This window comes from Brucella sp. BE17 (assembly GCF_039545455.1).
GTDB lineage: Bacteria > Pseudomonadota > Alphaproteobacteria > Rhizobiales > Rhizobiaceae > Brucella.
The window spans coordinates 1,127,501-1,184,711 of the sequence record NZ_CP154468.1 but is presented as its reverse complement, the minus strand read 5'-3'; the positions used below and the strand labels follow the sequence as shown (position 1 = coordinate 1,184,711).

The following is a 57,211-nucleotide window of genomic DNA, read 5'->3' as shown; positions in this document are numbered from 1 at the left end:
GGAGATGACCGCGGTAAAGCTGACCTCCATGCGGCGGCTTTGCAAGGCGGCAATCCCACACATGCAGAAAAGCAGATGGGGTCGCATCGTCAATATGTCTTCAATCGGAGGCATTCATCCCAATCCTAAGCTGTTCGTCTCACATGTTCTAAGCGCAGCGATCAACAACTTGACGAAGTCGCTTGCTCTGGAAGTTGCGAAAGACGGCATCCTCGTTAACGCAATCGGCATTGGCGCAGTGGCAACCGACAACTGGGCGAATAATATGGTGCCGGCGGTTCGCCGTTCGCGGGCGGAGTTTGCGGATCTGTCGGATGACGATGTGATCGCTCGCATCTCTGCTGAATGCACACCGATCGGACGCGCGGGTTCGGCCCGCGAAATCGCCGCGATCGCGGCCTTCCTGAGTTCCAACAGGAATGGCTTCGTGACCGGCGATACGATCGAGGCGTCCGGCGGCGCTGATCGGTTCATGTAATTCGATAGGCTATGGGTGCCACCGTCCGGAGCTCAAAATCGCAAAGGGATAGGTGACCTTGTCGACGTGCCCGGCCATTAGCCGGGCACCATTGACGCCGTTTCTGATCAATAATCAAATCTTCGGAGTGCTGCGATGATCAAGATTAATGTCACCGCGGATGAGGCGCTTGCCTACCATCTCGAACCCAGTCCTGGAAAATACCAGATTGTTGCATCAAAGCCTTTGCGGACGCCACGTGACTTATCGTTGGCTTACAGCCCGGGTGTGGCGCACCCTGTTCAGGCCATCGGGAAATGTGCTGACGCTGCCTACGACTATACTGTTAAAGGCAATATGGTTGCCGTAATCTCCAACGGTACGGCAATTTTGGGGCTAGGCAATCTTGGTGCCCTCGCGTCCAAGCCCGTGATGGAGGGCAAAGCAGCTCTCTTCAAACTTTTCGCGGATATTAATGCCGTCGATATCGAGTTGGACTCGGAGGATGTGGACGAATTGGTCAAGGCGATCCACATGATGCAGCCGACATTTGGCGGCATCAATTTGGAGGATATCAAAGCCCCTGAATGCTTCCTGATCGAAGAGAAGCTCAAGGAAATGATGAATATTCCTGTGTTTCATGACGACCAGCACGGAACAGCCGTCATCGTGGCGGCCGGTTTGATGAATGCGCTGATGCTTGCAGACAAGACGATCGACAAAGCCAAAATCGTACTCAATGGTGCGGGTGCGGCCGGAATTGCATGCTTGAAGCTCTTGCACGCGATCGGTGCTCGTCCGGAAAATACTATCCTGTGCGACTCGCAGGGGACCGTATGGTCTGGGCGCGAGAAAGGGATGAACCGCTGGAAGTCCGAACTGGCAGTCGACACCCCTGCGAGAACATTAGCCGAAGCACTTGTCGGTGCGGACGTGTTTATTGGAGTGTCGGTCAAGGGGGCCCTGACAGGCCAAATGCTCCGGTCCATGGCTAATGACCCGATTATCTTCGCCTTGTCTAATCCAGACCCTGAAATAACCCCGGAGGAAGCCTTTGAAACCCGTAGCGATGCGATTATTGCGACCGGGAGGTCCGATTATCCCAATCAGGTGAACAATGTACTTTGCTTCCCATATATCTTCCGCGGAGCGCTCGACGCGCGAGCGAGAGAAATCAATGATGAGATGAAAATTGCCTGTGCATTCGCTCTTGCTGAGTTAGCTCGTTCGGCGGTGCCTGAAAGTGTAAAGCGTATTCACGATAAAGATATTTCTTTCGGTCGAGACTATATCATTCCTTCGCCATTCGATCCCCGGCTATTGAGTGAGGTTGCGCCTGCCGTTGTGTGGGCAGCCGTTCAATCGGGCACCTCGAGGCATACAATAGACCTCACCGACTACCAGAAAACTTTAAAGCTTCGCTTGGCTTGAAGGACGATCTGCCAAAGGTGGCGGGCTGATTGTTATATAGAGTACCATGAAAGGGCAGTCCGGGCTTCGAATGGATACGACGGCGGAGGCTTTTAGTTAAAGTGATAGACGGTCTCCGTCCGCCAGTGCGTGGTGGACGCCTTCCTATTATGTCGCTAATTGTACACTCTCGGGGCGGCGCAACATCTTAGCTTCTATCGCGCTATTCAAACGCTCGGCCCGCCCGCTTGTTGTCGCTCGCTTCTAAGATTGAAGACCGGATACATGTCCTCCATATAGAAAACGCAGATACACGACACGGCGGGCGCAGATATCGGGCGTTGATGAGATTTCCTCCTTTAGACCATATCCGATATGGTCTAAACTGCAGTAATATCACACAGGTGTTTTGCCACGAGAAATTCATCCTGTAAAACGCATTAATAAAGCTTTTAATGTGGCAGCAAAGTGGTTAGAAGTTGACGAAATCACACAACTTTAAAACCGTCGAGATAGCAAATGTTCGTAAACTCCCCAAAAAGGAAAATTTATCCATTAGCCGCCCTTATGACCACGGCTATCGTCAACCCGCTTTATGCGCAGGATGCGGTGCAACTGCAAACCATCGTCGTTGACGGCAGCGGCAAAGGGGTAAAGGATAAGGCGCTTCAGGCGACTGGTCCTGTTGACGGATATGTTGCGACCGTAACTGCCACAGGGTCCAAGACAGCGACCCCTCTGATCGAGCTTCCACAATCGGTTTCGGTTGTGACGTCAAAGCAGATGGAGGATCGTAATGTCCAGAATCTCGGTCAGGCACTGAATTACACTTCCGGCCTCGCGACCCAGCCTTTCGGTAACGATGTTCGCTATTTCAGCCCGATCATCCGTGGCTTCGAGGGCAATCAGAGTGTCTATCTGAATTCGTTCCGTTTCATTCGTGATTTTGGCGTCATTGCCCTTGAACCTTACGGTTTGGAACGCATTGATGTCGTGCGTGGTCCCGCGTCGGTCCTCTACGGGCAGGGCGAGCCGGGCGGCATCATCAACCTGATATCCAAGCGCCCGACTTTTCAGGAGTTCGGCAATGTCGGACTGGAATGGGGCACGAACAAGCGCTACGTCGCCAAGGCTGACATCGGTGGCAATTTCCGTGACGACATTTCCTACCGTCTGACGGCTTTGGGCCGACTGGCCGACGGCGAGCAGGATTACACCAATGACGACCGTTTTTACATCGCGCCAGCAGTCACATGGGCACCCGACGAAGATACATCGCTGACCATTCTCGCCAGTCTGCAACGCGACAAGGGTACTTCACAAATAGGATTGCCGCAGCAAGGAACGCTTGATTTCAACCCCAATGGAAGCATCCCCATCAGTCGCTATCTGGGTGAACCTGATTTCAATGACAACAAAAGCACACTTGCAACCATAGGCTATGAGTTGCGCCATCGTTTCAACGAAACTTTCGAATTCCGTCAGAATTTCCAGTATCTGTCTTTCAAGAACGATTATAACAATCTGTATTATTCAAAGCTCGATGCGGATATGAGAACGGTGACCCGTGGAGCGAGCGTGCAATCGGAAGAGATCGACAGCTTTGGCGTCGATAACCAACTCGAAGCAAACTTCGTTACCGGTCCTCTCGATCATACTGCCATTTTCGGGCTTGATTACCGAAACAATAAGCAATGGCGCTCCTCGAATTTTTCTGCTGCTCAGACAACGATTGATCTGTTCAATCCAGTCTATGGCACTCCAATCATTTATGATCCGGCAAAGGGGAATATATCCGAGGTGCGTTTGCAGCAGACCGGATTGTATGTTCAGGACCAGATAAAATATGACAGGCTGTCAGTGTCACTGGGGCTGCGTCAGGATTGGACCAGCACGCGTGACCTGGTAAACGATGAAAGCGTTGACGAACATGCGCTGACCGGTCGCGCCGGAGCGATTTACCGTTTTGATAATGGCATTGCCCCCTATCTGAGCTATGCAACATCGTTCAACCCGGTCTCCGGTGTAAACGATGTCACAGGGGATATGCTAAAGCCATCAGAGGGCAAGCAATATGAAGCGGGCGTCAAGTTCCAGCCAGACGGCTGGGACGGTTTCCTTACGGCAAGCGTTTATCACCTGACCAAGACCAATGTAACCAACAAAGAGGCGGACAGTTCAGGCAAGAACCTGACAGTTCAAAACGGTGAGGTGCGCTCACGCGGTTTCGAACTCGAAGGAACGACAAGTCTCGGTAATGGCCTGTCGATGGTTGGCAATTATACCTATACAGATGCAAAAATCGTAGAGGGCGATGCAACCGCTACCTCGAATACAAGCGGCAATCGTCCGGCAAATGTTCCTGAACATAGTGCCTCTTTATGGGCCGATTACAGCTTCGATGAAAACACGGCTCTTGCGGGTGTTTCGCTGGGCGCAGGCGTTCGTTATCTCGGTAGCCGTTATGGCAATGTTGCCAACACGATCCGCATGCCTTCCGCCGTTGTGTTCGACGCGGCCATCCGTTACCAGAAGGATAATTTCAACGCTGCACTCAACTTCACCAATCTCGGTGATGAACGCTATGTCGCAAGCTGTAACTTCGGCTGTTTCTATGGCGAAGGTCGTTCCATTATCGCTAATGTCGGTTACTCATGGTAATAACTGTGTAAGGAGCGCCGGTCTGATTAAAGTCAGGTCGGCGCTCTAAACATGTTCGTTATATGCATTGTCTACCGTTTTTCGACTTCTTTTCGGCCGGATTAAGCAGCGAATAGAACCGATGCCTGTCATATATGAAAGGCATAAGGGCAACAGGCTCCATAATGAAACATTGTGATGTAATGATCAATCGCCGGGACTTTATGTGTTGTGCCGGCGCAACGTTCGCAATGCCGCTTTTGGCCGCAGATATTGAGTCCGCAGAGGCTGCGGCTCTTGAAACCTTCCTTAAAAAGCCTGTTGCTATTGTCGATTGGGCGCTGGTTGAAACCAGCCTCGCTTTAGGTGTGGCGCCAATAGCGGCGGTTGAGCTTATAAACTACCGCAAGTTGGTGATTGAGCCACCCCTGCCTGACGGGATCGTTGATCTTGGTTTGCGTGGCTCGATCAATTTCGAGCTGCTTGCATCTCTCCAGCCAGAGAAAATCTACGGCTCAAATTATACTGCATGGGCCAATGATCTGATGCGACCGATCGCGCCCGTTGTTTCGCTGCCCATATATATGACCGGTAAGTCGCCTTACGCCGAGGCCGAGGTCGCCACACGTGCAATGGCAGACGATTACGATCTTTCACACAAAGCTGATTCCTATATTGGACAGACCGCAGATTTTATCCGGCAGAGCGGTGAGCGGATAGCCAGGCATAGACAACACCCCTTATTGATCATCAACATAGGCGATGCGAAACATATCCGTGTCTTCGGTGGCGATTCCATATTCGGGGTGGTGGCTGAAATGATGGGGTTTAGCTCTGCCTGGGCCAGCACCAGCTATTCGGCAACAGCTCCCATCAGTATCGAAACTCTGGTCGATTATCCCGATGCGATCGTGATTATAATTTCCCCCATTCCTCCGGATGCACGTCGCGCCTTGCCGCAAAGTACTTTGTGGAAGGCAATGCCGGCGGTACGCGACGGACGCGTTTTCACACTTGATCCGATCAATCCATTTGGTGGTCTACCCACCGCGCGGCGGTTTGCAAGATTACTAGAAGAGGCGCTGCGGGAATGGCCATGAGGCTTGAAACTCTACCGCGCGCCATGGTTGGGCGAGGGATGGTCCTAATCGCGCTGCTCATGGTTGCTTTAATGCTGACGGCTATGCGGATATATTTAAATCTGCCGGCAAAAGGCGCGGTTTTGCAGCAGATCATTTTCGCCCATAGTGTCCTGCCGCGTCTTGCAATCGCATTGATCTGCGGTGCTGCGCTGGGGCTTTCGGGTGCATTGATACAAAGAGTATTGCGCAATGCCATTGCTGACCCCTCAACATTGGGAATAATGGCAGGCGCACAGCTCGCCATGACCGTGGCGACGATCTATGCGCCGGTTCTTATGGAAGTCGCGCGCTCGCCGGTTGCTTTCACCGGCGGCGTTCTATCGCTGCTGATTGTGCTCGGGCTCTCCTGGCGGCAGAATCTGGAGCCTGTCAGCGTTATCATCAGTGGCATGATGTTCTCTCTGATCGCGGCGTCATTGAGCGCGACCATCATTTTGAGCAATGGCGATTATCTTATGTCACTCTTCATCTGGGGGAGCGGTTCTCTCGACCAGACAGGCTGGGGGCCGGCGCTTTCGCTAATTGCAAGAACACTCATCACGTTGATCCTTGCCGTCCTTTTGCTGCGTCCGCTTGATTTGCTCAGCCTTGGTGACAGCACCGCAAAAGCGCTTGGAATGGGGGTGACCTTAATTCGTGCGGCGGTGTTGATTCTTGCCGTCTTTCTGGCGACCAGTATTTCGGCGGAAGTTGGTATTATCGGGTTCATTGGGTTCGTTGCCCCCAATGTGGCACGGATGGCCGGAGCAAGAACGGCGCGACAAATACTGTTCTCATCCATGGCCATAGGCGCGCTTCTGTTGCTTCTGACGGATGGATTGGTTGATTTTGTATCCATTTTCTACGGTACGTTCGTACCGACAGGTGCCGTAACCGCAATATTGGGCGGACCGTTGCTGCTTTGGCTTCTCCCAAATATCAAAAGCACGCTTCAGGCAACCGCAGCACTCAACCCTCGTCGTGTCAGCCGTCCGGGTTTGATCATCTTGTCCATTGCCTTTCTTGCTCTGCTGCTGATACCGCTTGCATTGTTTGTCTCGAGGAGCCCCGATGGTTGGGCCATCACACAAGGACCGCTTCTGGACACCATCATGCCCTGGCGCTGGCCCCGCCTTATGGCAGCCATAAGCACTGGAGCCATGCTGGCAACGGCTGGATGTATTTTGCAAAGAACACTCGGCAATCCGATGGCCAGCCCTGAAGTGCTTGGTATCTCATCGGGTGCGGGGGTCGGATTGGCAGCCGTTCTGCTCTTGATGACAGCGCCGGGAAAAGAGGCGCAGTTCAACGGCGCATTGGCCGGTTCATTGATTGCGGCGGCAATCATTCTCACTCTCGCCGCGCGCTATCGCTTCAATACAGAACGTCTGTTGCTTGCCGGCATTGCAACTGGTTCAATCTCCGGCGCATTCTTAACGTTGATTATGGCGCGCGGCGGTGCTGAAACAATGGCACTGTTAAGCTGGATGAGTGGTTCTACGCAAAGGGTTACGCCACAGGACGCCTTATTGCTGGCCTTCACGGCGATTTTTGCGATGGTCCCGATCGTGTTCATGATAAGATGGCTTGATATCATGCCGCTTGGCAATGCGCGTGCCCGTGCCATCGGACTGAATGTGAGGTTTTCATCCTTATTGCTGATCCTGATTGCTTCTGCTCTTTCGGCAGCTTCAACACTTTTTATCGGCCCTCTTTCCTTCATCGGGCTGATGGCCCCGCATCTTGCGCGGCAGGCGGGCTTCATGCGAGCCGGGTGGCACCTTTCAGGTTCCATTGCCATTGGGATATGTATTATGATCTTTGCTGACTGGATGGCGCGTTCTGTGGCATTTCCTTATCAGCTTCCGCTAGGCTTGTTCGCGTCTATGATCGGTGGGCCTTATCTCATCTGGAGCCTGAACAGGTCGGCTTAACGACGGCTGGCAACTGGCGTCAAAAATCTTTAAATGGCGACAAAATGCCGATCTGATACTTCGCGATACTCCCGAACGGATGAAATGTAATCAATCGCGCGAATCGGAGTTTTCAATTCGCCTGCTTGGCTTGCCTCATAGCTTCGCCGCCGGTCGGGGTCGGGTATTGGCACCGCGGACACCAGTTTTTCGTATACTCTTGCTGCGGATTTCCAAATACCGATGCTCGCCACGGCGGAAGGAAGGCGCCCGTCTTTTTCTTTTGAAAAGATAGATGAGTTCCAAACCTGAAATGACAGACTCTTCCATGCGATTCGCACGTACTCAATCTCCGATCAAGCATCGAAGATTCTAATTTAATCAGTAAGTTATAACGAAGGTAATGGCGGAGAGGGTGGGATTCGAACCCACGGTGGAGTTACCCCCACGCCGCATTTCGAGTGCGGTACTTTCGACCACTCAGCCACCTCTCCGCATTATGGGCGCTATCAAATGGTCTTGAATGGACCATATGAGCGCAAACATTTAAAGCGAACGCCAAGCGTGCGTCGGCTCAATAGCGGCCAGGACGCGATTAGACAAGAGCTATTTTGCATTTTGAGCCTAAAATTCTTGACTTTCTCATTTGTTCAACCCTATAAGCGGCGGACCTTAGGTGGGCCGTAGGGCAAGCCTGTTGTTCTGGATGGTGTTTCCGGTAGTTTCCGGCATCAGCCTGTAAGTCGCAAGACTTTGAATATATACAGATAATTTAACGACTGATAAAAAGACGACCCATATCTTCGGCGCCAATGCCGTCGTGCATGAGAGTCGGACCGAACACCGAAAGGATAACAAATGTTCGCAGTCATCAAGACTGGTGGCAAGCAGTATCGCGTTGCCGCAAATGACCTGATCAAGGTCGAAAAAGTTGCCGGCGAAGCTGGTGATATTGTAGAATTCGCAGAAGTTATGATGGTCGGCTCGACCATCGGTGTTCCAACTGTCGAAGGCGCGCTGGTCACAGCGGAAGTCGTCGAGCAGGGTCGTGCCCGTAAGGTCATCGCGTTCAAGAAGCGCCGCCGTCAGAATTCGAAGCGCACCCGCGGCCATCGTCAGGAACTGACGACCATCCGCATCTCGGAAATCCTCACAGAAGGCGCCAAGCCTTCCAAGAAGGCCGCCGAGAAGAAGGCTCCGAAGGTTGCCGCTGCCAAAGCAGAAGGCGAAACCGCAAAGCCTAAGAAGGCAGCGCCTAAGAAGGCTGCAGCCAAGGCTGAAACGGCCGAGTAAATCAACGCATTTCGGAGGGGACTGCTGAGCAGTTCGTTCTAGGAAAATGCGATTAACAAATAGATAGAGCAATTACGGAAATTCGACTTTAACGTAAGCGCTCTGGAAAGATTAAGGAGAATACCAATGGCACATAAAAAAGCTGGTGGTTCCTCGCGTAACGGTCGCGATTCAGAATCCAAACGCCTGGGCGTGAAGAAGTTTGGCGGCGAAGCTGTGCTTGCCGGCAATATCATCGTGCGTCAGCGCGGCACCAAGTGGCATCCGGGTGCCAATGTCGGCCTCGGCAAGGACCATACCATTTTTGCAACCACGAACGGTTCCGTGTCTTTCCGTACGAAAGCCAAGGGCCGCACCTACGTGTCGGTAGACCCGATCGCGGAAGCAGCAGAGTAAGCCGGGCACTCATAAATACCGGCGTCCATCGGACCCGGTAAATATGGCGACCAGCCAAAAGATCGAAGGGAAGATGGGCCACCATCTTCCCTTTTTGCATCTGGAGGACAGAAAAATGGTTGTCGAAGTTTTAGAAGAAGAATGTAGGGATTGCTGTAGCGCGCTGGAGACCAGCTTCGCTCCTCTTTCGCCCGATACGATACCGGGCCTGGATTGCCCCGTCCTCGTTACTGAACGGTTGGTTCTGCGTCCACCGCATGACGAAGACGTGGATGCCATTTCCTATCTTGCCAATAGTCCTCGCGTCTCGGTCATGCTCGCCCGCATGCCGCATCCTTATACGCGTGAGAACGCGACCGACTTTGTCGAACGCGTACGAAAAGGCGAGATGGGAAATTGCATTTACGCGATCACGCAGTCCGATACCGGCATCTTTATGGGGTGTTGCGGCATCCATCCACATAAACACGGCGATGGTCTGGAGATCGGCTATTGGCTGGGTGAACCTTATTGGGGTTATGGCTATGCGACTGAAGCCGCACATGCACTGATCGATCTTGCATTTCGTGCAACGCTGATCGAACGGCTGCATGTCTCTTGCCGCGCCAGTAATAGTGGATCGCGCCGGGTGATTCACAAGTGCGGCTTCCAGTTCTTCGGTCTCGGCATGGCGGATTCGCTCGCTGCAGGAAACGTACCGATCGAGCGTTACGTTCTCGATCGGCGCACCTGGATCGGTTTGAGAGACTGGCAGTCATAGCCAGCATGTCTGGAGCCTGAGATGATCCTGCAAAATATCCCAGGATCATCTCGTCGCAAGAGGCTCTTCGAAGAGCAATATCTGGATGATTTGCGGCTTTATATCAATTGGACCGCATATAGCGGAAAGTCCGTTCCATAAAAACCTTGACGTGATCTGTTTGCAGAAAAGGGGTTTTGCTGTAATTGCGTGGGATCGTGTGGATATGTTCTGCGCTAAATGAATTCTGGAGCATTAAAACCGTGACTGCCATGCAGTTTCCGGTACACGGTGTTCAAGACTTATCTAAAGTGGCTGATGCCGCAAAGCCCGCCGGAAAGCGGGTATCCAAGAGGTTAGGTTCAATGAAATTTCTCGATCAGGCCAAGATCTATATCCGCTCCGGCGCGGGCGGGGCAGGGGCCGTGTCGTTCCGGCGCGAGAAGTTTCTTGAGTTCGGTGGCCCCGATGGTGGTGATGGCGGGCGCGGCGGCGATGTCTGGGTTGAGGCGGTTGATGGTCTCAACACGCTGATTGATTATCGTTATCAGCAGCACTTCCGTGCCAAGACCGGCATGCACGGCATGGGCCGCAACATGACCGGCGGCAAGGGCGACGATGTCGTGCTCAAGGTGCCGGTCGGCACGCAGATTTTTGAAGAAGACAACGAAACGCTGATTTGTGACATCACCGAAATCGGCCAGCGCTATCGTCTGGCCAAAGGCGGTAATGGCGGCTTCGGTAACCTGCATTTCACCACTTCGACCAATCGCGCGCCACGCCGCGCCAATCCGGGGCTGGAAGGCATCGAACGCACGATCTGGCTGCGACTGAAACTCATCGCCGATGCCGGGCTTGTCGGTCTGCCCAATGCTGGAAAATCGACGTTTCTGGCAAGTGTGACGGCGGCAAAGCCGAAGATTGCCGATTATCCCTTCACGACACTGCATCCCAACCTTGGGGTTGCGCGCGTTGACGGCCGCGAATTTGTTATCGCGGATATTCCGGGCCTCATCGAAGGGGCGAGCGAGGGCGTGGGGCTTGGCGACAGGTTTCTCGGTCATGTCGAGCGCACGCGTGTGCTGCTACATCTGGTTTCCGCGCAGGAAGACGATGTCGGTCAGGCCTACAAGGTCATTCGCGGCGAACTTGAAGCCTATGCGCATGGCCTTGCCGACAAACCCGAGATCGTGGCGCTTTCGCAGGTCGATACACTTGATCCCGATGCACGAAAGGCGAAGGTCAAGGCGCTGAAAAAGGCTTGCGGGCATGAGCCGCTTTTGCTGTCTGCGGTCAGCCACGAAGGATTGAACGATACGTTGCGTAGGCTTGCCAGTATCATCGATCAGAGCCGTGCGGCGGAAGCTGGAACGAGCGAGGATGACGACGCTTCGCAGACAGTCGGGAATTAGTTTACGATGCGGCGAGGAATGACAACATGTTGAGACAACTCAGGGATTATCGCCGCATCATCATCAAGATCGGTTCCGCTCTTTTGGTGGACCGCACGTCCGGCCTTAAGCAGAATTGGCTGGAAAGCCTTGGGCAGGATATAGCAGCGCTGCACCATGCCGGCGTTGAGGTGCTGGTGGTTTCATCGGGCGCGATTGCTCTGGGCCGTACGGTTCTGGGTCTGCCGAAGAAAACACTCAAGCTTGAGGAAAGTCAGGCGGCTGCGGCGGCAGGACAGATCGCACTCGCCAAGGCTTATGCAGATGTGCTCGGAGGTCATGGCATCAAGTCCGGCCAGATTCTGGTGACACTCGCCGATACCGAGGAGCGCCGCCGCTATCTTAATGCCCGTGCTACCATTGAGACGCTTTTGAAGCTCAGCGCAGTGCCGATTATCAACGAGAATGACACGGTCGCTACGACCGAAATCCGCTATGGGGACAATGACCGGTTGGCCGCACGTGTCGCGACCATGATGGGGGCTGATCTTCTGATCCTGCTTTCCGACATTGACGGGCTCTACACCGCTCCCCCGCACAAGAACCCGGATGCGCAATTCCTGCCGCTGGTCGAAAGTATCACGCCGCAGATCGAGGCCATGGCGGGTGCTGCCGCATCTGAATTATCGCGCGGTGGCATGAAGACCAAACTTGATGCAGGCAAAATAGCCAATGCGGCCGGCACTGCAATGATCATCACGTCAGGCGTGCGCATGGGGCCGCTTTCGGCTATCGATAGGGGCGAAAGAGCGACCTTGTTCGAGCCGTCGCACATGCCGGTGAATGCGTGGAAGACCTGGATTTCCGGTAATCTGGAACCTGCTGGCCGCTTGACGGTCGATGCGGGTGCCGCAAAGGCGCTCAAATCCGGCAAGTCGCTTCTGCCTGCCGGAGTGCGCGATATCGAAGGGCATTTCGAGCGGGGTGATACGGTCGCAGTGCTTGGTGAGGACCGACGGGAAATCGCGCGCGGACTGATCGCATATGATGCCCAGGACGCGCGCAAAATTGCCGGGCATAAAAGCGATGAGATCGGAGCGATTCTTGGTTATGATGCTCGTGCTGCCATGATCCATCGTAACGATCTGGTGGTGCGTACCGCCAGTGAAGTTAAAGCCGCATAAGAGGACAGAATGCTCGATAAAGTGGATGCCGGAACCGATATTGCAGACATCATGGCAGAGGTTGGCCGCAAGGCCAAAGCCGCTGCCGGTCCGCTTTCCATTGCGTCGCCTCAACAAAAGAACGAAGCGTTGGAAGCAGCAGCCAGCGCAATTCTTGCAAGCCGAGATGCCGTCCTTGCCGCCAACAGACTTGATCTTGACCAAGCGGAAAAAAGCGGCATGGCCGCATCCTTCATCGACCGCTTGCGGCTTGATGATGCCCGTATTCAGGGCATCGCCGATGGTATCCGCACCATTGCCGCCTTGCCGGATCCCGTTGGTGCTGTGATCGCCGAATGGGATCGTCCGAATGGGCTGCATATAGAGCGGGTGCGCACACCGCTCGGCGTCATCGGTGTTATTTACGAAAGCCGCCCAAATGTAACTGCCGACGCCGGCGCGCTTTGCCTCAAGGCAGGAAATGCGGTGATCCTGCGTGGTGGATCGGATTCCGCGCATTCGTCAGCGGCTATTCACAAGGCTTTGGTGAGCGGTCTTCGCTCTTCTGGTCTTCCAGAGGATGCAATCCAGATCGTTCCGGTCACGGATCGTACGGCCGTGGGTGAAATGCTTAAAGGCTTGCACGGTGCAATCGATGTGATCGTGCCGCGTGGGGGCAAGAGCCTTGTCGCGCGCGTCCAGTCGGAAGCGCGCGTGCCTGTTTTCGCGCATCTTGAAGGTATCTGTCATCTTTACATCGACGGTTCCGCCGACTGCGACATGGCGCGTGCCATTGCTGTCAACGCCAAGATGCGGCGTACCGGCATTTGCGGTGCCGCCGAGACACTGCTGGTTGACCGCGCCGTGGCTCAGACGCACCTCAAACCAGTTTTGCGCGATCTTGCCGCAAAGGGCTGCGAAATTCGCGGTAGCGATGAGGTGAGGGCGCTTTATCCAGACGCAAAGCCCGCAAATGAAGAAGACTGGTCAACGGAATATCTCGACGCAATCATATCGGTTGCGCTGGTCGATGGCGTTTCAGGCGCAATCGACCACATCAACCGCTATTCCTCGCATCATACCGAGGCAGTCGTGGCGGAAGATGGCGGTGTTGTCGCGCGCTTCTTCAACGAGATCGATTCGGCCATCCTCCTGCACAATGCTTCGACGCAGTTTGCCGATGGCGGCGAGTTCGGCATGGGGGCTGAAATCGGCATTGCAACCGGCAAGATGCATGCGCGCGGGCCGGTCGGTGTCGAACAACTGACCTCGTTCAAATATCGCGTGCGCGGCAATGGTCAGGTGCGAGGTTAGCCCCGTCATGGTTCTGTCTGAAAGCTGCTTCCATTCAAGGATCAAGTCCTGATGCGGTTCGGCTTCGGGTTATGCGCATTGAAAGCACGTTACCCAGGCGTAGATGCGCAATATCTGCGCATGCCGCATGTCGAAAAGGGAATGACGGTCGGGTTGTTCGGCGGATCGTTCAACCCCCCCCATCAGGGCCATGCGTTGGTTGCTGAAATTGCTGTCCGGCGGTTGAGGCTCGACCAGCTCTGGTGGATGGTCACGCCCGGCAATCCGTTGAAGGATCGTCGCGAACTGGCCACGCTTGCCGAGCGGATCAAGCTCAGTGAGCAAGTGGCCTCCGATCCACGTATAAAGGTTACTGCGCTGGAGGCTGCATTCAACGTGCGTTATACAGCCGATACACTGGCGCTGATTGCCCATGCCAATCCGGGTGTGCATTTCGTCTGGGTTATGGGCGCGGATAATCTCGCTTCATTTCACCGCTGGCAGCGCTGGCGTGAAATCGCGCAGAACTTCCCGATTGCGGTTATAGACCGCCCCGGTTCGACGCTTGCTTATTTATCATCGCATATGGCGCAGACCTTCTCCGATAGTCGGCTCGATGAATATTACGCGCCAATGCTGGCACGTCGTCAGCCGCCAGTCTGGACTTTTATCCACGGACCACGCTCGCAACTGTCTTCTACGGCCTTACGCGGGCAGAAACTTAAAAAGTGAACGCTTGCAGATTCGTCTGCACTTGAAACAATACACAGACTCTGCCTATCTTAGATGCGTGCGGTGCTTATAACTGCCGTACTGCGTTGTTCTTGTCTGAAAGGAAATCCACTGAGAACAGCAATTGAGAAGAAGGCTCACCACGCGCCTTCCACGGTCGGGATGGACGAAGCAGCTTTCGTGTCCCAGACTTTCGACGCGGCCTTGGCCAGTCTTGAAAACTCCAAGGCAGAATCCATCATTCCCATCGACATTCGCGGAAAATCTTCGCTCGGCGATTATATGATCGTTGCGTCGGGACGCTCGCATCGTCATGTTGCGGCAGTCGCCGATCATATCCTGCAGGCGCTGCGCGATGTCGGCTGCAAGGATATGCGGGTCGAAGGGCTCGAGGGTGGCGATTGGGTGCTCATCGATACCGGTGATATTGTCGTTCATGTCTTCCGACCGGAAGTGCGCGAATTCTACAATATCGAGAAAATCTGGCTCGATGATAAATTCGACGACGAGTGGGCACTGGAAACAGTGCATTGATCAAGTCGGATTTGAGCGGGGCGTAAAGCGTCATGCGCGTGAGTGTTTTTGCCGTGGGTCGGATGAAGGCCGGCCCCGAGCAGCAATTGGTGGAGCGTTATTTCGACCGTTTTTCCAAGGCAGGACCTCCGCTGGGGCTTGAATTTTCAGGTGTCAGCGAAATTCCCGAGAGCCGCGGACAGACAGCCGATTTGCGCAAGGCCGAGGAAGCACAGCGCGTTCATGAAGCGCTCGACAATGGTGCGGCCCTCATTCTGCTGGACGAGCGCGGCAAGGCGCTGAATTCAGAAAGCTTTGCCAAGCGGATTGGGCAAATTCGTGACGACGGCAAACGCCAGCTTATTGTCGCTATCGGTGGGCCCGATGGGCACGATGCGGCCTTACGGTCGCGCGCAGATATTGTTCTTGCGCTTGGTGAGTTGACATGGCCGCACCAAATTGCCCGTATTCTGGTTGCCGAACAGCTTTATCGCGCCGCGACCATTCTGGCCGGACATCCTTATCATCGCTCGTAACAATTGATGTTTATGATTGGCTGTAAACCCAGTTGCGGCGATAGATCGTACCGCGCAGCGTAAAACTGTTTCCCGTATCGGGGTCGAGAATCGTGATATCATCAGCCGTCTGTCTAAGGATGGCCAATCCTGCCTCTTTGAGCGCCTTTACGATCAGAGCGCGGTTACAAAATTGTGCTGCGGCGATGCGATCACAGACAAAGCTATGGACATAGCCGCGCCCTTGACGCCAATCGGTTAAAGCCTGTGGTTTGTTTTTGCTCATTGTGATGCGCAATTGATCGAAAGAAAGCCGCATATAGCCTGTATTTTCGCAGCTTCCAATATGGTCGATGTTTCGTTAACGCTCTATCGCTAATGTCTTCGATTATTCGTCCCGTCTTACCCGAATAGAACACGCATGGTCCCTTTTTGTCTTTTCAGCCGCCAACAATTGTCCGCTTTTGTTCGGACAAGTCTTGTCGCGATGGGCATTGGATTCGTCATGTTGCCGGCGCAGGCGCAGGACGCTTTGCAAACCAAACGCGACGAGGCGGCGAGTGAGTTTGAAAAACTCAGCAGCGAACTTAACCTCACCGGCGACAAGCTGAAACAGCTTGAAGACGAAGTTTCGGGTTTGAAAAAAGATCAGGACACGATAACGGCAGCACTGATCCAGTCTGCCAAAACTGACAAGAAGTTACAGCAGGATATATCGGATATCGCCGACAAGCTGGCAGCGTTGCGCGAACAGGAGAACGGCATCCGTGCCTCGCTGCGTTCACGGCGCGGAGTTTTGGCGGAAGTGCTGGCAGCGCTCCAGCGCATGGGATTAAACCCGCCGCCTGCCATTCTGGTGCGTCCCGACGATGCGCTCGCATCGGTCAGGAGTGCTGTGTTGCTCGGAGCAGTCGTGCCCGAAATGCGCCAGCAGGTGGAAGAGCTGACGGGCGACCTCAAGGACATGCAGCGTGTTACCGCCTCCATCGCCCAGGAACAGCAAAAGCTGCAACAGGCGCGCCTGGAACAGGCGGAAGAGCACAAGCGGCAATCACTTCTTCTTGAAGAGAAGAAAAAATTGCACGCCATCTCTGAGCAGGAATTGATGGCACAGCGTAAACAGTCCGAAGCGCTCGCGGCGAAAGCCGGAAGCCTCAAGGAGCTGATCAGCTCGCTTGATGAGCAGATGGCAAGCGTGCGGGGGGCTGCGGATGCAGCGCGAAAGGCAGAAGCCGACAGGCTTGCTGCGGCGCGCGAAAGGGCGGGAGAAGCGGTGCCCGACAACAGCCATTTGCGTGCGCAGACCGATTTTGCGTCATTGCAGGGACGGCTCGTTCTACCGGCAGCAGGTAAGACGGCGCGCAATTTCGGACAGAAGGATGGCGCCGGAGGCACGATGATGGGGCAGGTGGTTGAAACCCAGCCTTCCGCCACGATTACGTCACCTTCCGATGGCGTTATACTCTATGCGGGGACTTTCCGTTCTTACGGTCAACTCTTGATACTTGATGCAGGCAACGGATATCATATCGTCATGGCAGGTATGGGGCGAATCGACGTATCGCAGGGTCAGTTCGTGCTTGCTGGAGAGCCGGTTGGCGCAATGGGAGAAAAACTTCTCGCAAGTGTTGCACCGATAGAGGTGGGCAATGGCGCGCCGTTGCTTTACATTGAGTTTCGAAAGGATGGAAAACCCGTTGATCCGGCCCCATGGTGGTCCGAACGGCTTTCTGGAAGGACGTGAAAATGATACGTAAACTGTCACTGCTGTTCGCCGGGGCCCTTATGGGAGCATCAGCCATTGTGATGGTCCAGGGCGCACCGGCTTCCAGTGCCTTTGCCGCCGCCAAAGACAGCGATGTCTATAAGGATCTGGCGTTGTTTGGCGACATCTTCGAACGTGTGCGCGCGCAATATGTGACGCCGCCCGATGACAAGAAGCTGACAGAAAACGCAATCAACGGCATGTTGACCTCACTGGATCCGCATTCTTCCTATCTCAACCCGGAAGCCGCGCAGGATATGCGCGTGCAGACAAAGGGTGAGTTCGGGGGCTTGGGCATCGAAGTGACCATGGACAATGACCTTGTCAAGGTTATCGCGCCTATCGATGATACGCCTGCATCCAAGGCCGGCGTTCTGGCTGGCGACCTTATCACCAAGATAGACGGTCAGGAAGTGCGGGGCTTAAGTCTTGCCGATGCGGTCGAAAAGATGCGTGGTGCTGTCGGGGAGCCCATCGAGCTGACGATCCTGCGCAAGGAAGCCGACAAGCCGATAACGCTGAAGATCGAGCGTGCGGTCATCAAGGTCAAGGCGGTTCGATATCGCGTCGAGAACGATGTCGGTTATCTTCGCGTCATTTCTTTTACCGAACAGACTGCTGAAGATCTCAAGAAGGCCATCAAGGATATTCAGGAAAAGCTGCCGGGCGAAAGGCTAAAGGGTTATGTGCTTGATCTGCGGCTCAATCCGGGCGGCTTGCTTGATCAGGCAGTCGCTGTTTCCGATGCCTTCCTTGACAAGGGTGAAGTCGTGTCGACCCGTGGTCGTGACCCACAGGACGTGACCCGGTTTGATGCCCGCAAGGGCGACCTTACGAGCGGCAAACCGGTGATCGTGCTTATTAACGGCGGTTCGGCCAGTGCCTCGGAAATCGTCGCCGGCGCATTGCAGGATCATCGCCGCGCTACGGTTTTGGGCACGCAATCCTTCGGCAAGGGGTCGGTGCAGACGATCATCCCACTTGGCGAGAATGGCTCGTTGCGTCTGACCACAGCACTTTATTATACGCCGTCGGGCAAGTCGATCCAGGGCAAGGGCATAACGCCGGACATCAAGGTCGAGCAACCGCTGCCGCCTGAGCTGAAGGGAGAGGATGTCGTTCGCGGCGAGTCCGAACTCAAGGGCCATATCAAGGGCAACGCCGAAGACGATAATGGGTCCGGTTCTTCGGCCTATGTTCCGGCTGAGGCAAAAGACGATATTCAGCTCAATGAAGCGCTGAAACTTCTGCGTGGTGAAGTAGCCAACGCCGCTTTCCCGCCGGATCCGAAAAAAGGCGTTCTGAACTGATTTCAGAAGATGTCAGAAAATATCGAAAACGCGGGAGCTTTGCTTCCGCGTTTTTCTTTCTGATACAGATATCATCTATTCTACAATAACCAGGCGATAGAGAATTGCCTATAGTGCGAAGAATGCAGCACCTTGGAGTATGCAATGTCAAAACGTAAAATCCCGGTCGATCCCGAAAGCCTGCCTTACCGGCCCTGCGTCGGGTTGATGGTTCTCAACAGGCAAGGGCTGGTCTGGGCCGGACGGCGCATCGTCATGCCCGAGGGTGAGATGGATGGGGCCACGCAGCTCTGGCAGATGCCGCAGGGTGGTATCGACAAAGGTGAAGATCCGGCAGCGGCCGCCTTGCGCGAGCTTTACGAGGAAACAGGTATGCAGTCGGTCACTCTGCTGGAAGAAGCGCCCGACTGGATCAACTACGATCTGCCAGCGCATCTTATGGGGTTGGCACTTAAGGGAAAATATCGCGGTCAGACTCAGAAATGGTTCGCCTATCGCTTTGAGGGCGATGAGAGTGAGATCGCAATCAATCCGCCGCCGGGTGGGCATACGGCTGAGTTCGATCAGTGGCAATGGAGGCCGATGGCGGAACTGCCGCAACTGATCGTACCGTTCAAGCGTAAGCTTTACGATCAGGTTGTCGCGACTTTCCAGCATCTTGCGGGATGATTTTTGCCAGATAGAGCGTTGCCCTCTTGTGCGGTGCGGCGACATGTTGTCAAACTGTCGCATCGGCTGTGCTGGATAAAACAGCCCGAAAAGGAGATTGAGGGATGGAAGTAGGAAGTCTCATCGCGTTTCTGTTCGTCGGCCTTATCGCAGGCTGGCTTGCTGGCAAGATCGTACAAGGCGGCGGTTTCGGACTGTTCGGCAATATCATTGTTGGTGTCATTGGCGCATTTTTCGCCGGCTGGCTTTTGCCGCGCCTGGGTTTCTCGGTCGGTGGCGGCCTTATTCAGGACATCGTCAACGCCTTTATCGGTGCGGCAATCCTGCTGATTATTCTGCGCATTATCAAACGCGCCTGAACTTATATGAGGCGTCCGCTCTCCGGCTTGACGCAATAGACGCCTCACCCCCATTGAGCTGTGCGTCACTCCTGAATTAACCCGGCTGCACAAGGTCGGGTTGTTTTCGTAAGATTCTTGACATGACCCCGAATTCCAAACTGACCCTTGGTCTTGCGCTTACCGCAGCGGCTGGCTTTGTCGATGCTATCGCCTTTCTGCAGCTGGGCGGCTTTTACGCGTCCTTCATGAGTGGCAACACCACGCAGCTTGGGGCCGCCATTGCCGGTCAACCCGGTCCGCAAGGCGACGTGTTGATCTGGTTTCCCGCAGCCCTCATCGTGCTGTTCTTCGGCGGCGCATTTTTTGGCACCCTGACGGTCCGTACCTATGGCCGCTGGGGCAGTCTCTACGTCATGGCAAGCGTGGTGGCGATCCTGCTGTTTGTAAGCCTGTTGCGGCGCGATGGCGCGCTGATCGTTCAGCCGGTGCTGCTGCTTGCCGCCGCCATGGGCGCACAGAACGCTGCCGTGCAACCCATTGGGGCTGCGCGTTTGGGCGTTACTTATGTGACAGGAACTCTGTTTAATGCGGCTGCGGATTTTGCCTGTTCATTGCGCGGTGAAACACCGCGATGGCGCTGGCTACAGCATATGGCTGTCTGGTTGTCCCTCATGATGGGTGCGGTATTAGGCGGCTTCGGCCATTATTTCATCGGGCTTGATGCGCTGTTCGTGCCGATCATCATGATTGTTCTGGTCATGATCATTTATATGCGGTTGAAATGATCAACTGAAAAGGGATTTTTCCTTTTCGACCAGTTCTGAAATCAGTGCGGCCACAGCCGTTACCCGGCGCAAGGTGCGCGCTGTTTCATGATAGGAAAGCCAGTAGGAGCGCTTTATCGACCGCTCTGGAAGAACTGCGACCAGATCGGGATCGGCGCGGGCGATGAAGGCATGTAAAATGCCAATACCGCCGCCCGCTCGTACCGCTTCGGTCTGACCAAGCGCACTTGATACCTCAAAACCCGGTTTCCAGTCGCGACTGATTTCCAGGGCATAGGCGAGCGAAGGCGTAATCACCAGATCGTCGACATAACCGATCAGACGATGTTTCGACAGTGCATCCACAGTCTCCGGCACACCATATTCTGCCAGATAATCCTTATGCGCAAAAAGCCCAAGCGTATAATCCACAAGTCTGCGGGCGATGAGCCGCCCCTGCTCAGGACGCTCTACTGTAATGGCGATATCGGCCTCGCGTCGCGACAACGAAAAGGAGCGTGGAACCGGCACCAGTTGTATCGTTAGGTCGGGATATTGTCTGGCCAGTTGCGCCAGACGCGGGGCCAGAAAGCGCACGCCAAAACCATCGGGCGCACCAATACGCACCGTGCCGGATATGGCGATATCCGCGTCACCGACCTGTGCGCGTGCGGCCAGCATTTCCGCTTCCATACGCTCGGCTGCAAGCAGAAATTCTTCACCCGCCTGCGTCAAACTCGAGCCATTGGTGCGGCGCGTGAGCAATGTTGTCGAAAGCGATGTTTCAAGTGCCGTCAGGCGCCTTGCAACGGTGGTATGATTGAGGTCCAGCCTTTTGGCCGCGCCCAGTATTTGTCCTGCGCGGGCTACAGCCAGAAATATGCGAATATCATCCCAGTTCATGACTGGCATGATTACTATAAAAAATGCACAACGGATACGCTTTTGAAGGCCTTGCAATCATGTTTTTGCAAAGCCAAGATGGCCCGACGGATCATAACGGAGGTTTTGGGATGCGCACGATCGGACATTTCATCGGCGGCAAGCATGTGGCAGGCAAAAGCGGACGCGCGACAGACGTTTTTCAGCCGCTGGACGGCAGCGTTCAGGCAACAGTTGCGCTGGCTTCGAAGGAAGAGGTGCGTGCCGCCGTTGAAAACGCCAAAGTGGCACAGCCCGCATGGGCGGCAACCAATCCGCAGCGCCGGGTGCGAGTGTTGCGCCGCTTTCTTGAGCTGGTCGAAGCTGAATATGACAGCCTTGCTGAATTACTGGCTCGCGAGCACGGCAAGACCATTGCTGACGCCAAGGGCGATATCCAGCGCGGGTTGGAAGTGGTTGAAGTGTGCCTTGGTGCGCCGCACATGATGAAGGGCGAATATTCCGACAACGCCGGCCCAGGCATCGACACCTATTCCATGCGCCAGCCGCTTGGTGTGGTTGCTGGCATTACCCCCTTCAACTTCCCGGCGATGATTCCGCTCTGGAAGGCCGGTCCGGCCATCGCCTGCGGCAATGCGTTTGTTTTAAAGCCGTCCGAGCGCGATCCGGGTGTGCCGATGCGTCTGGCCGAACTGTTCCTTGAAGCCGGACTTCCGGCAGGCATTTTCAATGTCGTCAATGGTGACAAGGAAGCGGTCGATGCGCTGCTGGACGATCCCGATATTCAGGCCATCGGCTTTGTCGGCTCGACGCCGATTGCGCAATATATCTACGGTCGCGGCTGCTCGAACGGCAAGCGCGTACAATGCTTTGGCGGTGCAAAGAACCATCTTCTTATCATGCCGGATGCGGATATGGACCAGACGGTGGATGCGCTTATTGGTGCCGGTTACGGTTCGGCGGGTGAACGCTGCATGGCTATTTCGGTGGCCGTTCCGGTTGGTGAGGATACTGCCAACCGTCTCATGGAAAAGCTGATCCCGCGAGTGGAAGCGCTCAAGATCGGCACCTCGACCGATAACAGTGCCGATTATGGACCGCTGGTGACGCAGGCAGCCGTTGATCGCGTGCGTGGCTATGTCGACCTTGGCGTCAAGGAAGGCGCAAAGCTCGTTGTCGATGGCCGTGATTTCAAAATGCAGGGCTATGAGAACGGCTTTTACATGGGCGGTTGTCTGTTCGATCATGTCACGCCCGATATGCGCATCTATAAAGAAGAAATTTTCGGGCCTGTGCTTTCCGTCGTGCGCGCCAAAAATTATGAGGAAGCGCTGGCCCTGCCCAATGATCATGAATATGGCAATGGCGTTTCCATTTTCACCCGCGATGGCGATGCGGCACGTGACTTTGCCAATCGCGTACAGGTCGGCATGGTCGGCATCAATGTACCGATCCCGGTGCCAATCGCTTATTATACGTTCGGCGGCTGGAAAGCGTCCGGCTTTGGCGATCTCAACCAGCATGGCCCCGATGCCTTCCGCTTCTATACCAAGACCAAGACCGTCACCTCGCGCTGGCCGTCCGGTGTAAAAGATGGGGCTGAGTTCGTCATACCGACAATGAAATAGTCCCGCTTTCACAACGGGATTATATGAACCTTGGGATTTCATGGTCTTTTCGATAGGATTCTTTTTGCTGCTGTGTTAGGGCGACGCTGTCCCCTTTCCTGTAAGCAAAAGCTTCAGCAACGAAGAGACCATATCCTATGGCAGTCAGCTCAAAGCATATTCCCGCTCCCGATCTTCATCGGGTGCGCCGCGCCCTCCTTTCGGTTTCCGACAAGACCGGTCTGATCGATTTCGCCAAGGCGCTTCATGCGCATGGCGTCGAAATACTGTCGACCGGCGGCACCGCCAAGTCGATTGCAGCCGAAGGCATTCCGGTGCGCGACGTTTCAGAAGTCACTGGCTTTCCCGAAATCATGGACGGGCGCGTAAAGACACTGCATCCATCCGTGCATGGCGGATTGCTTGCCGTACGCAACGACCCCGAACATGTCGCTGCGATGGAAGAACATGGCATTGCTGGCATCGATCTGGCGGTCATCAATCTCTACCCTTTCGAGGATGTGCGCTTTAAGCGCGGCGATTACGACACCACCGTCGAAAATATCGACATTGGCGGTCCGGCGATGATCCGTGCATCGGCCAAAAACCACGCCTATGTGGCAACGGTTGTCGATCCGGCTGATTATGCGGAAGTGGTCACTGAGCTTGAAAAACATGCAGGCTCCCTGCCGCTTTCCTTCCGCAAAAAGCTCGCCGCCAAGGCTTTTTCGCGAACTTCTGCTTACGATACTGCCATTTCCAACTGGTTTGCCGAGGCAATTGAGGAAGAAACCCCGATCTGGCGTTCAGTTGCGGGCAAGTTGCATTCTGTCATGCGTTATGGCGAAAACCCGCATCAGACGGCTGGTTTTTATCTCAGCGGCGAAAAGCGTCCCGGTGTTGCAACCGCAACCCAGCTTCAGGGCAAGCAGCTTTCCTATAACAATATCAATGATACCGATGCGGCCTTTGAACTGGTGGCCGAGTTCGATCCGGCGCGTACCGCAGCCGTTGCGATCATCAAGCACGCCAATCCATGCGGTGTTGCCGAAGGCGCCTCCATCAAGGACGCCTACCTCAAGGCGCTGGCCTGCGATCCGGTTTCAGCCTTTGGCGGCATTGTCGCGCTCAACAAGACGCTTGATGAGGAAGCAGCCGAGGAAATCGTCAAGATTTTCACGGAAGTCATCATTGCACCCGACGCCACAGAAGGCGCACAGGCGATCGTAGCGGCCAAGAAGAACCTGCGCTTGCTGGTGACCGGAGGTCTGCCCGATCCGCGTGCCAAGGGCATTGCAGCTAAAACGGTTGCGGGCGGTGTGCTGGTGCAGTCGCGCGACAATGGTGTCGTGGACGATCTCGATCTGAAAGTCGTGACCAAGCGGAAACCGAGTGATGCCGAACTCAACGATATGAAATTCGCCTTCCGCATCGCCAAGCACGTCAAATCCAACGCTATCGTCTATGTGAAGGATGGGGCAACGGTCGGCATTGGCGCAGGTCAGATGAGCCGCGTGGATTCCGCGCGTATTGCTGCGCGCAAGGCGGAAGATGCAGCAGAAGCCGCAGGACTGACCGAACCGTTGACAAAGGGCTGCGTGGTGGCGTCTGACGCCTTCTTCCCGTTTGCGGATGGTCTGCTTTCCGCCGTTCAGGCGGGTGCGACGGCGGTTATCCAGCCGGGCGGGTCCATGCGTGACGAAGAAGTGATCGCGGCTGCCGACGAGCATGGCATCGCCATGGTAATGACCGGCATGCGCCATTTCCGGCATTGAATGATTTCGTTTTAAAGAGCGTTGATTAAGTGCAAAGCCCCGGAACCTCAGGTTCCGGGGCTTTTTTGTAAGATGCAGGTTTAATTTTTCACTCGAAGATTTTCGAGAACGAAAATTATTTTCTTTTCGTCGGCTTAGTATTATCATTATTAGCTATAGCGAATGTAAAAGAATCGATATTGCTTTCGTTTATAATTCATATTATTTCGTATGCACTCGTTTTGCGTGTGAGCGTGAATGGTAAGAGTGACGTCGAGGTTTTGGGTGCTCCGTTAAAGTCACCCGCCTGCTACGCTGGATGGCGGAGTAACCGATCAGGGAGGAGAATTGCAGATGACGCAATATATAGGTTCCATCGATCAGGGAACTACGAGTTCCCGTTTCATCATTTTTGACAAGCAGGGCGATATCATCGCCATGGAGCAGCGTGAGCATGAGCAGATTTATCCCAAGGCGGGTTGGGTCGAGCACAATCCCACGGAAATATGGCGCAATACCCAGCTTGTCATTGCTGAAACACTTAAAAAGGCGAAATTGAAGGCCTCGGATATCGCTTCCGTCGGCATCACCAACCAGCGCGAGACCACGCTGCTGTGGGACCGTAAGACTGGCGCTCCGCTCCATAACGCGCTTGTCTGGATGGATACGCGTACAGACCAACTGGTCGCGCGTTATGCCAAAGACGGCGGCGCGGATCGTCTGCGCGACAAGACAGGTCTGCCGATCTCGACTTATTTTTCCGGCTTGAAGCTACGCTGGCTACTCGATCATGTTCCCGGCGCGCGTGAAAAGGCTGAAGCCGGCGATGCGTTGTTCGGCACGATTGATTCATGGCTGGTCTGGAACCTCACCGGCGGACCAAAAGGCGGCATTCACATCACCGATGTCACCAATGCCTCGCGCACTCAATTGATTGATCTTGCCACACTGCGATGGGACGAGGAAATTCTCCGTCTTTTCGAGATACCGGCCGCATGTCTTCCGGAAATCCGCTCGTCCAGTGAAGTCTATGGCGAGGTTGTCATTCCCTCGCTCGGAGGCGTGAAGCTTGCCGGCATTCTCGGCGATCAACAGGCAGCACTTTTCGGACAGGCGTGTCTTGAGCCAGGCGAAGCCAAGAACACCTACGGCACCGGCTGTTTCATGTTGATGAGTACCGGCGAGAAACTGGTTCCGTCCTCTTATGGTCTCCTCACCACACTCGCCTATCAGTTGGGTGATTCAAAGCCGGTTTATGCGCTGGAGGGGTCTATCGCCATCACCGGCGCGCTGGTGCAATGGCTACGCGACAATCTGGGCATTATAAAAACCAGTGGCGATATCGAAACCCTTGCCCGTACTGTGGATGATAATGGTGATGTCTATTTTGTGCCGGCCTTTTCGGGCCTTTATGCGCCGCATTGGGAAGATTCTGCGCGCGGCGTGATTGCAGGTCTCACCCGCTTTGCAAATAAGGGGCATATCGCCCGCGCGGCCCTTGAGGCAAGCTGCTATCAGGTACGTGAAGTGCTGGACGCCATGGTAAAGGACTCCGGCGTTAAAATCACTGAACTACGCGCTGATGGCGGCATGACAGTCAATGAACTGATGATGCAGTTTCAGTCCGATATCTTGAACGTACCGGTGGTACGTCCCAAGATCATCGAGACGACTGCACTCGGCGCTGCCTATGCCGCGGGTCTTGCCGTCGGCTACTGGAAATCGACCGCCGACATGGTTGAGAACTGGCAGGTCGGGCACCGGTGGCATCCCCGGATGCCGGAAAAAGAGCGTACCAGCCTGTTCCGCTCATGGGAAAAGGCTGTCCAGAGATCCCTCGGCTGGGTCGAACAAGGCTAAGCCTATTTGAGTTCCAGCCCCGCTCGGCGGGGCCGGATATTTCAGGACAATCTTTTTGAACCGGCGGCTAATGACAGGTCAGCCGAGGGCGATGCTTTGCGCTCTTTTTCTGGAGGACACAATGAACAGCGGTTTGATTGGTGAATTTCTCGGTACGATGATCCTGATCCTCTTGGGTGATGGGGTCGTCGCCAATGTGCTTCTGGCAAAATCCAAGGGTCAGAACTCGGGCTGGATCGTCATTACTGCAGGATGGGGTTTTGCGGTTCTGTGCGGTGTTCTTGTCGCAGTGGCGGCGGGCGCTCCCGGACATCTCAATCCGGCGGTGACACTGGCTTTCTTCGCGGCGGGCAGCTTTCCTGCAAGCCAGGTCGTACCCTTTATCGGGGTGCAGATGCTCGGCGCTTTTGCCGGCGCGGTGCTTGTCTATCTCGCATATCTGCCGCACTGGAAGCCGACTGAAGACAAGGGGCTAAAACTTGGTGTCTTTTGCACCGGTCCGGCAATCCGTAACATCCCTGCCAATTTCATAACGGAAGTCATCGGAACTTTCGTGCTTGTGTTTGTGGTGATTGCCATTGGCACGAAAGCGGTCGGGGCGGTCGGTGTACTCGGACCTTTGATGGTTGGGCTGCTCGTCTGGGCGCTTGGTGTTTCGCTTGGCGGACCCACCGGATATGCCATCAATCCCGCACGTGATCTGGGACCGCGTATCGCCCATGCACTTCTGCCCATTCCCGGCAAGGGTAGCTCGGATTGGTCTTATGCCTGGGTGCCCGTGGCGGCCCCTATCGTCGGCGGGTTGCTGGCCATTGCCTGCGCCAAGGCAGCGGATATGATGTAGGTGTCGTGCGAACGGCAGCAACCATGAAAAGGCTGCTGCCTTTATATCGAAATGTGTTCCTTAGCCGGATAGGGTGTGACAAGGGCAAGCAAGGCTCCGGCCAGAAAGAAGATCGGCAGAACCGCCATGCCGAGCGCTGCTGATCCGCTCAATGTGGTGATTGTTGCGATCAGAAAGGGCGCAAGAAAACTGGTCGCGCGACCCGATAGGGCGTAAATGCCGAAATAGCGCCCGGATTCCTGCGGTGTGACGCTGCGCGCAAGCCACGAGCGCGACGAAGCTTGCACCGGCCCGAAGGCCGCACCGATCATAAGACCATAAATCAGATAAGCATGTTCGGCAGGGGTTGAGAACAAACCTTCGGTTTCAACGCCTTCAAGCGGAATGAGTCCAAAAAAAGTGTACTCCCGGCCGGTTGATACAATGCCGAGCGACGCCAGCAGCAGAAGTACAAGCGCTGCCATGACGACCGCCTTTGAGCCAAACCGTGTATCGATGAAACTTGCCGCGATACAGCTGAAGATTGCCATGACGTTGAGAATGATACCGAACAGACCGATTTCGGTGATTGACCAGTTGAACATAGCGGCGGCATAGCCCGCGCCCAGCGCCAGAAGCGCATTGATCCCATCCTGATAGATCATGCGGGCGATCAGAAACCGCAGGATTCCCGCTCTTTGTTTCACATCGCCCAAGGTGGCTTTGAGTTCGGAAAGACCGGAGCGCAGCGCTGTGCGCAAGGGATCGCTGCGTGCTGCATCCGGAGTGAAGAAAAACATCGGCAAAACGAAAATGAGATACCACAGGGCGGCAAGGGGGCCGGTGATGCGTGCATCTTCGCCAGTCAGCGGATCAAGGCCGAAGAGCGGTTCTCTGCCGATGATAGTCTTGCCCGTTTCCGGCGATGCGGCAAGAAAAACCACTACGAAAACGAGCACGATCATGCCACCGAGATAGCCTAGACCCCAGGCGATGTTTGAGACCTTGCCGATATCTCCGGGGCGGACAAGGCGCGGCATCATTGAATCGTTGAAAACAATGGAAAATTCTGCGGCAACCGTGGCGATTGTGAAGGCGAACAGAACCCAGAAAAGGCTCGCGCCGGGTACGGCCAGCCAGAGCGCCAGCAGGCCCGTTATCTTCAGTACTGCGAAAGTGGCAATCCAGGGTTTACGCGCTCCGGTTCGGTCTGAAACTGCGCCCAGGAAAGGGGACAAAATAGCGATCACGAAACCGGCTGCGGCAATGCCATATCCCCACGCAGCTTGACCGGCTTCCGGATTATCCGCCATGCGGGAAATGAAATAAGGTCCGAAAATAAAAGTCGTGACGACGGTGAAAAATGGCTGTGCCGCCCAGTCGAAAAGCATCCAACCCCATATTCCGCGCTTTGTGGCGCCCCGGGGCTCTTTTGTGGTGGAAAGGCTCAATCGGTTCTCCTCGTCGCGATCATCAAGTCTATAGAGCGTCTTTGCACATCTCAAGAAACGAAAGGGCAGCATCAAGCTGCCCCTTTCGTTTTCGATTTTAAAAAGCTTACTGGGCCAGGTCCGACATCAGTCCAGCCGCAACCGAAAGCCGTGAGACGGTCAGATCACCACCTTCTGTGAGTGCCACCATGCGGCTTCTGACCTGCTGGATGCGCGCGCCGTCGGCCACAAGCCATGCGGCTGATGGATCGCTTTCCTTGGCAAACCGCTTGAGGGCGGCAATCGTGATGCCACGCGCGGCCTGTGTGATCGTGTCGTTTGCCCGTGATAGCGCCAGACCATCATAATAATCGGTGACGGGGATACTCCGAGCTGCCTCTTCGATGCGTCCGATGCGGAAAGCTTCCGACACACCGAAATAGGTTCTCGCAGTTGCCACCAGATTTGCCGAGGCCAGATGTGCTATCAGCGCGATATCAGGCATGACGCCGGCCAGTTGCAGATTGGCAAGCTGTCGCGCAAGCGGTGCCGGAGCACCCTTCTCGATAAAGGCTGCCTTGTCCGCCTGTACGGACTGAATAAGCTGAACCGGCAGCAATTCGCCAAGATGCGGTTCCAGCTCGGCACGCGCATTGGTGATAGTCCGTACCAGCTCCGTCAGGTCCGCTCGTGTCGTATCGTTGCGTAGAACCCAGGCGGTGGTTGATTGCAGCATTTCACCGACCAGATGATAGAACTGGTTCTGCACATCGCCAAAAACCCTGTTATCGAGCGCGTCGATGGCACGGTAGATCGCATCGATCTCGAAGCCGTCGCGCACCGCCACATAAGCACGCACGATATCGGCAGGAGCCTTGCCGGTCGTATCGGCAAGGCGGCTGATAAAGGTGATGCCACCGCGGTTGACAACGTCATTTGCAAGCAGCGTGGCGATGATTTCGCGCTTCAGGCGATGGCCTGTAATCTCCTGCGCATAGGTTTTTGCCATGCGATTGGGGAAATAGCCGAACAGCAGCGACTGCAAATATGGTTCGTCCGGCAGCCTGCTTGCCAGCAAGTCATCCGATAGCGATAGTTTGGCATAGGCGAGCAAGACTGCGAGTTCCGGCCGGGTCAGCGGCTGGCCCGCCTTCTGGCGCTCGGTCAAGACGAGGTCAGAGGGAAGATATTCAACTTTGCGGTCAAGAAGCTTGCGGTTTTCAAGTTCCGCCATGAAGCGCGCCTGATAGGGCAGTTCCGTCAGTCCCTGACGCTCGCTTAAGGAAAGCGCCAAGGGCTGCAGATAATTGTTGCGCAGCACCAGCTCTGACACGTCATCCGTCATGCTAACCAGAAGCTTGTTGCGGGCGGCACGTTTCAGCTTGCCCGAGCGCATGGCTGCGGCAAGCGCGACCTTGATGTTGACCTCGACGTCGGAGCAATTGACGCCTGCCGAATTGTCGATGGCATCGGTATTGCTGCGCCCACCGGTAAGCGCATATTCGATACGCCCGCGCTGGGTCATGCCAAGATTGGCACCTTCGCCGATTACCCGCGCGCGTACTTCGGCACCGGTAATGCGGATGGCATCATTGGCGCGGTCGCCGACCTGTGCGTCGGTTTCAGCCGAAGAGCGGATATAGGTGCCGATGCCACCAAACCACAAAAGATCGACCGGCGCTTTCAGAATCGCCATCATGATTTCCTGCGGCGAAGCCGTGGTCTTGGCAAGTCCAATGACACGGGCTGCTTCGGCTGAAAGCGTAATGGTTTTCTGGCTGCGGCTATAGATGCCGCCGCCTGCTGAAAGTTTCGCCTGATCATAATCCTGCCAGCTTGAGCGCGGCAGGTCGAACAGGCGCTTGCGCTCGACAAAGCCATCTGCCGGTACAGGATCGGGATCAATGAATATGTCGCGATGGTCGAAGGCAGCAACCAGCCTGATCTGTTCGGACAAAAGCATGCCGTTGCCGAACACGTCACCCGACATGTCACCGACACCTACCACAGTGAAGGGTTCGCTTTGAATGTCGGTGTCGAATTCACGGAAATGACGCTTCACGGCTTCCCATGCGCCGCGGGCGGTAATTCCCATTCCCTTGTGATCGTAGCCGGCTGAGCCGCCTGAAGCAAAGGCATCGTCGAGCCAGAAATCATGGTCCTGGCTGATGCCGTTAGCCGTATCGGAAAAGGTAGCCGTGCCCTTGTCGGCAGCGACCACGAAATAGGGGTCGTCATCATCATGGCGTACCACATCGGCAGGCGGTACGACATGACTGTCCTGAATATTGTCGGTTACCGACAAAAGCGTAGATATAAAGGTCTTGTAGGCATCGCGTCCGGCTTCGAAAACCGCATTGCGATCACCGCCGGTGGGCAAGCGTTTGGGATAAAAGCCACCCTTGGCACCGACCGGTACGATGACCGCATTCTTGACCTGCTGCGCCTTGACGAGCCCCAGCACTTCGGTGCGGTAATCCTGAGCTCGATCCGACCAGCGCAACCCGCCGCGGGCCACCGAGCCAAAGCGCAGGTGTACGCCCTCCACTTCCGGTCCATAGACGAAGATTTCGCGATAGGGGCGCGGATCGGGCAGGCCGTCAACCAGATGCGGATCGAGCTTGAAGGCAAAGGTCACACGCGGTTTGCCGTTGTCATCGGCTGCGTAGGCGTTGGTGCGCAAGGTCGCCTCGATGAGATTGCGGAAGCGGCGCAATATCTGGTCGTCATCGATGCTTGGCACATCGAGAAGCGCGGTTTCTATGGCTTCGACAAGCTTTGCTTCTGCCTTCTCCCGCTTTTTGGAAGCGGGATTGAAACGAAGTTCGAACAGCGCATAGAGATCATTGGCGATTTCGGGATAGTGGTTGAGCGCAGCGGCGATCAGCCCCTGCGAATAGGCAATACCTGCCTGTTGCAGATAGCGGCCGTAAGAACGCAGGATCATGATCTGGCGTGCGTTAAGGCGCGCGGTCTGGACCAGCGCGTTGTAGCCGTCATTGTCAGCGAAGCCATCCCAGACCGTGCGGAAGACTTCTTCGAGCATCTCGCCTTCGTCGGAAAGCTCGACGGGTACGCCATATGCATTTATCAGTTGCATGTCATGGAGATAAACTGGCGCGCCGTCCTGACCGATGCCGGGCAGTTCGATGGTCTGCTCGCTGACGACGCGAAAGCCCATATTCTCCAGAAGCGGCACGCGCTGCGAGAGTACAACCGGTGCGCCGTGATGATAAAGCTTGAGCGAAACTGCGTTCGGACCATCCGTGCGGTAGCGGTAGAAATCGACGAAAAGCGGTGCCTGTATATTCAGGCTCGCGAAACGTTCGGCATCAATGAGCGCTTCGGGGGCCGTGAAGATTTCGCGATAGGAGGGAGGGAAACCGGAGGCCAGCGCAACGGATTTAGCCTCCGCATTTTCCGAGCTTTCCCGCACTTCGTCTTCCCAGGTACGAACCATGGCGCGTACCTGCGCTTCCAGTGTTTCGCGATCGATATGTGGTGTTGAGCGCTCATTGCGGCGAATGACGAATTGAACGCGCGTCAGCCCGTTTTGCAGGAAAACGGGGTGGAACTCGAAGCTGTCGCCACCATAAATTTCGACGAGGTAACGGCCGATCTTCTCGCGCACAACAGAATCGTAGCGATCGCGGGGAATGTAGACCAATACGGTTGCAAAACGACCAAACCGGTCAAGGCGCGGCACGGCGCGCACGCGGGGGCGTTCGCCGAGTGCAAGGATCATTTCGGCATTGGCGGTGAGACTTTCCGTGTCGATCTGGAACAACTCGTCACGCGGATATTCTTCCAGCACATTGATCAAAGCCTTGCCCGAGTGATCCTCGCGATTGAAACCAAGATGCTTGATAACCGTATCGGCTTTTGAGCGGATGAACGGAATGCCAGAAACCGAACTTGTATAGGCGACGGAGGTAAACAGACCGACGAGGCGCAATTCGCCAATGGCTTCGCCTTTTTCCCCAAAAATCTTGACACCGATATAATCGAGATAGGAACGCCTGTGCACAAGCGAAAGTGAATTTGCCTTGGTAACCAGCAACGGCTCGGCGCTATCGAGAAATTCGGTTATCTCTTGTGGTGTCTTGGTGTCATCGTCATCACTACGCAACACGCGCACGCTGTTGTCGTTTAGGATTCCAAGCGTTTCCTTGGCCGGAACAAGTTCGCGCTTCTTGCCGGAATTCTTGAAAATGAGCTCCCGCATGCCAAGGAAAATGAAGCGGTCGTCGCGCAGCCACTCGAGAAAGGCGATTGCCTCCGGCATGGCTGGGTGGGCTGTCAGTTCATGGACACGCTTATAATCCGCAATGGCTTCGTTGAGGCGCGTCAGCATCGGCTTCCAGTCGCTGACGGCGGAGCGTACCTGTTGCAATACGCGCTTTAACGCTGCAGTCAGCTCGGATGCCGCCTGCTTGTCCAAGGCTGGCAGGTGAATCTGCACGAGACTCACGCGCTCAATGTTTTTGGCAGGCGCGAGCCGTGAAGCCTCGCCGCGAATGGTCAGTGCATTCTTTTCGCGTTCTATATCGAGAACCGGATGCAGCACCATGAAAATCTGGCTGGCGTGATCGTTCAACTCGCCCATGATTGAGTCTAGCAGAAACGGCATATTGTCGTTGACGATGGAAATGACACTGACCGGGCGGCCATGACGTTCAATATCCGTATCGACGCTGATGATGCTTTTACCCTTGCGCCAGGCTTCTAGTCCGGCATAGCCATGGCGGGCAGATTGAGCGAGTGCTTCGCTCGAGTAGGCCGCGAGATCTTCGGGCGGCGCCCATTCGAAGAGGAGCTTTGAAAATGCGGAAAAAGCCTTCTGCTCGCCCCCCTTTTGTTCCTCCTTGCTTGCCTTGGAATTCTTGACCTTGCTCGACCGGTCCTGCTTTGCAGTCACGCCGGATACTCCCTGTCTTGATGGCAATGCGCGTCAACCTAGCAGATAGGATAATTCTTACGATGACAAAACTTTGAAAAGCCGCGAAAAAATCGGTGAAAGCCAAAAGCTCGACATTTAATCCATTTAATTTGCTATAAAACGAAGGGAACAATGCTTGGCATTTTTTAATATGCTGCGCGGCACTTATCCGTGCGTCGTATAAGATTTACGTAAACGTCACATCAGCCTTCAAAGTTCGACCAGATGATCGTCAAGTTCGTTGAGATTATGCGCTCCCGCAGGAAAGTGATTTTCCAGCAGTGACCCAGCCTGAGCGATAGCCAGTACGAACCCTTCTGCGATTTGCTGGCGTGAAGCATGGTGTGTCAGCATGGCGACAATGCCGTTCCATTCGTCCTGTTCGACGCGCGCATGAATGCCCGCATCGGCGATCACCTCGGCATAATGCTCGGCCATGGAGACGAAAAGCAGAATGCCGGTGCGATGTTCAGTTATGTGGACATTGCGTGCCAGAAACTGCTGCACCGCGTTGAGGTGTGCACGTTTGTAGCGAATACGATGCGGCACCAGAAGAAGGCGAATAGACGGAAATAGCCAGAGCACCAGCATGGCTGTGAGGAATGCTGCCAGAACCGCAAGACCAAACATCGCCAGGCGAATATCGAACCAGAACCAATGTGCCAGAAACGCTGCCATCACTGAAGCAATCAGAACGCCGCAGGTTGCAACGAAACCGGCGGCAAAGAAGTAATCATCGCTGGAACGTGCCAGTACGGCATAAATTTCGCCGCTCGTATTGGCTTCCGCCTGACGGATCGCCTCCGCGATGCGTTGGTGATCTTCGGGGCCGATAAGATTATTCTCTGTCAAGATTGTCTCCTTACCAACTGCCCGAAGCGCCGCCGCCGCCCGATGAGCCGCCGCCACCTGAAAAACCGCCGCCACCCCCGCCAGACGACCATCCACCGCCGCCGGACGACGAGCCGCCACCGCCACCGCCTGAGCCGCCGCGGTTGTTGTAGTCGACGATCGTCCCCAGCCATTCATATTTACCAGGGCCGATCTTGCGGCCAAAGATCGGCGTCAGAATCGCCATACCAAAACCGCCAAAGAAAATCAGGCACCAGAAGGTGATGAAGATGACGAAAACCCAGTCGGTGCCGCCAGAACTGGAGGTGACGCTGGTCTGGGCGTTGCGCTTGGCACGCGCCTCCAGCTCGGCACCGTCGCCTGAGAGGACCGACAGGATGGCGTTCACCCCCTGCACAACGCCATTGGAATAATCACCCTTGCGAAATTCGGGAATAATTGTGCCGTTGATGATGACGCTTGAAAGCGCATCCGTCATGGTGCCTTCCAGCCCGTAGCCTACTTCGATGCGCACCTTACGATCATTGGGTGCGACCAGCAGAAGAATGCCGTTATCTTCTTGGCGCTGGCCGAGCGCCCATGCGCGAAACAGCCTGTTAGCATAGGTTTCGATATCTTCGCCACCAAGGCTTGGAACAGTGACAACCACCACTTGATCGGATGATTTTGCTTCAAAATCGGCAAGCTTTTGCGTGAGCTTCTGTCGCTCTGCAACATCAATGATGCCAGCATCGTCCACGACGCGACCGCTTAAGACCTGCGTGGTTTTTGATGCGTCCTGTGCGTGAACATGGCTCGCGAGAAAGGCTGCAAACACAAACAGGAAGAGTGCCACGAGCGTCCGCGGCCCAAAAGAGCCACGAACCGTTCTACGTTGGAAAAGCATTGCAGCCACGAAAAGCCCGATCAGTTGTTAAAATTGACCTGAGGCGCGCTCTGGCTTGTCGCATCGGCGCTGAATGTCTGCATCGGCTCAGCGTCGCGGAACCAGATCCATGTCCAGATCATTGTCGGCATGGTCTTGATAGCCGTATTATAGACGCGCACGGCCTCGATATAATCACGACGTGCGACTGCGATACGATTTTCTGTGCCTTCAAGCTGCGATTGTAGCGCGAGGAAGTTCTGGTTGGCTTTGAGGTCGGGATAGCGCTCGACCACCACCATCAGGCGGGAAAGCGCGCTGGTCAGATTGGCCTGATTGTCCTGGAATTGCTTGAAGAGTTCGGGATTATTGAGCGTTTCCGGTGTAATCTGCACCTGTGTCGCCTTGGCGCGGGCATCAATCACCGCCTGAAGCGTCTCCCTTTCATGCGCAGCGTAGCCCTTCACTGTTTCCACCAGATTGGGCACCAGATCGGCGCGGCGTTGATACTGGTTCTGCACTTCACTCCATGCAGCCTTGGCCCGCTCTTCATTGGTCGGGATCGTGTTGAAACCGCAGGCTGACAGCAGAGGAACCAGAATGGTCAGGCCGAGAACAGCGAGAATGCGGTTGAACGCGAAAGAACGGATAGCGGTCGATGCCCTTGTGGGCGTCATCGTGGGGGCCGTCATAGGGTTCTCCGTAGAAACGACGCCACATTGAGCGCCTGAATACGACCTAGCTCGCATTATTATCTTCGCGACAATGCGTGCCGTTAAATCAACAAGATAGTTAGTTTTTCTGTGAGGTCTAGTCGATTCACAATTGATAACGTGTGTACATGAAAAAAAGCGGCGGATTGCTCCGCCGCTTTTTTTATTACAAAACGTGTAAATATTACTCGCTTGCGGCTTCTTCAACTGGCGCTTCAGCGGCAGCAGCCGCTTCCGCAGCCTTGGCAGCAGCTTCTTCTTCAGCCTGCTTGGCCATGGCAATACGCTCCTGCGCCTTCTTGCCCGGTTCACCCTTGGTTGGGTTGGCACGAGCCGGACGCTTTGCAAGACCAGCCTGGTCGAGGAAACGCAGAACGCGATCGGTCGGCTGCGCACCTTGCGAAATCCAATGCTGGATACGATCAGCGTCGAGCTTCACGCGCTCGGCATCCTTGGGCAGAACTGGGTTCCACGAACCCACAGCCTCGATGAAGCGGCCGTCACGCGGTGCGCGAACGTCTGCAACGACGATGTGGTAGTAAGGGCGCTTCTTGGAGCCAGCGCGGGCAAGGCGAATTTTCAGAGCCATTGTTTTCTTCCTTTAATCAAAATGTTTTGCCTTGATGGCAACTTAGGTTCCACTGTGATTGGCAGCGGTATGCTCATGATGCCGAATGACTTCCTTCACGATGAAGTTCAGGAATTTTTCGGCAAAATCGGGATCGAGATGGGCATCGGTCGCAAGGGCGCGCAGACGCTCCACCTGACGTTTTTCGCGCGCCGGATCCGCGGCAGAAAGGCCGCGCTCGGCTTTCAGGACACCCACAGCCTTCGTGCAGCGAAAGCGCTCGGCGAGCATGTGAATGAGTGCGGCATCGATATTGTCGATGGAGGCACGCAGAGCGAGCAATTCAGCAGGGACAGTGTTGTGTTCGTCAGCCATGGTGTTCACTTCTTCTTCGGCAAACCAGGCAGGCCGCCACCTAAGCCACCGCCGAGACCGGGAAGCTTGGGTCCACCCAAGCCGGGCAATCCACCGGGCAGCCCACCCTTGCCAAGGCCGGAAGCCTCGGCTTGCTTGGCAAGCGCTTCAAGTTGTTTTGGGTCCATCTTGGACAGATCAGGCATGCCGCCCATTCCTCCACCAAGGCCCATTTTGCCAGCAAGCCCCCCCATCATCTGCTTCATCATTCCGCCTTTGCCCTTGCCCATGGCTTTCATCATGTCGGCCATCTGGCGGTGCATCTTGAGCAGCTTGTTGATATCGGCAGCATTGGTTCCCGAACCCTTGGCAATGCGCTGTTTGCGGCTGTGCTTGAGGAGATCGGGATTGGCGCGTTCGGTCTTGGTCATGGAACCGATGATCGCAAGCTGGCGGTCAAAAATCTTGTCATCAAGACCGGCTGCTGCCACTTGATCCTTCATCTTGCCCATGCCGGGCATCATACCCATGATGCCACCCATGCCGCCGAGCTTTTTCATCTGACCCAGTTGGTCGGCAAGATCATTGAGATCGAACTTGCCCGACTGCATCTTCTTGGCCATCGCAGCGGCTTTTTCCGCATCGATGTTTTCGGCTGCTTTTTCGACGAGCGAAACAATATCGCCCATCCCGAGAATCCGGTCGGCAATACGCTTGGGGTAGAATTCCTCAAGCGCATCCATCTTTTCGCCGGTAGCGATAAGCTTGATTGGCTTGCCGGTGATGGCACGCATCGAAAGGGCGGCACCGCCACGACCGTCACCATCCATACGGGTAAGAACAATACCGGTGATGCCAACGCGTTCGTCAAAATTGCGGGCCAGATTGACGGCGTCCTGACCCGTCAGGCTATCAGCCACCAACAGGATTTCATGCGGATTGGCGGCCTTGCGGATATCCGCCATCTCCACCATCAGCGGCTCGTCTATATGCGTGCGGCCTGCGGTATCGAGAATGACCACATCGTGACCGCCGAGTTTCGCGGCCTGCACGGCGCGTGCAGCAATCTCGACCGGCGACTGCCCGGCAATGATCGGCAATGTATCGACGGACGTCTGGGTTCCGAGCTGGCGAAGCTGTTCCTGTGCTGCCGGGCGACGCGTATCAAGCGACGCCATCAGCACCTTTTTGCGCTGGCGTTCGGTCAGACGCTTGGCGATTTTGCCGGTGGTTGTGGTCTTGCCCGAGCCTTGCAGGCCCACCATCATGATGACGACCGGAGCAGGCGCATTGAGATCAAGCGTGACGCCTTCGGTGCCCAGCATCTCGACAAGCTCGTCATGAACGAGCTTGACGACCATCTGTCCGGGCTTGATGCTTTTGAGGATTTCGGCGCCTACGGCTTTTTCGCGCACCTTATCGGTGAAGGAGCGAACCACTTCCAGCGAAACATCGGCTTCGATTAGAGCACGACGCACTTCGCGCAGCGCTGCCGTAACGTCGCTTTCGGAGAGCGCGCCGCGTCCGGTCAGGCCGTTCAGAATGGAGCCAAGGCGCTCCTGAAGTGATTCAAACATCAACTTTTCCTTTTATCCGGGAATGGGCGGAAAACTTCATCCGGGATAGATCGTTCCGCATGATTGCAAGTTCAATAAGCGACCAAAGCGATACAGCACCCGAGGGCGCATCGCGCTGTCGGGTGTGGACCTCCGGGATCGTTTTATACCATAATGGGTCCCGGTCGGTGGCTCGCGTTCTTGTAAAGCGCGGACAGATTGGAGGCTGGATACGGGCTGATGTATATAATGTCAAGTAAATTGCCGCAATTTCACCTGCCTAATATCAGAACGTCGATGACAACATAGGCGTGTAATGGCAGATTTCCCGCTAGGCGAATCAGTTTCGCGGAACAGTTTACAAGGAGAAACGAATGGCGTTGACTGCTAAGGGCCGCATTTGGACGGCGACAGTTCTTGCGGCCGGCATGTTTGCGGGCATTCATGCGGCCGAAGCTGCGCAATGCGGCAACAATGCCACCGGCTACAATGCATGGCTGCAACAGACGCTCAAGGAAGCGCCCGGCCGCGGTATCGGCAATCGTGGGATCAATGCACTGAGCAATACCAAATATGCTCAGGCCACCATCAATGCCGACCGTAATCAGAAAAGCTTCAAGCTTACCTTTGAGCAGTTCATGCAGAAACGTGGTGCCAATACCATTATCCAGCGCGGTCGTGCGATGAAGAAGCAAAATGCTGCTCTCTTTGCCAATATTGAAAAGCGCTATGGCGTGCCTGCCGGTCCGCTGATCGCCATTTGGGGTATGGAAACCGGCTTTGGTGCTTATCTCGGCAAGCAGCACACGCTTTCGGCGGTCGCGACACTCGCCTATGATTGCCGCCGCAGCGACTTTTTCACCACCCAGCTATATGCGGCGCTCAAGCTCATCGACCGTCAGGATCTCGCCCCCAATGCTGTTGGTGCGATGCATGGTGAAATAGGCCAGACCCAGTTCCTACCGGCAAATGTACTCAAATACGGTGTAGATGGCGATGGCAGCGGTCATATTGATATGGTCCGCTCGAAAGCCGATGCGCTTTATTCAACCGCCAACTTCTTGGTTGGCCACGGCTGGCGTCGTGGGGCGGGCTACCAGCCTGGTGAAGCCAATTATGGCGCAATTCAGGGATGGAACGCTGCACAGGTTTATCAGCGCGCTATTGCCGTCATGGGCAAGGCGATTGACGGAAACTGATCAGCACCTTTTTCCACAATAGATAAAAAACCCGGCTTCAGCCGGGTTTTTTAATGTTGGAACCTGTGTTTAAAAAGATGGTCAGGCATCAGCTTGCCTGTGCGGGTTCCTGGCCGATTTCCGGGCGGTTGAAATCTCCGCTCTGGTGATCCATCACCCATAGTTCGCCGCTGGAAATGTCGAACCATGCGCCATGTAGCGACAGCTTTCCCTTTTTCTCCATAGCATCGACAAAAGGAAAGGTGCGCAGATTGTTGATGGAGTAGCGGATAGAAATACGCTCAAGCGCCGTCTGCCGCTCACCGGACGTCATCAGTGCATTACCGCCGATGGTCTCCGCCGCAGGTGCAATCAGGCTCATCCATTTGCCGATGAAGTCGCTGGATGAGAGCGGATTACTTTCGGTGTCGAGAGCCGCTTTGATGCCGCCGCAACGCCCATGGCCCATGACGACGATATGCTTGACCTTGAGGCTCTGTACGGCAAATTCGATTGCAGCGGAGGCCGCATGATATTCACCATCCGGCTCAAAGGGCGGAATAAGGTTTGCAACGTTGCGCAAGACGAAAATCTCGCCCGGCGCGGCGTTGAATATGGTTTCAGGCGCCGCACGCGAATCGCAGCAGGCGATCACCAGCGTCTGAGGAGATTGCCCCTTGTCAGCGAGCTCGCGATACCGCCTGGTTTCGTGGCTGTAATGCTCGCCCATGAAGGAGCGATAGCCGTTTAAAAGTGTTTCTGGAAGATCTACCATAGCGCCTAAATATCCTGATCGGAAATTGGGGGCAATCGAAAAACTACGCCGATTGTTATCTTGGCGCGCTGGCTATCAAAGGCGGGTAAAGCCAACACTCTCAGCCTTTCCGACCTGTGCAGCGGGAATGGAAAAGATGCCTGTACGACCGTCGGGTGCACCACAAACGCTAATATGGCTTTTACCGTCGTGCCCCTGTTTTTTTGAGAGAACCTTCACGCCTGCCTGCGTAAGCGCATCGCTGAGCTTTTCAAGCGCGTCGCCCTGGCCTTGCTCGCACTGGCGTGTTCCGAGCGTTTTGGAGACCGCGACATTTTCTTGCATCATTGTGCCGTTGCAACCGGAAGCGACTGTAATCACGCATAAAAGGGAGGCCAAACCCGCCCGCTGTTTCAGATGCATGCGTGCCTCCGGATGTTTGTATAACGTGTTGGGGTGTGAAGGTGCTATGCGCGCAACCCCTTGGTCGGATGCACCAGCCGCCGTGTCTGCACCATCGCCATTGGTGTCGCAAGGCTTGAGGCGTCGGCCTCAAGCATCAATTCGTCCGCGCCACGCTTGGCGGTTCGGGCAAGAATTTCAAATACAGCCGCAGTTGTGCCCTGGAGTATCTTTTCTTCTGAAAGACCAGAAAGGCGGCGGGCGAGAAACACGGCTGAGGTGAGATCTCCAAGCCCGTTGGTTGGTCCGTCCACACGGCGATGCTCGGCCATCAGTGCCGTTGTCGGCGTCAGCAATATATTGCCAATGCTGCCCGCCATCATCGGGTAGGCGGATGTGATCAGCATGGTTGCAGGTCCCGTGCCAAGGGCCGCTTCCATCAAGGCGTTATTGTCTTCAAGGGGCACACCCGTGAGCCAGGCAAGCTCGAAACGGTTGGGTGCTGCAATATCGGCGAGTGGGAGAAGCGTATCCCGGATACCCGTCGCAATCGCTTCAGATACATAGAGGCCGCCTTCATCGCCGATCACCGGATCGCAGAAATAGGTCACGTCCGGATGTTTTTCCTTCACTGCCTTAACAAAACTTGCGACAGAGGAAACCTGTGCGGGGTCGCCGAAATAGCCGGAGATGATCGCACCGATCTCACCAAGCCATGGTGCGCGCAACAGGTCCTGCATCAGCTGTTCGAATTCTTCAGCCGGAGCAACAATGCGTCCCGCCGGTCCGTGGCCCGGATGCCAGGGCAAAACAATTGTCGGCACAGCCCAAACTGGAAAACCGAGGCTTTCCAGTGCGAACACGACAGCGCGGTTTCCGACCGAACCGCGTACGACATGGCTGGAAATAACGATGACGGTGGTTTTGTCGGAAGGCATGGAATTTGTCATGAATGCAGCCGATTTGACAGGAGATAGAGAAGAAGCCAGCCGATGATTGCCAGCGTGATGAGAAGGCCGATAAATCGCCCAATGCGAGTGGCCCAGACTTCGATATGGTCATTTTCCGGAGCGTCGTCAGCCGCAAAATGGCTGGCTGTGCGCGTAAGGCCGCGCCGTACCATGCTGTCGGCACCACTTTGTTCAAGGCGCTCCAGAATGCGCCGTGATTCAGTCGCACGTTCCAGCTCGCTCTTGTTCTTATCCGGTTCTGCCTCTCGGCGTTCAGCCATCGACACCATGCCTTGCAAAACGACTCGTCACCTTAAGACCAACTTATAGATCATTTCCGACGTAAACACGTAGCGGTTTCGTACGATGGGGGCTTAATCGGCAAGCACCAGAATATCATGGGCAGCAAAATGAACTTTAACCTTGTCGCCGCGCTGGGGCGGTGGGTGTGTTGGATCATTGAAGGTGTCGAATGACAGCCGATTTTGCCCGAGCAACACGCGGGTGCGGATGACGGAACCCAGAAAATGCACATCTTCGATTGTTGCATCAAGTGCTGTATCGTGGCTCTTGCGCGCTTCCAGGCTGATGGCTTCGGGACGCAGCGCCAGAGTCACGGTCTGGTCTTTGGAGTGGTTGCCGAGCGCGTCTTTCACGACAATGCTGTGTCCGTCGAGGTCGATGCGGTTTTCATCCGGTGCGCTGACGGTTGCTTCGAGCATATTGAGCGTGCCGACAAAAGAGGCCACGAAGCGGGATGCGGGTCGATTGTAAACTTCGAATGGGGAGCCAATCTGATCGGCGCGGCCTTCATGCATGACGACGATGCGGTCCGAGATCGACAGCGCCTCTTCCTGATCATGGGTCACGAAGACGGTGGTGATGCCGAGCTTCTGCTGGATGGCACGGATCTCCTCACGCAGCGAAATGCGGATTTTGGCATCGAGTGCTGAAAGCGGTTCATCGAGCAGCAGGACCTGTGGCTTGGTGGCGAGTGCGCGCGCCAGCGCCACGCGCTGCTGTTGGCCACCCGACATCTGGTAGGGGTAGCGGTCGGCGAGATGATCAAGCCGGATGAGATCCAGCATTTCGTTGACCGTAGCGTCGATTTCCGCCTTAGGTTTTCCCGCTACACGCAGACCGAACGAGACGTTCTGCGCGACCGTCATATTGGGAAAAAGCGCGTAGGCCTGAAATACCATGCCGATATTGCGCTGGTTGGGCTTGAGGTCGACGACGTCCTTGCCGTCGATCTCGATCGAACCAAAATCGGCACTTTCAAAACCTGCAATCATGCGCAGCACGGTGGTCTTACCGCAGCCCGAAGGGCCGAGAAAGGAGACGAATTCACCTTTGTTTACGGCAAGACTGAAATCATGGACAACCGTGCTGGTGCCAAAGCTTTTTTTGAGGTGCTTGAGATTAAGAAAAGCCATGCATGTTACCCGGCGTTTGTCTTGAATTTATTGAAGCGCGAGACGAGTTGCAGCATGATGATGGCAAACCATGTAATGCCGAACGAAATGATCGCAAGCGCCGAGGGCTCATAAGCGCGGTTGGCGCCCACGAGTTGCAGATACGGCCCGAAGGCGGGACGGTTTAAAAGCGAGGCCAGCGTGAACTCGCCGATCACGATTGCAAACGTGATGAAGGCCCCACTCATCACACCTGAAATCACATTGGGGAAGATGATCCGAAACAGGATGCGGCCCCAGCCAGCGCCGAGGCTTTGGGCGGCCTCGGTCAAGGTGTTGACGTCGATTGTGCGCATGGCGGTGTCGACGGCGCGATACATGTAAGGCAGCGACAGCGTCATATAGCCGAACATCAGTAGCAGGTCTGTGGCCCGCGTCGAGGATGTGAACGGCAGCCACGACGATGAGTTATAGATGCGCAAATAGCCGAACACGATAACGATCGCTGGAATGACCAGCGGCATCAGCGTGATGAATTCCATTACTGGTCTCAATTGCGGCAGACGCAGGCGTACCCAATAGGCGGTGGGCACCACCAGCAGCACACCGAAAACGATGGTAAATAGCCCAAGCAGGATGGAATAGCCAAAGGTTGCCTGAAAATTCGGATCAGAAAAGACGACGCGATAGGCGTCGAAGGAATATTCACCGCGGCGCATGCGAAGCGAAAATTCAAATGTGCCGATCAGTGGCACAAGGAAATAGACTGCACCGATGACAAACGCGATCCAGGCACCGATTTTCTGCGTTGCTGAGCCTTTCATCGCTGCCACCTTTCGGCGCGCATGCGCAGCCAGATATAGATGAGGTTCGATACGCCGGTGATCACGATCATGCCGAGCGCAAGCGCATAGCCAAGATTTTGATTATGCAGTACATCGCCGCGGATCTGCGCATAAAGCAGGATCGGTACAATATTGAGCGATGAACCGGTCAGCGCATACGCGGTTGCAATAGCCCCAAAAGCGTTGGCGAAAAGCAGCAGTGTCGTGCCGAGCAGGCTTGGCCACAGAATCGGAAAAGCCACCATGCGCCAATATTGAAAGCTGCTTGCGCCCAGAATGGAGGATGCCTCGCGCCATTCTTTTTTCAGGCCATCAAGTGCGGGCGTGAGGATAAGCACCATCAGTGGGATCTGGAAGAAGAGATAGGTCAGCGTCAGGCCGAAAAAGCTTAACAGGTTGAAGCCTGTTCCATAAAGATTAAAGCCGAACCATTCGCGCAGCAGGATGGTGACGAAGCCCGTGCGTCCGAGTGTTGCGAGAAAGGCGAAGGCAAGTGGGACACCGGCAAAGTTGGATGCGACGCCTGAAAAGGTCAGCACGGTTGGGCGCAAGACACGCGGCAGATTGCCGAGTACCACGGCCCAGGCAAGGAAAAAACCGATGATTGCACCGCCAATAGCCGATGCAAGGCTGACCTTTATCGAAACCCAGTAGGCGCTGAGAATTTGCGGCTGGAACAGGTCCTTAATATTCTGAAATGTGAAATTCCCTGCCGGGTCCTGAAAAGCACCAACGACGAGATACATTGTCGGCCAGAGCAGAAAGAGAATGGCAAACAGGAAAAAAGGTGCAACGCCAACCCAAGCCAACGGCAATTGACGCTTGCGCTTTTGTTTGGGGCGGCCCTGATCGGCACTCCCGTCATCGAGAGTTACGGCTGTATCGGCTGTGGAGCTCATGCGTTCCTTCTTTAAAGCACCGTCCACACGATGCCACCCGTTTTTGTGCACAATCAGCTTCGAAATGAAACGAAAAGACGGCTTTGGAAAGCTGCGGCGGCCCCGATGGATCGCCGCAGATCATTGGTCGGAGAGAAAATCCGTTACTGGACGTTTGCGCCGACGACGCTATCCCAGTTCTTGGTGATTTCTTCCTGCGCTGTTTCAATCTGTTCGATTGTCGGGAAGATGGCCTTTTCATAGGCGTCTGCGGGCGGCAGTTTGTCCAGTAGTTCCTGCGGTATTTTGCCAGCCTTGGCCATTGCGTTAAAGCGAATCGGGTGGCAATAGCCCTTCAGGTAGGCAAGCTGGCCTTCATCGGAATAGATGTGTTCCATCCAGAGCTTGGCCGCGTTGGGGTGCGGTGCATAGGCGCTGATCGCCTGAACATACACACCTGCAACAACGCCTGATTTTGGAATGACGGTCTCGATTTCCGGGTTGCCTTTCAGCGTATCACGGTCGGCGAGTGCGTTGTAATCCCAGCGAATGACGATCGGGGTTGACCCCTGTGCCAGCGAAGCCGCCTTGCCGATAACCGGAACGAAATTGCCGTTGGCGTTCAGTTCCTTGTAGAACTCAAGGCCCTTCTTGCCGGCTTCGGCACCAGGTTGACCGCCACGGGCGATACCGGCTGCGTGAACACCGAGAATGGCTTGTGCGGAAACGCGTGGATCACCAGCGAGGGCTACCGAATTGGCGTAATCGCTTTTCAGAAGATCTTCCCAGTCCTGCGGCACGTCCTTGACGATGTCCGTGTTCACTTCAAAGCCCAGCACACCGTAATAATCGCCGTACCAGTGGCCTTCAGGGTCCTTGGCGCTGTCGGGAATTTCGTCCCATGTCGCGACCTTGTAAGCCTGAGTGAGGCCGTCTTTCTTGGCAGAGGTGCCGAAAGCAAAGCCGACATCGATCACGTCAGGCGCTTGCGGGCCCTTGTTGTTCTTGTTGGCCTTGATGGCTTCAATTTCATCGCCCGAACCCGCATCGGGATTGAGTTCATTGACCTTGAGGCCGTATTTATCCTTGAAGCTCTGGATAATCGTGCCATAGCCACACCAGTCATGCGGAAGGGCGATGGTGGTCAACTGACCTTCCGCTTTTGCAGCGGCGATCAGTTCGGCTGACGGCTCGGCGGCAGCAATAGAAACTCCGGCAACGGCGATAGCCGTCGAAAGTGACAGCAAACGTGCTGTATGGCTTAGCATTGGTTGACTCCCTGTTAGACCCCACGGCAGCTCCGGGATTTTCCTGAAGCTCCGCTCTCCGTTACTCGCCCCATATGACGGCTGGATGACAGCCCCGTGTCTGTCATAAATCGCCATTGATGAAAAGTGAACCACGTTTTCAGGGACTTAGCAATTCACCTTTGAAAAGGAGACGTATGTTTATGACAAAAAATATAAAACCGGGCGTGCGGTTGTCATGATTGGAAGAGGCTGTATCCTTAATGACCGCCTCCGCCGCCACCTGCAGTCTGCTTAGGCTTGCGTAAAAGAATTGCGCAAACGGCAAGCGAGCAGAACATCAATGTCAGGATAAAAAAGACGTCGATAAACGACATCAGTGTGGCCTGCTGGCGGACCATGCCCGCCATTTTCGAGATGGCAATTTTCGCACCGTCTAGGCCTGCAGCGTTGTATTTCGCCGTCAGATTAGCAAGCATATTCTCCGCCTCGCTATTGCCCCACCGCACATGTTCGGCCAGCCGGTCGTAATGCATGTCCGTGCGGCGCGTCAGAATGGTATTGATGACAGCAAGACCCACCGCGCCGCCCAGATTGCGCGTCAGGTTGAAGAGGCCTGACGCATTTTTCATCAACGCCGGAGGCAGCGTTCCAAGTGCCAGATTGTTGATTGGCACCATGCACAGCATCAGCGAACAGCCGCGCAGGATTTGTGGAAGCAGCAATTCATTGAAGTCCCAGTCGGCTGTAAGGCCCGTCACCATCCATGTGCCGGCGGCAAAGCCAAGAAAGCCGATCATCATCATGATGCGCGGATCCAATCTGTTGGACAGAAAGCCTGCGACCGGAGCGGTAAAGAACATGGCAAGCCCGCTGACAAACAGTGCTTCACCGATCATCAGCGCATCATAACCGCGAATGCTGCCAAGATAGAGCGGATAAAGGTAGGTCAGGCCATAAAGGCCGACGCCCATGACGAAGGAGAACAGCGAGCCAAAAGCGAAGTTGACGTTTTTGAAGGCGCGCAAATCCACGATGGGCTGCTCTGCGGTAAAGGCGCGGTAGAAGAACATGATGCCGCCAATCGTCATCAGGATGGAAAGGATAAGTATGGCCTCATCCTGTAGCCAGTCATTGCGCGGGCCTTCTTCAAGCACATATTCCATGGAACCAAGGAAGGCGGCCATGCCGATAAGACCCCACCAGTCGAACTTGCTTAAAAGCGAGCTGTCACCCTCGTCGAAATCAATGAGGTTCCATGCGGCGATACTCACCAAAATGCCGGGGCCAACGTTGACAAGAAATAGCCAGTGCCAGGAAAAAGCATGACTGAGATAGCCGCCAATAGTCGGTCCAATTGTCGGGGCAAGTGTTGCAACAAGCCCTATCATTGGCGAGACGATGGAGCGCTTTGAGGGCGGAAAAATAGTGAAAGCTGCCGCAAAGACGCTTGGGATCATGCCACCACCGATAAAACCCTGGATGGCGCGGTAGACGATCATCTGCTCGATATTGGTGGCGGTCGCGCACAATATGCTTGCAAGCGTGAAGCCCGCCGCAGAAAGGGTGAAAAGTACGCGCGTCGATAAAAGCCGCCCCAGAAAGCCGGAGAGGGGGATCATGATCACTTCAGCGATCAGATAGGAAGTCTGCACCCAAGATATTTCGTCGGAACTCGCACTGAGGCCTGCCTGAATTTCGGCAAGTGAGGCTGACACAATCTGGATGTCGAGGATGGCCATGAACATACCGAACACCATCGCCAGAAATGCGATAGCTTTCTTGGGGTCGATGCGTTCATCTGCCGGAGCGGTAGGCCCCATTGTCGTGTCTGCGGCCATGAAGGCGCACTCCGATAGCGATGGATGAAACGGCGCGGGAAAATGTCAAGCCGCGCCATTGTTCATTTTATTATGCTGCTTACTCTGCGGGTGCCTTGGGTGCCGTGCGTGTGTCGATATCGACGATAACGCTAAGGCCAGCCCTGATCTTGCCGGAATCGAGAGCCTCCTGTGGGATGGCGATGCGCACCGGAACACGCTGCACAACCTTTGTAAAATTACCCGTGGCGTTTTCCGGGGGAAGCAATGAGAAAACCGCGCCTGATGCAGGGGCAACGGATATCACCTTGCCTTCGAATTTTTCGCCATTGAGCGCATCGACATAGATATGTGCTGTCTCGCCAACCTTGATCGAGGCCAGCTGAGTTTCCTTGTAATTTGCATCAATATAGAGCTGGCTAACCGGCACGAGGGCTGCAATCTTCTGTCCGGGGGATACAAGGTCGCCTTTTTTGCCAGCAAGGTTGCCGATCACGCCGTCAAAGGGTGCACGCAAAGTGGTGAACGACAGGTCACGGGCAGCCTTGTCACGGGCAAGTTCGAGTGATCTGGTGGAACTGTCAGCTTCCTTATATTGCGCATCGAGAACGCCGATATTCGCCTTGGCCGAAGCAATCTGTGCTTCCGAACCTGCTAGATTGGCGCGAGCCTGATCGAGCGAGGATTGCGCGTTGTCGAGATCGGACTGCGCCACGAATTTTGTCTGATGCAGCTTCTGCACACGGCTGAGCGTCGACTGGGCATTGGTCAGAACCGCAGTGCTGGCCTGCTTCTGCGCTTCGGCCTGTCGCAGGGTAGCGCGCGCTGCCACTGTCTGTGCGACGATACGGTTCAGCGTTTCCTGTTGGGTCGCAAGTTTCGCCTCCGCCTCTTCAAGCGCAATGCGGTAGTCGCCAGAATCAAGTTGGAAGATCACGTCATTGGCCTTGACCGACTGGTTGGCGACAACCGGAATATTTTCGATATAACCCGTAACCTTTGGCGCGATGGAGGCGATGTCGCCCTGAACATAGGCGTCATCGGTCGATACCATGAAACGGCCAACCGTCCAGTAATGATAGCCATACCACAGTCCGGCTGCGACTGCCGCAATAATCAGTACCGGTAAAACGAAGCGCCTAACTGGTCCCTTCTTTTCACTTGCTTTGGATGGTTGTGCGGGCTGGGGTAGCTGTGGTTCTACCTCAGGAAGCGCCTCAGGCTGCTGACGCTCTGCCGATGGCACGTCCTGTGCCGTGACACTGCCCGTTGGGTCAGTCCTGACATTTGGGAAGGGACGGATATCGGCCTGGTCTACTGACTTCTTCACAGCCATAGAAAATTTCCTGCACACATGGGGATTGAACCGTTCGGTTCGATTTCGATGTTGACTTAGTGCAATAAGGTGAGCATATCAAGCATATATCGAACCGACCGGTTCGAAATATGTAAGAGTTTTTTGATATGAAACCAGAACGCAACATCTTTGAGCATGTCGATGCCAACAAGGGGCTTATGGACAAGCGTGCGAAGATAGTTGCCGCAAAGAACCCATCCGGGCCCTTGAAAGCCGGAGACGTTGCTGCAGAATGTGATTGCAGCCGTGCGCGACTTGGCGCCGGGCAGGACCCTGTCAAGAGGAATCAGATCCTCCAAGGCGCAGAAAATGTGTTCCTGCGTATGGGGTTTGACGCTGCGAGCATGAACGACATCACCCGAGAGGCGGGGGTCTCAAAGGGCACGATCTACGTTTATTTCAACAGCAAGGAAGATCTGTTCGTAGCACTTTGCGAACATTACCGCAAAACCATGTTCGGTGCGCTCATCGGAAAACTGGAGAAGGGATTTTCCAACCGTGAGGAACTGACAGAATTCGGCATTGCTCTGGTGACACTGATCACCTCCTCTACTGCCATCCGCGCGCAGCGCATCGTGCTGGGCGTCAGTGAACGCAAACCGGAATTGGCTGCAGCGTTTTATGCTCGTGGACCCCGGCGAAGCCTTGAGGCCATGGTGCAGCACCTCGACAAGATGGTGGAGGCCGGGGTTCTGGAGCCGATCGATTCCGCCCGGGCTGCTTCCCAGCTTGCCGACCTGTTTCTGGCCGGTCTTTATCGCCCACGTCTTTTCAGCGTGTTGCGCGACCCGCCATCCGAGTCAGTCATCCGGGCGAACGTCGATGCTGGCGTCGACTTCTTTTTCAAAGCCTATGGTAAAACCAGTCCAGAGCGTGGCTGAATATTTTTCTAAAACCGCCATATTTTGGCATTGTTCTTGTGTCTAATATCGTGTCGAATAGTTATCGCGAGTTGCCATACAGATTATTATTTTTTGAACTTATAAATGATTGTATAGCCTGTCAGTACGATTTTAAAGCTGTCGTCTGCAGGGTTTTAAGCGACAAGCAGGATTTTTAAAGGCTTGATTTGCAAGGATATTGCTATGACACTTGATCTCGTTCATTTCCCTAATTTTAAAAAAACCTTTTTTGGCGCTTCATTTCAAAGCGATACACTTAATTTGTTCACCCAGATGCGCGATGAGGTAAACTGCCGTTATATCGTTCATTCCTACCGTGGGCGGATCGGCGATTGTGCCAAGACAGGGTCCTCTGATTTGACGGTCGTTCTCACCGTTCCTACAGCCTGGTCGGCGCGTTATTCTGCAAAGAACTATTTTGCGATCGATCCGATTTTTCGGGACGATGCTCCCTATTTTTCGAATGACGGTGCCGGTATCGTGCATGATTTACAGGAGGATGCCGATGCGTGTCCTGCCGTTGCCGACTATCTTTGCGATGCGCAAAAGCATGGCATCGGTAATCTTTTCGTCGCCGTCTCTCCGCGCAGTCCGAAGGGCGCTTCAGGCTGTACGCTTTTTACTTTTGAAATCGATGAAAAGGTAGATCGTGTGCAATTTGTCGCCAAGCTGCGCCCGCGCCTGCTCAGCCTTTCAGCAAACCTGCACGACGCGCTTTGCGGCTCCGATGCCACCAAAGTGGCGGGTCTTTTAACGCCGCGTGAGGTTGATTGCCTGCGATGGGCTGCAAACGGAAAAACGGACGGTGAAATTGCCGAGATTCTCAGCATTGCCCGCTGGACCGTCGTCACCTATCTGCAAAATGCGAAAATCAAGTTGAATTGTTCCAACCGCACTTCGGCCGTTGCCATGGCGCTGTCTCTGGGCATCATAGAGATGCTGGGTACAAATCATCTGCTGTGACACGACCTGACGCCTGTCTGATCAGACAGGCGTCCATTCAATGGTCGCCGCAACGGTTACAAAGGCCACGCAGTTCCAATGTGGTCTTGCTCGGTCGAAACCCGTTTTGCAGGCTCCATGCACTGACGAGGTTTTCAATTGTCGCATCGGAAAATTCTGTTACCTGTCCGCATTTCTCGCAGATGGCAAAGGCGACAAGTCCTTGTTCGTGGCATTGCGGATGCGCACAGGCGACAAAGGCATTCAGGCTCTCAAGCCTGTGAATAAGCCCGTAATCCAGAAGCTTTTCCAATGCGCGATAGACCTGAAGCGGTGCACGAAATCCGTCATCTCGTAACTGGTCGAGAATCGTATAGGCGCTGAGTGGTCCTTCAGCCTTGGAAAGCACATCGAAAACCAGAGTCTGGTTGCGCGTGAGATCCTGTGGGGCGTGATGATGGTGATGAGTACTCATTGTTTAGCGGTCCGTTTCGATTAGGCCTTTGCGCGCTTCCCTATATTTAGGGGCAAAAGGCTGAAAATAAAAATGGCAAGTGCGGCGACCACGATGGAAGGGCCTGATGGCGTGTCGAATTGGATAGAGCCATAAAGCCCACCTACGACGCCAGATGCACCGATCAACGAAGCAAAAATTGCCATCTGCTCCGGTGTGGATGCGAAGCGGCGCGCTGTTGCAGCCGGGATGATAAGCAGCGCCGTGATTAGCAGAATACCCACAATCTTCATTGCAATGGCAATGACGATGGCAAGCAACAGCATGAAGATTATTCGCGAAAGGGCAGGGTTCATGCCCTCTGCGCGCGCAATATCTTCGCTGATCGTAGCGGCGAGAAAGGGGCGCCAGAGCCAAGCCAGCACGGCGAGCACGACTATGCCGCCGCCATAGACAAAAGCAATATCCATTCGCGACACAGCAAGGATGTCGCCGAATAGAAACGAGAGTAGATCGACGCGTACCCATGTCATGAAGGCAACAATGACGAGTCCCAGCGCCAGGGTTGCGTGTGAAAGAATACCGAGCAAAGCGTCGGACGACAGGGATTGGCGGCGCTGCAAAAGAAGAAGTATGGCGGAAATCGTCACCGCAACGGCGAACACACCGATCATCAAATTGATGTCGAAGATCAGGGCGAGGGCCACGCCGAGCAACGCGGAATGTGACATCGTATCCCCGAAATAAGCCATGCGGCGCCAGACGATGAAGCAGCCAAGGGGGCCGGTGGTGAGCGCCAGCCCGACACCGGCTATGAGCGCGCGGGTGAAGAAATCATCAAGCATGGGAGCCACCTCCGTCATGCTGGGCGACGTGCGTATGCCCGCTTTTATTTTCGCCATGATGATGGCCATCATCTTCATGGCAATGGTCGGTGACAGACCCATCGGCATGCAAAACGCGCCCGTCTGGTAGATGCGTGTGGTCGTGATGGTGCTCATAGACCGCGAGCGGGCCAACGGCGCGGCGGCCAAAGAGACGTGTATATTCAGCACTCGCGGTAACATCGCGTGGCGTGCCGCTACAGCAGACGTGGCCGTTGAGGCAGATGACGCGGTCGGTCGCGGCCATGACCAAATGCAAATCATGCGAAATTAGAAGTACACCGCAGCGCGTTTCATCGCGAAACTGCGCGATCAATTCGTAAAGAGCGGCTTCACCAGCGAAGTCGACGCCCTGAACGGGTTCGTCCAGCACGAGCAGATCGGGCTTTCGGGCGAGCGCACGCGCCATCAGTGCGCGTTGAAACTCACCGCCGGATAATTGAGTGGCTTCCGCTTTCAGAAGATGTGGAATACCAACCGCTTCAAGAGCGGATATAATATCTTTTTTGCCAAGCGCGCCGGTTAGTGTCAGAAGCCGCTCAACGGAAAGGGGCAGGGCGCGGTCGATCGTGATTTTCTGTGGTACGTAGCCAATGCGCAGGCCCGCTTGGTGGACCACTTTGCCTTCATCCGGTTTTAGTATGCGCAGCGCCATTCTGGCTGCCGTGCTCTTGCCGGCACCATTCGGCCCAATCAACGTTACGATTTCACCGCGCTCGACGCTCAGGTCTACGTTACGGACAAGCCAGCGGCCGTCGCGGAAAACGCCGGTGTTTTTCAACTCGATCAGTTTCTCCCCGGCCTGTTGAGTGGGGAGCGTGGTTTTTCTGGCCATCTGGTTTCAGGCTTTCATTACTCTATTGCTGAATAATCATCTGCCGATTCGGCTTTTTCCCCAGCGCTTTTTTTCACCACGCCGACATTTCACATGCCAATTTTGAAATCGTCTGTCTTGGCTGTCAGGTCGTAGGCCTTTGTCGAAGAATGATTTCCCGGCAAGTTTTGAGCGACTGGTTTCAAGACAATTTTCTCCACAAAGGGTCTTGTCTCATCTTATGGCAGACGTTATAGCATAACGCAATCTATGTAATAGAATAACATATCACTCCGATGTTTACGAAAAAGAGAGATCATGAAACCCTTACGTTGCCTTTTGCTTGCATCTGCCTTTCTTGCCGGTTTGAGTTCCGTCGCTTTTGCCGCTGATCGCGACGGTGTCGTCGTCTCGATCAAACCGCTTCATTCGATAGTCTCTGCGGTCATGCAGGGCGTAAGCGAGCCGAAACTGATCGTGCAGGGCGCGGGTTCGGAACATAGTTATAGCCTAAAGCCATCCGATGCCGAAGCGATAGAACATGCCAAGGTCATTTTCTGGGCGGGACCGTCGATGGAGACTTTCCTTGTTAAGCCTATCGATACGCTCGGCGAGGGCGCGAAGGTCGTAACACTGGGTGAGGTAGCAGGCCTTACCCGTTTGAAATTCCGCGAAGGCGGCCCGTTCGAGGCACATGATCACGGCCATGAAGGACACGATCATGCAAGCGAGGGCCACTCCCATGAAGCTCATTCCCACGAGGGGCATTCGCATGATGAGGACAAAAAGGGCGATAGCCAAAATCACGATCATGCAGCCCAAAATGGTAAGGAAGCGCATGAGCATCATCACCATCACGGCGAATATGATCTGCATTTCTGGCTGGATCCGGAAAACGGCAAGGTGCTGGTTGGTGATGTCGCCAAGATATTGAGCGAAAGCGACCCGGTTCACGCCGAACAATACGAGAAGAATGCAAAGGACTATGCCGCAAAGCTCGATCTTCTGACCAAGGATGTGGCCGCTGAACTCGCTCCGGTCAAGAACAAGCCTTTCATTGTATTCCATGACGCGTATCAATATTTCGAAAACCGTTTCGGCGTGAAGGCTGTCGGCTCCATTACGGTTAGCCCTGAAAAGGCACCAGGTGCTGCGCGCATCAAGCAAATTCACGACAAGGTCAAATCGCTCGGCGCGACCTGCGTTTTCTCCGAACCGCAATTCGAGCCGAAGCTCGTCAAAACTGTTATTGATGGGACGGATGCCAAAACCGGCGTTCTCGATCCGCTCGGTGCGGACTTGAAGGATGGCCCCGACCTTTATCCACAATTGATACGCAATCTCGCCAGTTCACTGAAAAACTGTCTTTCGAAAACATAAAGATGACCTGAATTGACCCGGCCTTGAGGCCGGGCTTTGACCTCAACAGGCTTGCCTGTTGAGGTGTATGGTCTTTTTATAGAATATATCTGAGCGCGAAACATCAGGCGGCTATTACCGCCTCTTTTTTCATCAAACGATGAAATGATATAACATAATAAAATGAAAAAACAAAAGGAGCGCCATCATGCAAAAGAGGCTTCCCGTTACCGTCCTTTCCGGCTTTCTCGGGGCCGGGAAAACGACGCTGCTCAATCATGTACTTAACAATCGCGATGACCGTCGCGTTGCGGTGATCGTCAATGATATGAGCGAAATCAATATAGATGCCTCGCTGGTGCGCGAAGGCGGAGCCAATCTCTCGCGGACCGAAGAACAACTGGTCGAAATGACCAACGGCTGCATCTGCTGCACCTTGCGCGACGATCTTTTACAGGAGGTCACGCAACTGGCGGCGCAGGGCCGGTTCGACCATCTGCTGATCGAATCGACGGGTATTTCCGAGCCGTTGCCGGTGGCTGCCACCTTCGAATTTCGTGACGAGCAGGGCCGAAGCCTGTCCGATGTCGCGAGGCTTGATACCATGGTGACTGTGGTCGACGCCGCCAATCTTCTCAAGGATTATGCGTCGAGCGATTTTCTGCGCGACCGCGGCGAATCGCTTGGTGAGGAAGATGAGCGAACACTTGTCGACCTTTTGGTCGAACAGATCGAATTCGCTGATGTCGTGGTTCTGAACAAGTTTTCAGCCGCCTCGCCGCAAGAGCGCGATCTGGCGCGCAAGGTCATCCGGTCACTTAATCCCGATGCCCGCATTGAAGAGGCGGATTTCGGACGGGTTCCGCTCGATGCAATTCTCGATACGCGGTTGTTCGACTTCACCAAGGCCCATGAGCATCCACTCTGGTACAAGGAGCTTTACGGCTTTGCCACCCATGTTCCTGAAACTGAGGAATATGGAGTTCGTTCTTTCGTATATCGTGCAAGGCGTCCTTTCGATCCGCAGCGCTTTAAGGTCTTCATTGACAAAAGCTGGCCGGGTGTCGTGCGTGCCAAAGGTTTTTTCTGGCTGGCAACCCGCCCGGATTTTGTTGGTGAAATCAGTCAGGCCGGCGCTTTAGTACGCACCAACAGGCGCGGACGCTGGTGGTCGGCAGTCCCCAAACATTATTGGCCGTCCGAGCGGGAATGGCACCAGGCGATGAACCCCTATTTTCATGACACGTGGGGGGACCGGCGGCAGGAAATCGTCTTTATCGGCGTCGATCCAATGCGGCAGGATAAACTTGTCGAGGAACTCGATGACTGTCTAGTCACGGAAGCAGTCTATGCGCCCGAACGCTGGTCGAAGCTCAGCGATCCATTCCCCGAATGGTCATTTGAGGCGGCCTGATCAGGAAAAGAAGTCTATTCCGACAGTGGGACCAGTCGCATGATATCCATCACCCTGCTGTCGGCAAGCGTGCGATGATCAAGTACATTGGCGATCGCCTCACGCACGTCCAGCATCATCAGGCGCACTTCGCATTCGTCTTCGTCGCAATCGTCGCAGGGGTGATAGTCCGTCTTGCTGGCACAGGCGATAGGCGCCAATGCCCCGTCGAGTGCACGAATGATATTGCCGACGGCGATTTCCGCAGCGGGGCGGGCGAGGCTAAAACCGCCGCCCTTGCCTTTTCGGCTCACAACAAAACCGGCATTGCGTAATTCGGTAAAGATATTGTCGAGAAATTTGCGCGGGATGTGATGTTTTTCGGCAATCTCGCCGGCCGAAACCAGTTGGCCTTGCGTTACACCTGCCAGATGCACCATGGCTTTCAGACCGTATTTGCCTTTCTTGGTCAGCATGCCACCCCTGTGCTGCATTTGACGGACAATGGTGTCCGTAACCCGGATAAATGCGAGCGCCAAACCAAAGGGCACCCGATTTGAAGAGGTTAGGAGTTAAAGAGCGTTCAGACAAGTCTCTCGCTGCGGTACGGTCGTTGTGTCGCGCAAGGCAAGACGAAGCGCCCCGTCAAGCGAGTTGCCAAGTGAGGGGGCATAAAGCGTGCGGTAGGGAAAACAGGGCAGGGCGGCATAGGAACTTGCGAGCCCGCCGGACAGACTGAAGCGACCAAGTTTCTCCACACCCATGCGTTCAAGGCCCATGGCTATAAAATGACAAGCGCGCTTGGTGAGCGCGAGCCCAAAAGCGTCACCTTGTGCTGCGTACTCGAAAATCAACGGTGCGAAAGCCGCGTAATCTCCAGGTTTGGCCTCGCGGGAGAACTGCGTTATCTTACGCGCATCTCCCTCAAATTGCGAAAGCACCACCTCGATAAGTCTGGTCCGGTCTGCCATGTCATCGAAAGCCAGCAA

General features: G+C 55.0%; 53 protein-coding genes, 1 tRNA gene and 1 pseudogene (2 of these 55 cut by a window edge). 28 read left to right on the top strand and 27 right to left on the bottom strand.

Features of this window, described 5'->3' with window-relative positions; all coding sequences use genetic code 11:
• The 5 genes and pseudogenes from AAIB41_RS16725 to fhuB form a co-directional block, all read left to right on the top strand.
• Positions 1-478, top strand: partial view of an SDR family oxidoreductase gene (locus tag AAIB41_RS16725; protein ID WP_343315135.1) — the 3' portion only. It extends 338 nt beyond the left edge of the window; the window shows 478 of its 816 coding nt (coding positions 339-816); the start codon falls outside the window, past its left edge; the stop codon is at positions 476-478.
• A gap of 135 nt (positions 479-613) precedes the next feature.
• Positions 614-1,861 (top strand): annotated as a pseudogene (locus tag AAIB41_RS16720) (malic enzyme-like NAD(P)-binding protein); the annotation flags it as partial.
• Between the two features lie 573 nt (positions 1,862-2,434).
• Positions 2,435-4,528: a TonB-dependent siderophore receptor gene (locus AAIB41_RS16715; RefSeq protein WP_343315134.1), complete on the top strand. Its 2,094-nt coding sequence runs from the start codon at positions 2,435-2,437 to the stop codon at positions 4,526-4,528.
• 230 nt (positions 4,529-4,758) lie between these two features.
• Positions 4,759-5,607 (top strand): ABC transporter substrate-binding protein, encoded by an 849-nt coding sequence (locus AAIB41_RS16710; protein ID WP_343315133.1) that lies wholly within the window; start codon positions 4,759-4,761, stop codon positions 5,605-5,607.
• Entirely contained in the window at positions 5,604-7,562 is a 1,959-nt protein-coding gene (gene fhuB / locus AAIB41_RS16705) for a Fe(3+)-hydroxamate ABC transporter permease FhuB (RefSeq protein ID WP_343315132.1), read from the top strand. The genes AAIB41_RS16710 and fhuB overlap by 4 nt, the downstream gene beginning before the upstream one ends.
• Positions 7,563-7,591: 29 nt before the next feature.
• Here the strand turns inward: fhuB and AAIB41_RS16700 are convergent, their stop codons facing one another.
• Together AAIB41_RS16700 and AAIB41_RS16695 are read right to left on the bottom strand one after the other, a co-directional pair.
• On the bottom strand, positions 7,592-7,882 hold the full coding sequence (locus AAIB41_RS16700) for a hypothetical protein (protein WP_343315131.1): 291 nt from the start codon (positions 7,880-7,882) through the stop codon (positions 7,592-7,594).
• Between the two features lie 63 nt (positions 7,883-7,945).
• Positions 7,946-8,035: transfer RNA gene (locus AAIB41_RS16695), tRNA-Ser, on the bottom strand.
• Positions 8,036-8,399: 364 nt separating this feature from the next.
• Between AAIB41_RS16695 and rplU the strand changes: the two genes are divergently transcribed.
• The 9 genes from rplU (at position 8,400) to rlmH (ending at position 15,597) form a co-directional block, all read left to right on the top strand.
• Positions 8,400-8,834, top strand: coding sequence for a 50S ribosomal protein L21 (rplU, locus tag AAIB41_RS16690; protein WP_343315130.1), 435 nt, complete (start codon positions 8,400-8,402; stop codon positions 8,832-8,834).
• A gap of 126 nt (positions 8,835-8,960) precedes the next feature.
• Positions 8,961-9,230, top strand: a complete 270-nt coding sequence (gene rpmA, locus AAIB41_RS16685; RefSeq protein ID WP_343315129.1) for a 50S ribosomal protein L27 — start codon at positions 8,961-8,963, stop codon at positions 9,228-9,230.
• Positions 9,231-9,345: 115 nt separating this feature from the next.
• Positions 9,346-9,990 carry a GNAT family N-acetyltransferase gene (locus tag AAIB41_RS16680; RefSeq protein ID WP_343315128.1) on the top strand — a complete coding sequence of 215 codons (645 nt, stop codon included), beginning with the start codon at positions 9,346-9,348 and terminating at the stop codon, positions 9,988-9,990.
• A gap of 344 nt (positions 9,991-10,334) precedes the next feature.
• Positions 10,335-11,381 (top strand): GTPase ObgE, encoded by a 1,047-nt coding sequence (gene obgE, locus AAIB41_RS16675; RefSeq protein WP_343315127.1) that lies wholly within the window; start codon positions 10,335-10,337, stop codon positions 11,379-11,381.
• 26 nt (positions 11,382-11,407) lie between these two features.
• A complete protein-coding gene (gene proB / locus AAIB41_RS16670) occupies positions 11,408-12,544 on the top strand; it encodes a glutamate 5-kinase (RefSeq protein WP_343315126.1) in 1,137 nt (378 codons plus the stop codon).
• A 9-nt stretch (positions 12,545-12,553) separates the two neighbouring features.
• Entirely contained in the window at positions 12,554-13,837 is a 1,284-nt protein-coding gene (locus AAIB41_RS16665; protein ID WP_343315125.1) for a glutamate-5-semialdehyde dehydrogenase, read from the top strand.
• 51 nt (positions 13,838-13,888) lie between these two features.
• The gene (locus AAIB41_RS16660; protein ID WP_343315124.1) at positions 13,889-14,548 is read left to right on the top strand and encodes a nicotinate-nucleotide adenylyltransferase; all 660 of its coding nucleotides are present in this window, start codon (positions 13,889-13,891) and stop codon (positions 14,546-14,548) included.
• Between the two features lie 162 nt (positions 14,549-14,710).
• The gene (gene rsfS, locus AAIB41_RS16655; RefSeq protein ID WP_343315123.1) at positions 14,711-15,082 is read left to right on the top strand and encodes a ribosome silencing factor; all 372 of its coding nucleotides are present in this window, start codon (positions 14,711-14,713) and stop codon (positions 15,080-15,082) included.
• A 32-nt stretch (positions 15,083-15,114) separates the two neighbouring features.
• On the top strand, positions 15,115-15,597 hold the full coding sequence (rlmH, locus tag AAIB41_RS16650) for a 23S rRNA (pseudouridine(1915)-N(3))-methyltransferase RlmH (protein WP_343315122.1): 483 nt from the start codon (positions 15,115-15,117) through the stop codon (positions 15,595-15,597).
• A gap of 10 nt (positions 15,598-15,607) precedes the next feature.
• Here rlmH and AAIB41_RS16645 read toward each other — a convergent pair whose 3' ends face one another.
• Positions 15,608-15,862, bottom strand: a complete 255-nt coding sequence (locus tag AAIB41_RS16645; RefSeq protein ID WP_343315121.1) for a hypothetical protein — start codon at positions 15,860-15,862, stop codon at positions 15,608-15,610.
• A gap of 201 nt (positions 15,863-16,063) precedes the next feature.
• On the opposite strand from AAIB41_RS16645, the gene AAIB41_RS16640 reads away from it, so the two are divergent.
• The 5 genes from AAIB41_RS16640 (at position 16,064) to AAIB41_RS16620 (ending at position 20,446) form a co-directional block, all read left to right on the top strand.
• Positions 16,064-17,320 (top strand): murein hydrolase activator EnvC, encoded by a 1,257-nt coding sequence (locus AAIB41_RS16640; protein ID WP_343315120.1) that lies wholly within the window; start codon positions 16,064-16,066, stop codon positions 17,318-17,320.
• Between the two features lie 2 nt (positions 17,321-17,322).
• A complete protein-coding gene (locus AAIB41_RS16635) occupies positions 17,323-18,651 on the top strand; it encodes a S41 family peptidase (RefSeq protein ID WP_343315119.1) in 1,329 nt (442 codons plus the stop codon).
• Between the two features lie 144 nt (positions 18,652-18,795).
• Positions 18,796-19,320 (top strand): RNA pyrophosphohydrolase, encoded by a 525-nt coding sequence (locus AAIB41_RS16630; RefSeq protein WP_343315118.1) that lies wholly within the window; start codon positions 18,796-18,798, stop codon positions 19,318-19,320.
• 104 nt (positions 19,321-19,424) lie between these two features.
• Positions 19,425-19,679: a GlsB/YeaQ/YmgE family stress response membrane protein gene (locus AAIB41_RS16625; RefSeq protein ID WP_343315117.1), complete on the top strand. Its 255-nt coding sequence runs from the start codon at positions 19,425-19,427 to the stop codon at positions 19,677-19,679.
• A gap of 122 nt (positions 19,680-19,801) precedes the next feature.
• Positions 19,802-20,446: a YoaK family protein gene (locus AAIB41_RS16620; protein WP_343315116.1), complete on the top strand. Its 645-nt coding sequence runs from the start codon at positions 19,802-19,804 to the stop codon at positions 20,444-20,446.
• Here AAIB41_RS16620 and AAIB41_RS16615 read toward each other — a convergent pair whose 3' ends face one another.
• Positions 20,447-21,328: a LysR family transcriptional regulator gene (locus AAIB41_RS16615; protein ID WP_343315115.1), complete on the bottom strand. Its 882-nt coding sequence runs from the start codon at positions 21,326-21,328 to the stop codon at positions 20,447-20,449.
• Between the two features lie 110 nt (positions 21,329-21,438).
• Here AAIB41_RS16615 and AAIB41_RS16610 point away from each other — a divergent pair, with 110 nt between their 5' ends.
• From AAIB41_RS16610 to AAIB41_RS16595, 4 genes are all read left to right on the top strand, one after another.
• Entirely contained in the window at positions 21,439-22,935 is a 1,497-nt protein-coding gene (locus tag AAIB41_RS16610; protein ID WP_343315114.1) for a CoA-acylating methylmalonate-semialdehyde dehydrogenase, read from the top strand.
• A 137-nt stretch (positions 22,936-23,072) separates the two neighbouring features.
• Positions 23,073-24,689, top strand: coding sequence for a bifunctional phosphoribosylaminoimidazolecarboxamide formyltransferase/IMP cyclohydrolase (gene purH / locus AAIB41_RS16605; protein ID WP_343315113.1), 1,617 nt, complete (start codon positions 23,073-23,075; stop codon positions 24,687-24,689).
• A 333-nt stretch (positions 24,690-25,022) separates the two neighbouring features.
• A complete protein-coding gene (glpK, locus tag AAIB41_RS16600) occupies positions 25,023-26,528 on the top strand; it encodes a glycerol kinase GlpK (RefSeq protein WP_343315112.1) in 1,506 nt (501 codons plus the stop codon).
• Between the two features lie 121 nt (positions 26,529-26,649).
• Positions 26,650-27,372 carry an MIP/aquaporin family protein gene (locus tag AAIB41_RS16595; protein ID WP_343315111.1) on the top strand — a complete coding sequence of 241 codons (723 nt, stop codon included), beginning with the start codon at positions 26,650-26,652 and terminating at the stop codon, positions 27,370-27,372.
• Positions 27,373-27,413: 41 nt separating this feature from the next.
• On the opposite strand, the gene AAIB41_RS16590 is transcribed toward AAIB41_RS16595, so the two are convergent.
• From AAIB41_RS16590 to ffh, 8 genes are all read right to left on the bottom strand, one after another.
• Positions 27,414-28,742 (bottom strand): MFS transporter, encoded by a 1,329-nt coding sequence (locus AAIB41_RS16590; RefSeq protein WP_343316109.1) that lies wholly within the window; start codon positions 28,740-28,742, stop codon positions 27,414-27,416.
• Positions 28,743-28,908: 166 nt separating this feature from the next.
• On the bottom strand, positions 28,909-33,699 hold the full coding sequence (locus tag AAIB41_RS16585) for an NAD-glutamate dehydrogenase (protein ID WP_343315110.1): 4,791 nt from the start codon (positions 33,697-33,699) through the stop codon (positions 28,909-28,911).
• Positions 33,700-33,930: 231 nt separating this feature from the next.
• Complete coding sequence (locus tag AAIB41_RS16580) at positions 33,931-34,572, bottom strand: TPM domain-containing protein (RefSeq protein ID WP_343315109.1); 642 nt, start codon at positions 34,570-34,572, stop codon at positions 33,931-33,933.
• Positions 34,573-34,582: 10 nt separating this feature from the next.
• Positions 34,583-35,458: a YgcG family protein gene (locus AAIB41_RS16575; protein WP_343315108.1), complete on the bottom strand. Its 876-nt coding sequence runs from the start codon at positions 35,456-35,458 to the stop codon at positions 34,583-34,585.
• 20 nt (positions 35,459-35,478) lie between these two features.
• On the bottom strand, positions 35,479-36,114 hold the full coding sequence (locus AAIB41_RS16570) for a LemA family protein (RefSeq protein ID WP_343316108.1): 636 nt from the start codon (positions 36,112-36,114) through the stop codon (positions 35,479-35,481).
• A 220-nt stretch (positions 36,115-36,334) separates the two neighbouring features.
• Positions 36,335-36,739: a 30S ribosomal protein S16 gene (rpsP, locus tag AAIB41_RS16565; RefSeq protein WP_343315107.1), complete on the bottom strand. Its 405-nt coding sequence runs from the start codon at positions 36,737-36,739 to the stop codon at positions 36,335-36,337.
• 42 nt (positions 36,740-36,781) lie between these two features.
• Positions 36,782-37,093, bottom strand: a complete 312-nt coding sequence (locus AAIB41_RS16560; protein ID WP_343315106.1) for a chorismate mutase — start codon at positions 37,091-37,093, stop codon at positions 36,782-36,784.
• Between the two features lie 5 nt (positions 37,094-37,098).
• Positions 37,099-38,649, bottom strand: a complete 1,551-nt coding sequence (gene ffh / locus AAIB41_RS16555) for a signal recognition particle protein (protein ID WP_343315105.1) — start codon at positions 38,647-38,649, stop codon at positions 37,099-37,101.
• A 353-nt stretch (positions 38,650-39,002) separates the two neighbouring features.
• Here ffh and AAIB41_RS16550 point away from each other — a divergent pair, with 353 nt between their 5' ends.
• Positions 39,003-39,827, top strand: a complete 825-nt coding sequence (locus tag AAIB41_RS16550; RefSeq protein WP_343315104.1) for a lytic murein transglycosylase — start codon at positions 39,003-39,005, stop codon at positions 39,825-39,827.
• 88 nt (positions 39,828-39,915) lie between these two features.
• Here AAIB41_RS16550 and AAIB41_RS16545 read toward each other — a convergent pair whose 3' ends face one another.
• The 10 genes from AAIB41_RS16545 to AAIB41_RS16500 all read right to left on the bottom strand — a co-directional run bounded on the left by AAIB41_RS16545 (position 39,916) and on the right by AAIB41_RS16500 (position 49,453).
• Positions 39,916-40,581: a carbonic anhydrase gene (locus AAIB41_RS16545; protein WP_343315103.1), complete on the bottom strand. Its 666-nt coding sequence runs from the start codon at positions 40,579-40,581 to the stop codon at positions 39,916-39,918.
• A gap of 75 nt (positions 40,582-40,656) precedes the next feature.
• Positions 40,657-40,983 carry a hypothetical protein gene (locus AAIB41_RS16540; RefSeq protein WP_343315101.1) on the bottom strand — a complete coding sequence of 109 codons (327 nt, stop codon included), beginning with the start codon at positions 40,981-40,983 and terminating at the stop codon, positions 40,657-40,659.
• 44 nt (positions 40,984-41,027) lie between these two features.
• Entirely contained in the window at positions 41,028-41,912 is an 885-nt protein-coding gene (gene pdxY, locus AAIB41_RS16535) for a pyridoxal kinase PdxY (protein WP_343315100.1), read from the bottom strand.
• Complete coding sequence (locus AAIB41_RS16530) at positions 41,909-42,193, bottom strand: hypothetical protein (RefSeq protein WP_343315099.1); 285 nt, start codon at positions 42,191-42,193, stop codon at positions 41,909-41,911. Before AAIB41_RS16530 ends, pdxY begins: the two co-directional genes overlap by 4 nt.
• A 93-nt stretch (positions 42,194-42,286) precedes the next feature.
• Positions 42,287-43,348 (bottom strand): ABC transporter ATP-binding protein, encoded by a 1,062-nt coding sequence (locus AAIB41_RS16525; protein ID WP_343315098.1) that lies wholly within the window; start codon positions 43,346-43,348, stop codon positions 42,287-42,289.
• A gap of 5 nt (positions 43,349-43,353) precedes the next feature.
• The gene (locus tag AAIB41_RS16520; RefSeq protein ID WP_343315097.1) at positions 43,354-44,151 is read right to left on the bottom strand and encodes an ABC transporter permease; all 798 of its coding nucleotides are present in this window, start codon (positions 44,149-44,151) and stop codon (positions 43,354-43,356) included.
• Positions 44,148-45,071 (bottom strand): ABC transporter permease subunit, encoded by a 924-nt coding sequence (locus AAIB41_RS16515; RefSeq protein WP_343315096.1) that lies wholly within the window; start codon positions 45,069-45,071, stop codon positions 44,148-44,150. Before AAIB41_RS16515 ends, AAIB41_RS16520 begins: the two co-directional genes overlap by 4 nt.
• A gap of 143 nt (positions 45,072-45,214) precedes the next feature.
• Positions 45,215-46,318 carry an ABC transporter substrate-binding protein gene (locus AAIB41_RS16510; RefSeq protein WP_343315095.1) on the bottom strand — a complete coding sequence of 368 codons (1,104 nt, stop codon included), beginning with the start codon at positions 46,316-46,318 and terminating at the stop codon, positions 45,215-45,217.
• Positions 46,319-46,557: 239 nt separating this feature from the next.
• Positions 46,558-48,138, bottom strand: a complete 1,581-nt coding sequence (locus AAIB41_RS16505) for a DHA2 family efflux MFS transporter permease subunit (RefSeq protein ID WP_343315094.1) — start codon at positions 48,136-48,138, stop codon at positions 46,558-46,560.
• Between the two features lie 79 nt (positions 48,139-48,217).
• Positions 48,218-49,453, bottom strand: coding sequence for an HlyD family secretion protein (locus AAIB41_RS16500; protein ID WP_343315093.1), 1,236 nt, complete (start codon positions 49,451-49,453; stop codon positions 48,218-48,220).
• A gap of 128 nt (positions 49,454-49,581) precedes the next feature.
• On the opposite strand from AAIB41_RS16500, the gene AAIB41_RS16495 reads away from it, so the two are divergent.
• Positions 49,582-50,355 (top strand): TetR/AcrR family transcriptional regulator, encoded by a 774-nt coding sequence (locus tag AAIB41_RS16495; RefSeq protein WP_343315092.1) that lies wholly within the window; start codon positions 49,582-49,584, stop codon positions 50,353-50,355.
• Positions 50,356-50,559: 204 nt separating this feature from the next.
• On the top strand, positions 50,560-51,339 hold the full coding sequence (locus tag AAIB41_RS16490; RefSeq protein WP_343315091.1) for a LuxR C-terminal-related transcriptional regulator: 780 nt from the start codon (positions 50,560-50,562) through the stop codon (positions 51,337-51,339).
• Between the two features lie 37 nt (positions 51,340-51,376).
• Here the strand turns inward: AAIB41_RS16490 and AAIB41_RS16485 are convergent, their stop codons facing one another.
• The 3 genes from AAIB41_RS16485 to AAIB41_RS16475 are packed head-to-tail and all read right to left on the bottom strand — an operon-like array spanning position 51,377 to position 53,491.
• Positions 51,377-51,793, bottom strand: a complete 417-nt coding sequence (locus tag AAIB41_RS16485; protein ID WP_343315090.1) for a Fur family transcriptional regulator — start codon at positions 51,791-51,793, stop codon at positions 51,377-51,379.
• 20 nt (positions 51,794-51,813) lie between these two features.
• The gene (locus AAIB41_RS16480; protein ID WP_343315089.1) at positions 51,814-52,617 is read right to left on the bottom strand and encodes a metal ABC transporter permease; all 804 of its coding nucleotides are present in this window, start codon (positions 52,615-52,617) and stop codon (positions 51,814-51,816) included.
• Entirely contained in the window at positions 52,610-53,491 is an 882-nt protein-coding gene (locus AAIB41_RS16475; protein WP_343315088.1) for a metal ABC transporter ATP-binding protein, read from the bottom strand. The genes AAIB41_RS16480 and AAIB41_RS16475 overlap by 8 nt, the downstream gene beginning before the upstream one ends.
• A gap of 297 nt (positions 53,492-53,788) precedes the next feature.
• Between AAIB41_RS16475 and znuA the strand changes: the two genes are divergently transcribed.
• Positions 53,789-54,850 carry a zinc ABC transporter substrate-binding protein ZnuA gene (gene znuA / locus AAIB41_RS16470; protein WP_343315087.1) on the top strand — a complete coding sequence of 354 codons (1,062 nt, stop codon included), beginning with the start codon at positions 53,789-53,791 and terminating at the stop codon, positions 54,848-54,850.
• Positions 54,851-55,037: 187 nt separating this feature from the next.
• Complete coding sequence (gene zigA, locus AAIB41_RS16465) at positions 55,038-56,243, top strand: zinc metallochaperone GTPase ZigA (RefSeq protein ID WP_343315086.1); 1,206 nt, start codon at positions 55,038-55,040, stop codon at positions 56,241-56,243.
• Between the two features lie 14 nt (positions 56,244-56,257).
• Here the strand turns inward: zigA and AAIB41_RS16460 are convergent, their stop codons facing one another.
• Together AAIB41_RS16460 and AAIB41_RS16455 are read right to left on the bottom strand one after the other, a co-directional pair.
• Entirely contained in the window at positions 56,258-56,698 is a 441-nt protein-coding gene (locus tag AAIB41_RS16460; protein ID WP_343315085.1) for an Rrf2 family transcriptional regulator, read from the bottom strand.
• A gap of 96 nt (positions 56,699-56,794) precedes the next feature.
• Positions 56,795-57,211: the 3' portion of a BadF/BadG/BcrA/BcrD ATPase family protein gene (locus AAIB41_RS16455; RefSeq protein ID WP_343315084.1), read on the bottom strand. It continues 495 nt past the right edge of the window; only the last 417 of its 912 coding nucleotides appear in the window; the start codon falls outside the window, past its right edge; its stop codon occupies positions 56,795-56,797.

Bases quoted from the DNA above. Each gene is read 5' to 3' on its own strand.
- znuA (WP_343315087.1), top strand. From the start codon at position 53,789: ATGAAACCCTTACGTTGCCTTTTGCTTGCATCTGCCTTTCTTGCCGGT.
- AAIB41_RS16645 (WP_343315121.1), bottom strand. From the start codon at position 15,862: ATGAGCAAAAACAAACCACAGGCTTTAACCGATTGGCGTCAAGGGCGC.
- purH (WP_343315113.1), top strand. From the start codon at position 23,073: ATGGCAGTCAGCTCAAAGCATATTCCCGCTCCCGATCTTCATCGGGTG.
- AAIB41_RS16620 (WP_343315116.1), top strand. From the start codon at position 19,802: ATGACCCCGAATTCCAAACTGACCCTTGGTCTTGCGCTTACCGCAGCG.
- rplU (WP_343315130.1), top strand. From the start codon at position 8,400: ATGTTCGCAGTCATCAAGACTGGTGGCAAGCAGTATCGCGTTGCCGCA.
- pdxY (WP_343315100.1), bottom strand. From the start codon at position 41,912: ATGACAAATTCCATGCCTTCCGACAAAACCACCGTCATCGTTATTTCC.
- AAIB41_RS16495 (WP_343315092.1), top strand. From the start codon at position 49,582: ATGAAACCAGAACGCAACATCTTTGAGCATGTCGATGCCAACAAGGGG.
- AAIB41_RS16615 (WP_343315115.1), bottom strand. From the start codon at position 21,328: ATGAACTGGGATGATATTCGCATATTTCTGGCTGTAGCCCGCGCAGGA.
- AAIB41_RS16480 (WP_343315089.1), bottom strand. From the start codon at position 52,617: ATGCTTGATGATTTCTTCACCCGCGCGCTCATAGCCGGTGTCGGGCTG.
- AAIB41_RS16680 (WP_343315128.1), top strand. From the start codon at position 9,346: ATGGTTGTCGAAGTTTTAGAAGAAGAATGTAGGGATTGCTGTAGCGCG.
- AAIB41_RS16590 (WP_343316109.1), bottom strand. From the start codon at position 28,742: ATGCTTTTCGACTGGGCGGCACAGCCATTTTTCACCGTCGTCACGACT.
- AAIB41_RS16595 (WP_343315111.1), top strand. From the start codon at position 26,650: ATGAACAGCGGTTTGATTGGTGAATTTCTCGGTACGATGATCCTGATC.
- AAIB41_RS16545 (WP_343315103.1), bottom strand. From the start codon at position 40,581: ATGGTAGATCTTCCAGAAACACTTTTAAACGGCTATCGCTCCTTCATG.
- AAIB41_RS16510 (WP_343315095.1), bottom strand. From the start codon at position 46,318: ATGCTAAGCCATACAGCACGTTTGCTGTCACTTTCGACGGCTATCGCC.
- AAIB41_RS16715 (WP_343315134.1), top strand. From the start codon at position 2,435: ATGACCACGGCTATCGTCAACCCGCTTTATGCGCAGGATGCGGTGCAA.
- AAIB41_RS16520 (WP_343315097.1), bottom strand. From the start codon at position 44,151: ATGAAAGGCTCAGCAACGCAGAAAATCGGTGCCTGGATCGCGTTTGTC.
- AAIB41_RS16625 (WP_343315117.1), top strand. From the start codon at position 19,425: ATGGAAGTAGGAAGTCTCATCGCGTTTCTGTTCGTCGGCCTTATCGCA.
- AAIB41_RS16485 (WP_343315090.1), bottom strand. From the start codon at position 51,793: ATGAGTACTCATCACCATCATCACGCCCCACAGGATCTCACGCGCAAC.
- AAIB41_RS16550 (WP_343315104.1), top strand. From the start codon at position 39,003: ATGGCGTTGACTGCTAAGGGCCGCATTTGGACGGCGACAGTTCTTGCG.
- AAIB41_RS16490 (WP_343315091.1), top strand. From the start codon at position 50,560: ATGACACTTGATCTCGTTCATTTCCCTAATTTTAAAAAAACCTTTTTT.
- zigA (WP_343315086.1), top strand. From the start codon at position 55,038: ATGCAAAAGAGGCTTCCCGTTACCGTCCTTTCCGGCTTTCTCGGGGCC.
- glpK (WP_343315112.1), top strand. From the start codon at position 25,023: ATGACGCAATATATAGGTTCCATCGATCAGGGAACTACGAGTTCCCGT.
- fhuB (WP_343315132.1), top strand. From the start codon at position 5,604: ATGAGGCTTGAAACTCTACCGCGCGCCATGGTTGGGCGAGGGATGGTC.
- proB (WP_343315126.1), top strand. From the start codon at position 11,408: ATGTTGAGACAACTCAGGGATTATCGCCGCATCATCATCAAGATCGGT.
- rsfS (WP_343315123.1), top strand. From the start codon at position 14,711: ATGGACGAAGCAGCTTTCGTGTCCCAGACTTTCGACGCGGCCTTGGCC.
- rlmH (WP_343315122.1), top strand. From the start codon at position 15,115: ATGCGCGTGAGTGTTTTTGCCGTGGGTCGGATGAAGGCCGGCCCCGAG.
- AAIB41_RS16530 (WP_343315099.1), bottom strand. From the start codon at position 42,193: ATGGCTGAACGCCGAGAGGCAGAACCGGATAAGAACAAGAGCGAGCTG.
- AAIB41_RS16515 (WP_343315096.1), bottom strand. From the start codon at position 45,071: ATGAGCTCCACAGCCGATACAGCCGTAACTCTCGATGACGGGAGTGCC.
- AAIB41_RS16475 (WP_343315088.1), bottom strand. From the start codon at position 53,491: ATGGCCAGAAAAACCACGCTCCCCACTCAACAGGCCGGGGAGAAACTG.
- AAIB41_RS16560 (WP_343315106.1), bottom strand. From the start codon at position 37,093: ATGGCTGACGAACACAACACTGTCCCTGCTGAATTGCTCGCTCTGCGT.
- AAIB41_RS16540 (WP_343315101.1), bottom strand. From the start codon at position 40,983: ATGCATCTGAAACAGCGGGCGGGTTTGGCCTCCCTTTTATGCGTGATT.
- AAIB41_RS16630 (WP_343315118.1), top strand. From the start codon at position 18,796: ATGTCAAAACGTAAAATCCCGGTCGATCCCGAAAGCCTGCCTTACCGG.
- AAIB41_RS16665 (WP_343315125.1), top strand. From the start codon at position 12,554: ATGCTCGATAAAGTGGATGCCGGAACCGATATTGCAGACATCATGGCA.
- AAIB41_RS16660 (WP_343315124.1), top strand. From the start codon at position 13,889: ATGCGGTTCGGCTTCGGGTTATGCGCATTGAAAGCACGTTACCCAGGC.
- AAIB41_RS16610 (WP_343315114.1), top strand. From the start codon at position 21,439: ATGCGCACGATCGGACATTTCATCGGCGGCAAGCATGTGGCAGGCAAA.
- AAIB41_RS16460 (WP_343315085.1), bottom strand. From the start codon at position 56,698: ATGCTGACCAAGAAAGGCAAATACGGTCTGAAAGCCATGGTGCATCTG.
- AAIB41_RS16710 (WP_343315133.1), top strand. From the start codon at position 4,759: ATGCCGCTTTTGGCCGCAGATATTGAGTCCGCAGAGGCTGCGGCTCTT.
- AAIB41_RS16500 (WP_343315093.1), bottom strand. From the start codon at position 49,453: ATGGCTGTGAAGAAGTCAGTAGACCAGGCCGATATCCGTCCCTTCCCA.
- rpmA (WP_343315129.1), top strand. From the start codon at position 8,961: ATGGCACATAAAAAAGCTGGTGGTTCCTCGCGTAACGGTCGCGATTCA.
- AAIB41_RS16525 (WP_343315098.1), bottom strand. From the start codon at position 43,348: ATGGCTTTTCTTAATCTCAAGCACCTCAAAAAAAGCTTTGGCACCAGC.
- AAIB41_RS16575 (WP_343315108.1), bottom strand. From the start codon at position 35,458: ATGCTTTTCCAACGTAGAACGGTTCGTGGCTCTTTTGGGCCGCGGACG.
- AAIB41_RS16640 (WP_343315120.1), top strand. From the start codon at position 16,064: ATGGGCATTGGATTCGTCATGTTGCCGGCGCAGGCGCAGGACGCTTTG.
- obgE (WP_343315127.1), top strand. From the start codon at position 10,335: ATGAAATTTCTCGATCAGGCCAAGATCTATATCCGCTCCGGCGCGGGC.
- AAIB41_RS16635 (WP_343315119.1), top strand. From the start codon at position 17,323: ATGATACGTAAACTGTCACTGCTGTTCGCCGGGGCCCTTATGGGAGCA.
- ffh (WP_343315105.1), bottom strand. From the start codon at position 38,649: ATGTTTGAATCACTTCAGGAGCGCCTTGGCTCCATTCTGAACGGCCTG.
- AAIB41_RS16570 (WP_343316108.1), bottom strand. From the start codon at position 36,114: ATGACGCCCACAAGGGCATCGACCGCTATCCGTTCTTTCGCGTTCAAC.
- AAIB41_RS16505 (WP_343315094.1), bottom strand. From the start codon at position 48,138: ATGGCCGCAGACACGACAATGGGGCCTACCGCTCCGGCAGATGAACGC.
- rpsP (WP_343315107.1), bottom strand. From the start codon at position 36,739: ATGGCTCTGAAAATTCGCCTTGCCCGCGCTGGCTCCAAGAAGCGCCCT.